The sequence below is a fragment of the Cronobacter sp. HA18003 genome (genome assembly GCF_011605905.1).
GTDB lineage: Bacteria > Pseudomonadota > Gammaproteobacteria > Enterobacterales > Enterobacteriaceae > Cronobacter > Cronobacter sakazakii.
The window spans coordinates 115344-173014 of the sequence record NZ_JAANQO010000011.1 but is presented as its reverse complement, the minus strand read 5'-3'; the positions used below and the strand labels follow the sequence as shown (position 1 = coordinate 173014).

The following is a 57671-nucleotide window of genomic DNA, read 5'->3' as shown; positions in this document are numbered from 1 at the left end:
GCATTACCGGATGTTTGATTATCTGAGCGAGGAGTTACCGCAGGTGCTGGCGGAAAACTTTACGCTGGCACCGAAAGCGGCGATTAGCGGGCATTCGATGGGCGGCCACGGGGCGCTTATCATGGCGCTGAAAAATCCGGGGCGTTTTAGCTCGGTGTCGGCGTTTGCGCCTATTGTGAACCCGGCCGGGGTGCCGTGGGGCAAAAAAGCGTTCGCGGCGTATCTGGGTGATGACGAAAATCTGTGGCGCGCGTGGGACAGCTGCGCGCTGATGGAGCAGGCGTCTGCGGAAAACGCGATCTCGACGCTTATCGATCAGGGCGACAATGATCCGTTTTTCGGCGAGCAGCTTCAGCCGGAGCGGCTTGACGAAGCCGCGCGCAAGGCGGGCTGGCCGTTAACGTTGCGTATGCAGCCGGGTTACGACCACAGTTATTATTTTATCGCCACGTTTATTGAAGAGCATTTGCGTTTCCACGCGCAGCATCTGCGTTAACAGAGTGTGGTGGGTGTGATTCAAAGGTCGTAATGCGGTACGCGGTGGGTGCGCTGCGCTTACCCACCCTACTATATAAGAGCAATGGCGGGTGCGCTTTGCTTACCCCCCTACGATAAAGGTGCGACAGGTATGTAGGGCGGATAAGCGCAGCGCACCCGCCGTCCCCCAGAAAAACCCCATAAAAAAGGGCGCTTTACGCGCCCTTTTCTTTATTTCTTCAGATGTTCAGGGAATTCCATATCGCGGTAACGCACGAAACGGGAGCCCTTCACCAGCTTGTAACCAAACCAGATAATCAGGAACAGCGGAATGCCAATATAGGTGGCCGCAACGGCTGCCCAGTCAATGGTGTCCGCAAGGAACGCCTGATAGTTCTGGCCGAGCGTAATAATCAGGCACAGCACAAAGGCGAAAATCGGGCCCAGCGGGAAGAAGCCGGAACGATACGGCAGATCGTTAATGTCATTGCCCTGCAACACATAGCCGCGACGGAAACGGTAATGGCTGATGGCGATACCCAACCAGGCGATAAAGCCCGTCATCCCGGAGGTGTTCAGCAGCCACAGATAGACCGTCTGGTTGCCAAACATTGACGTCAGGAAGCACAGACCAGCGATAACCGTCGTCGCATACAGCGCGTTGCGCGGCACGCCGCCTTTCGACAGCTTCGCGAAAATGCGCGGCGCTTTGCCGTCGCAGGCGAGCGTATAGAGCATACGCGTGGAAGCATACATCCCGGAGTTACCCGCAGACAGCACCGCCGTCAGGATCACCGCATTCATAATCGCCGCCGCGCCCAGCAGACCGGCGTGCTGGAACACCAGCGTAAACGGACTGACGCTGATATCTTTCACGTCGTTACGCAAAAGGCTCGGATCGGTGTACGGAATAATCAGGCTGATTATCAGAATTGCGAACACATAGAACAGCAGGATACGCCAGAACACCTGACGCACCGCGCGCGGAATGTTTTTCTCCGGCTCCTCTGATTCACCCGCCGCGATACCGATAAGCTCGGTGCCCTGGAAGGAGAAGCCGACAATCATCGCCACGCCTATCATCGCCGAGAAACCGCCCGCGAACGGCGCGTCGCCGATAGCCCAGTTGCTCCAGCCGGCCGGCGCTGCCCCTTTGAAAATCCCGACGATCATCGCGACGCCCACCAGGATAAAAATAATCACGGTGGCGACTTTGATTAAAGAGAACCAATATTCCGCTTCGCCGAAGCCTTTCACGGAGATGACGTTCAGCAGGAACATGATGCCGAGGAACAGCGCGCTCCAGATCCAGCCGGGCGTGTCCGGGAACCAGTAGCTCATCACCAGCTGTGATGCCACCAGGTCAACCGCGATGGTCACCGCCCAGTTGTACCAGTAGTTCCAGCCGAGCGCGAAGCCGAAGCCTTCTTCGACATATTTCTGGCCGTAAGTGGAAAACGAGCCGGAGACCGGCATATAGGCTGCCAGCTCGCCGAGGCTCGTCATCAGGAAATAGACCATCAGACCGATGAGAATATAGGACAACAGCGCGCCACCCGGGCCCGCCTGAGAAATGGTCGCACCGGAAGCGACAAAAAGCCCTGTGCCGATGGAGCCGCCAATGGCGATCATGGTCAGGTGGCGCGCCTTCAGTTCGCGACGCAGCCCAGGCGCTTGTGTGGTTTTAGATTCGGAAACCATATAAAAATAATGCCCATCCATCAAAAGAGGCGCGATTGTAGCAGAGTTGCCGCTAAGCGCCTGGTGGAAATACGCGGTTATAAGAGAGCTTCATGATCGCTCGAGGATTATAAGTAAAGCAGCGAATCGGGGCGTTGAGAGGAAAAAAACTGATGATGAGCGCGCCGTGTGACGCGCTCCGCGAAATCAGAGTTCGCAATAGCGCAAAAAACGCGCCAGCGCGCTGGAGAGATGTTTTTGTCGGTGATGAATGCGGTAAAGCGTGCGCACCAGCGGCGGCAGCGGCACTTTCACTTCTACCAGCGAGCCGGTTTCCAGCTGCTCGGCGATCACCCGTCGCGACAGGCAGCTCACGCCAAGCCCGTGGCGCACCGCGTGTTTAATCGCTTCCGAGTTGCCAAGCTCCATGCTGAGGCGAAACTGCGGCAAATGTGACAGCAGCAGATAATCGACAATTTCGCGCGTGCCGGAGCCTTTCTCGCGCAAAATCCACGGCATGGCGGCGAGCCGTTCCAGCGTCACTTCGCCTTCCAGCAAGGGGCTTGCGGGCGAGGCGAACACCACCAGTTCATCCTCAAGCCACGGCTGCGCCACGATTTCTGCCATATGGCACGGCCCTTCGATAAGCCCGATATCCACGCGAAAATCGCACACCGCCTGCACCACGTCGAGACTGTTGCCGACGCTCATCTCCAGCGGCAGATCCGGAAAGTCGCGGCGATAGCGGGCAATGATTTCCGGCAGAATATAGTTGCCGATGGTGCTACTGGCGTAAACGCGGATAGCGCCATTGTCGTTGCGAAACAGCCGCTCGATTTCGCCCGCCTGCTCCAGCAGCGCCACGGTGCGCGGATATAACAGCCGCCCGTGTTCATTGACAACCAGCCGCTTGCCGACGCGGTCAAAAAGCTGCACGCCGAGCTGGCCTTCCAGATCGGTGAGCGCCGCGCTGACGGCGGACTGAGAGAGGGACAACATCTGAGAGGCCTGGGTCGTCGAACCACTTTTCAGGACTTCGGCGAACACTTCCAGCTGGCGTAAGGTGATGTGCATGATGACCTCGTGCGAACGCAACCGTGCTTACCACTTATTAAGATTAATTATAAATATATAATCAATTTTAATTTTATACCAGAACGGCATAAGCTTATTCCATAACAGGAGGACGCGATGACCACACTGACTTATTCTGAACGCCATCATGGGCTTATGCATTTCTTGCCGGGTCTGGCGCTGACCGGTTTACTCACCGCCGCCGCTATCTGGATCGGCGCGATTCCGGCCGTAGGTAACGCGGGTTTCAGCGCGCTGACCGTGGCCATTCTCGGCGGGATGATTATCGGCAATACGCTGTACCCGAAAATCCATACCCACTGCGACGGCGGCGTGCTGTTCGCCAAACAGCATTTGCTGCGCCTGGGCATTATTCTGTACGGGTTTCGTCTCACCTTCTGGCAGATAGCCGATGTGGGTGCCAGCGGCATTCTGGTGGACATCCTGACGCTCGCCAGCACCTTTACCCTCGCCTGCTGGCTCGGGCAGAAAGTGTTCAAGCTTGACCGTGAAACCAGCTGGCTGATTGGCGCGGGTAGCAGCATCTGCGGTGCCGCCGCAGTGCTGGCGACCGAGCCGGTGGTGAAAGCGCAGGCGAGCAAAGTCACCGTGGCGGTCGCAACGGTCGTGATTTTCGGTACGCTCGCGATTTTTGTCTACCCGCTGCTGTGGCCGTGGCTTGCGCCGTGGTTTAGCGAACAGACGTTTGGCGTGTATATCGGCTCAACGGTGCATGAAGTGGCGCAGGTGGTCGCGGCAGGCCATGCGGTCAGCGCGGACACCGAAAACGCGGCGGTGATTGCCAAAATGCTCCGCGTGATGATGCTGGCTCCGTTCCTTCTGCTGCTGGCAGGCCGGGTAAAACAGCTCTCTCCACGCAATGGCGAGAAAGCGGGCAAGATTACCATTCCGTGGTTCGCCCTGCTGTTTATTGTGGTCGCGGCGTTTAACTCCCTGCATCTGCTGCCGCAGGCGGTCGTGCAGACGCTGGTGGCGCTCGACACCATTCTGCTGGCGATGGCGATGGCGGCGCTCGGCCTGACGACCCACGTCAGCGCGCTGAAAAATGCTGGTGTGCGTCCGCTACTGATGGCGCTGGTGCTCTTCGTCTGGCTGATTGTGGGCGGTGGCGCGATTAATCTCGCGGTCACGCATCTGCTGGCATAAAGCGGCACGCCTTTCCCTGCTCTGTCCGCTATGATAAAACGTTCCCCCTTTTGCGGGTATGACAGGAGAAAACGATGAAGTTTATAGGCGCGCACGTCAGCGCATCGGGCGGGGTGGCGAACGCCCCGGCCCGCGCGGCGGAAATTGGCGCGACAGCCTTTGCGCTGTTTACCAAAAACCAGCGCCAGTGGCGCGCGGCGGCGCTGACGCCTGCCGTCATCGACGAGTTCAAAGCCGCCTGCCGCAAGCATGGCTACGGCCCCGGTCAGATTCTGCCGCACGACAGTTTTCTGATTAACTTAGGCCACCCGGAGCCGGAAGCGCTGGAGAAATCCCGCGCGGCGTTTATCGACGAGCTGGCGCGCTGCGCGCAACTCGGCCTGACGCTGCTGAACTTCCACCCCGGCAGCCACCTTCAGCAGTTAAGCGAAGAGGCCTGTTTGTCGCGCATCGCCGAGTCGGTGAATATCGCGCTCGATAAAACCGAAGGCGTGACGGCGGTGATTGAAAACACCGCAGGTCAGGGCAGTAACCTCGGTTTCCGCTTTGAGCATCTGGCGGCGATTATCGATCAGGTGGAAGACAAATCCCGCGTCGGCGTGTGCATTGATACCTGCCACGCCTTCGCCGCGGGTTACGATCTGCGCACCGAAGAAGACTGCGAGAAAACCTTCGCCGAATTCGACCGCATCGTCGGCTTTCAGTATCTGCGCGGGATGCACCTCAATGACGCCAAAAGTACTTTCGCAAGCCGCGTCGACCGTCACCACAGCCTGGGCGAAGGTAATATCGGCTTTACGCCGTTTCGCTGGATCATGCAGCAGTCGCATTTCGACAACATTCCGCTGATTCTGGAAACCATTAATCCCGATATCTGGAATGAAGAAATCGCCTGGCTGAAGGCCCAGCAAACGGGCGGCGCGCAGGCGTAATTACGCCTCTCCCTCGCGGTGCGGCGCTTCAAGCTGCGCCGCAAGCCAGTTCAGCGAGGCCAACCCGGCGCGGGCGCTCTCTTCGGCGGGTGCCTGCTGCCACGCATCGCTGAACACCTCAAGCGACCACGGCCCCTGATATCCGCTCGCCATTAATGTGCGCGCGAAATCCACCACCGGCAGGCTGCCTTCGCCCGGATACGCGCGAAAGTGGCGGCTCCACGCCTCCAGCGGTAAATTTTTGCGCGGCGCATCGGCGAACTGCGTAAAGAAGATTTTCTCAGGCGCAATGCCCTTAAGCGCCAGCGTATCTCCGCGCGCCAGCACGTGAAAGCTGTCTAACACCAGGCCGAGCGCCGGATGATCCACCGCGTTCACCCGCTCCCAGGCCTGCGTGTAGCGGTTCACATGGCGGCCCCAGGCGAGCGCCTCATACCCCACCCGTGCGTCAAACTCTGCGGCAATTTCCGCAAGGCGCGCTAAATCCTCCGTCTGCCGCGCCGGATCGGCGCTGCTGTCCGCCTCCAGATTGCTGCACGCCAGTAGACTGCGGCAGCCCATTTCGCGCATCGTCTCAAACGTGCGGTACGCGCGCTCGCGCGTTTGCGGCCACGCCTCAGCCGGCACGCCGTCAACGTTACGCAGCGGCTGATAAAGAAAAATGGTTAAGCCCAGCTCCCGGCACAGCGTAGCCAGCCGCGCCGGGCTTTCGCCCCACTCCGTGAAATCGGGTTCGAATATCTCGACGCCGTCGAAACCGGCCTGCGCGATGGCGCGCAGCTTTTCCGGCAGGGTTCCGGCGACACACAGCGTGGCGATTGAGCGCAGCACAGCGTCCTCCTTTAAGCGATACAAAGAGTTAAGTGTTGACGCAAATGGCGCAGAGGGCAAAAAAGACGTGTAACGGGGAATACAGAGGGGGATAAAAAACTCCCTGCCGGAGCAGGGAGTTATCAGCATCAGGCCGCTTTCGCCGCCAGTTCGCTTTCCGGACGTTTCAGGAAGGCATACACCAGACCCGCCAGCAGCGAACCTGCTACGATGGCGAGCAGGTAGCCCAGCACCGGGCTGATAGCGCCTGGGATCAGCAGGACGAACAGACCGCCGTGCGGCGCCATCAGTTTCGCACCAATCGCCATGGAGATAGCGCCAGTCAGCGCACCGCCCACGATACAGCACGGGATCACACGCATCGGGTCACGCGCTGCGAACGGGATAGCGCCTTCGGAGATAAAGCACAGGCCCAGCACCAGCGCCGCTTTGCCGCCCTCCTGCTGGCCTTTGTCGAATTTACGACGCGCCACCAGGGTAGCGATACCCATCGCCAGCGGCGGAACCATACCGGCCGCCATAATTGCCGCCATCGGCGCATAGACCTGAGAACTCAGCAGCCCCACGCCAAACGCATACGCCGCTTTGTTCACCGGGCCGCCCATATCGGTACACATCATGGCACCGAGGATAGCGCCCAGCAGGACGGCGTTCGCCGTACCCATGCCCTGCAGCCATGCGGTCAGGCCCGCCAGGATTTTAGCCACCGGCGTACCGATCACGTAAATCATCGCCAGACCCACAATCAGGCTGGAGAACAGCGGAATGATAAGGATTGGCTTCAGCGCCTCCATGCTCTGCGGCAGCTTCACTTTGCCGCTGATGGCTTTCGCCACGTAACCGGCCAGGAAACCCGCGATGATGCCGCCGATAAAGCCGGAACCGGTGCTGACCGCCAGCATACCGCCGATAAGACCCGGCGTGAGGCCCGGACGGTCGGCGATGGAGAACGCGATATAACCGGCCAGTACCGGCACCATCAGGGCGAACGCAGAGCCGCCGCCGATTTTCATCAGCGCTGCCGCCAGCGTCCCTTCCTGTTTAAAGGCTTCGATGCCGAACACAAACGAGAGCGCAATCAGCAGACCACCTGCCACCACCATTGGCAGCATATAGGAGACGCCGGTCAGCAGATGACGGTACGGACCCGCGCCGCCCTGCTCTTTTTTATCGGTCGCCACAGTGCCAGCGCCTGCTGGCTGATACGGTTTGGCTTCCGCCACCGCTTTGTCGAATTCCTGCGCGGTTTTCTTCAGCGCCAGACCCGTTGAGGTGCGATACATCGGTTTCCCGGCGAATTTCGCCAGATCCACTTCGATGTCCGCCGCCACGATGACCAGATCCGCCTGCGCCACTTCTTCCGGCGTAATCGCATTACCCGCGCCGACAGAGCCGCGCGTTTCCACTTTCACCCACCAGCCGCGTTTTTTGGCTTCGGTTTCAATCGCTTCCGCCGCCATAAAGGTGTGCGCCACGCCGGTCGGGCAAGCCGTGACCGCCACAATGCGTTTCGGGCCGCTGGCGTTTACGCTTGCCGCAGGCGCGGCGGCGACAGGCGCGGTATACGCCTTCGCATTCGATTTCGCTTCGCTTAAAAACAGCTCCGGGTGCGCCACGGCGCGATTAATATCGCCGAGGTAAACCTTTTTGCCATTCAGGGATGCGTCTGCCGGTACGGCACTGCCGATAACAATCGCCAGTTCCGCATCGTTCGGGTTATCGGTTAATTCCAGCTGTGCTTTTTGCGCGGCGGCACCAAGCAGCGTTTTCGCCATATAAGCGCGGGCCTGTCCACACCCGGGCTCGATAATCAGCAGCGTTTTCATTATGCCTCTCCTGCTGTTAGTGGAAGGGTTTTAAGTCGACACGCGCCATCATTGCGGCCAACTGTGTCCTGTCGGTGATGCCGACGTTGCTCTGGCTGACCGCCAGCGCCGCCACCGCCGTTGCAAGACGTAGGGTATGTTCACTGGATTCACGCATCAGCAAGCCGTAGATCAGGCCGCCAACCATGGAATCCCCTGCCCCGACCGTACTGACGACGTCACAGGACGGCGGTTTGGCGATCCATTCACCCGACGCGTTTACCCACAGCGCCCCTTCCGCGCCCAGAGAGATCACCACATGGGCGATACCCTGTTCGCGAAGCGCGTGAGCCGCCTCGATAACATCTTTGAGTTCCGGCAGCTTGCGGCCAGCCCAAATCTCCAGCTCACGGCGGTTCGGTTTCACCAGCCACGGCGCGGCTTTCAGCCCGGCGACTAGTGCCTCGCGGCTGCTGTCGAAAATGATGCACGGACACTGGCTGCGCAGACGGGTCATCCAGTCGGTAAACGCTTCCGGAGAAACGCCCGATGGCAGGCTGCCGCTGACGCATACCATGTCGAACTGGCCAAGCCAGGTTAAGGAGTCATTAACGAAACGCTCCCAGTCGGCAGGCGTCACTTCAAAACCAGAGAAGTTAAGGTCGGTCACTTCGCCGTCTTTTTCCGTCAGTTTGACGTTAATGCGGGTACGGCCCTGCACCACCTGGAAACGGTTGGCGATGCCAAGTTCGCTGAACAGCTGCTGAAAGCCGTCCTGGTTATCTTTACCGAGAAAACCGCCCACGGTGACGTCGATACCTAAATCTTTGAGCACTTTGGCGACGTTAATGCCTTTACCCGCAGCGTGCAGGCCGGTAGTCCGCACGAGGTTAACTTCGCCGCGCTCAATCTCTGCGCAGTAACCTACCAGGTCATATGCCGGGTTGAGAGTAATAGTGGCGACACGTCTGCTCATGCTGCGCCCTCCCCGAGACCCGCGTTGATGGCTTCGCCGATGGCGTCCAGCGCCGCCTGCGCATCGTCGCCCTGTGCGGTAAAGCGCAGGCGATGGCCTTTCTTAACGCCGAGCGCCACGACTTTCATCAGGCTGCGGCCATTCGCCGGTTTACCGGTGCCGTCGAGGTTGGTGACGGTGACATCGCTATTGAACTGTTTGATGGTGTTCACAAGCACCGTGCCCGGACGAGCATGCAGGCCGTGCTCGTTACGCACGGTGAATTCGGCGCTCAGCACATCTTCGCCTGGCGCGTCATCGCTGGTCAGCAGCGTCAGCAGCGTGGCGGCGTCGGCGTTCAGCAGACGGTCAGCTTTGTTCGCGATCAGCAGTTCGCTGACGCGGCCCAGTACCTGCAGCGGCTGATCGTCAGCGACCGCGACCGTCAGCAGCAGGCCGACGTTTTCGCCATCCTGCGTGAACGGCTGCGCCGGACGGCTCACCGCGACCGCGCTGGCGAGGTTGCCCTGCGCGCTGTCAGCAAGCCAGACGCCCTGGCCGAGGTTCAGCGGTTTAGCGTTAATCACATGGCTTACGAACTCCGCATCCACCGCGCCCGCTTCGCTGAGACGACCGGCGTTCAGCGCCTGTAACGTCACAAGGCTCGTGGCCGCAACGTCAAGCGTGAGGGTGTCGTTGTCCAGTTTCATGCCCGCGCTTTGCTTCTCGCCCATGAGCAGCGCACGCAGCTCTTCGGCGGTGGTCGCGGTTTTCAGCTGTTCAGCAATCGCATCGTCGCTCAGCACATGGGTGAGCTGACGCAGCAGGCCTAAGTGTTCATCGGAGCTGGCCGCGATGCCGATGGCGACGTACGCTACCTGATCGTCGCCCCAGGCGACGCCCTGCGGGAACTGAAACACCTGGACGCCGGTTTTCAGCACCTGGTCACGCGTGTCCGTCGTCCCGTGGGGAATGGCGATGCCGTTGCCTAAAAAGGTGGAGGTTTGCTTCTCGCGGGCCATCATGCCGTCAACATAACCGGCGCTGACGTTGCCCGCTTTCACCAGCGCGTCAGCAACCTGACGAATCGCGGCTTCTTTATCTCCGGCATGAGCGCCGGGATGGATATCCTGAACAGATAACTGGAACATGGTCTCCTCGCTTGCTGAACCCGAATCGTTTCAGCCGTTGTGAGAAAAAGAGCGTTGTCACGCCAAATGAGCAAAACGAGACAACGCTGAAACGTTTCAAGAAAGTCTGCATTCTCCGCGCTCTGCGCGCAAGAAAAGCCGTTATTGACGTGTTGAATATTAGAGATCCCGCACATTTCACCCCTTAGTGAAACGCGGCGGGTGCCAGGTTCAGCTTTTTTCCGGGAAGGTTCAGCTGGCTTCAGCAAAGCGGCAAAATGATTATGAAATGCTATTTTGATTTTTTGTGGCGTCGTGGCGTCGGGTTGCTGTTCAAATAATGACAAGAGGCGTAAACTCCGCCCCTTCTTTACCGATACTGCTTACGCTATGCAAAACGACTCCCTCGCGGCCCCGCGGCGTCCGCTCGATTTCACATCAGCCTCGTTTCTGATCGTTGCTTTTCTCACCGGTATTGCGGGCGCGCTGCAAACCCCGACGCTGAGCCTGTTTCTGACGGAAGAGGTACACGCACGTCCGGCGATGGTCGGCTTCTTTTTTACCGGTAGTGCGATTATTGGCATTTTCGTCAGCCAGTTTCTGGCCGGGCGCTCGGATCGTAAGGGCGACCGTAAATCCCTGATTTTCGCCTGCTGCCTGCTGGGCGCGCTGGCGTGCCTGTTGTTTGCCTGGAACCGCAACTATTTCATTTTGCTGTTTGTCGGTGTGTTCCTGAGCAGTTTTGGTTCGACCGCCAACCCGCAGATGTTCGCGCTGGCGCGCGAGCACGCCGATCGCACCGGGCGCGAAGCGGTGATGTTCAGTTCGGTGCTGCGCGCGCAGGTGTCGCTCGCCTGGGTGGTCGGGCCGCCGCTGGCGTATGCGCTGGCGATGGGGTTCGGCTTTCAGGTGATGTATGTCAGCGCCGCGGCGGCGTTTGTGCTGTGCGCGCTGATGGTCTGGTGCTTTTTACCGTCGATGCGCAAAGAGCCGCTCGCGACCGCCGCGCCGCTGGAAGCGCCGCGCCGCAACCGGCGCGACGCGCTGTTGCTCTTTTCGGTGTGTACGCTGATGTGGGGCACCAATAGCCTCTACATTATTAATATGCCGCTGTACCTGATTAACGAGCTGCGCCTGCCGGAAAAACTGGCGGGCGTGATGATGGGCGCTGCCGCCGGGCTTGAGATCCCGGTGATGCTGATTGCAGGCTTCTACGCCCGTAAATTCGGCAAACGCTTTCTGATGCGGGTCGCGGTGGCGGCAGGCGTGCTGTTTTATCTCGGCATGCTGACGCTGCACAGCCCGGCGCTGCTGCTGGCTTTACAGCTGCTGAATGCCATTTATATCGGCATTCTGGCCGGTATCGGCATGCTTTATTTTCAGGATCTGATGCCAGGCCAGGCGGGTGCGGCGACCACGCTGTACACCAACACCACGCGCGTGGGCTGGATCATCGCCGGGTCGCTTGCGGGCGTGATTGCGGAGCTACTCAACTACCACGCGGTGTTTTATGTGGCGCTGGCGATGACCGCAGGCGCGGTCTGGTGTTTGTGGCGCATTAAGGACGTTTAAGGCGCGGTCAGCGCCTCAAGGTGAATAAGAAAGGTCATCGCCTCGTGGCGGCTTTCGCCGCACATCTCTTTCGAAGGCTGAAGGCCGCCGCAGACTTTCGGGCGCAGCGGCGAGCCAAACAGCTTACAGCGCAGGCGTTCGTCAAGCTGGACGCAGGGCGTATTGGCCGGTTTGCCGTCGGGCATGCCCGGGATGGGGCTTGAGATCGACGGTGCGGTGCAGCAGGCACCGCAGTCGGGGCGACATTCCATACATTCTCCGTGACGACGCTCAGGCGTCGGTCAGTGATTTTTCAAGCAGCAGCCGGTAATCTGCCACCTCGCCCTTCTTTTCCAGCCCGATAACCTGGTAACCGTTGCGGAAAAGCAGCATAAGCCTGGCGCCGATTCATAGCCGAGCGTAAAGCCCACCGGCTCTGCACCGTCATACGCCACCAGCGCGCAGGCGACGCGCTCGCCGATACGCTGGCGGATAGCCTGCGCATCATGCAGGCCGGCGAACTCCGGGATCAGACGATAAACGGTAGCCGTTTCTTCAGGCAGGACATGACGGATGGAAATCGGCATGGCGGCTCCTCGCGTGAAAGCCGGGCATTGTAGCGTTTTGCCTCGCCCGGTACAGCACTGATGTCGAAAAACTCACCGCGCGCGACTTTTTCGGTACGTCTCGCAATGTACGTAATTCCGCTTGCCTGGCGCGTGCCTCGCGAGTAACTTGTCGCGATATTTTGCATATTCCAGCTTAACAGGACACGTCGATGCCAAGAGCGAATGAAATTAAAAAAGGTATGGTGCTGAATTACAACGGCAAACTGCTGATTGTGAAAGATATCGATATTCAGTCGCCGAGCGCGCGCGGCGCGGCTACGCTGTACAAAATGCGCTTCTCTGATGTCCGCACCGGGCAGAAGGTGGAAGAGCGTTTTAAAGGCGACGATATTCTGGACACCATTACGCTGACCCGTCGTTTTGTCGATTTCTCCTACGTCGACGGCAACGAGTATGTCTTTATGGATAAAGAAGACTATACGCCGTATACCTTCACCAAAGACCAGATTGAAGAAGAGCTGCTGTTTATGCCGGAAGGCGGCATGCCGGATATGCAGGTACTGACATGGGACGGCCAGCTGCTGGCGCTCGAACTGCCGCAGACGGTGGATCTGGAGATTGTGGAAACCGCGCCGGGCATCAAAGGTGCCTCCGCGAGCGCCCGCTCCAAGCCTGCCACGCTCTCAACGGGCGTGGTGATTCAGGTGCCGGAATACCTGAGCGCCGGTGAGAAAATCCGCGTGCATATCGCCGAGCGCCGCTATATGGGCCGCGCCGAGTAATCGCCGCCCTGAGAAAAGACAAAGCCCCGCCAGTGCGGGGCTTTTTTTATGGCGGTGCTGACGGTTACAGCAAATCCGGGAACAGTACTTTTTTCAGCGCCAGCTCCACACCGCGCACTTCCGCAAGCCCTTTCAGGCGGCCAATCGCCGAATAGCCGGGGTTGGTTTTCTTGCGCAGATCGTCAAGCATCTGGTGGCCATGATCCGGACGGAACGGGATCGGGCGCAGATCGCCTGCTTTTTTACGGCGTTGCTCTTCGGTCAGAATCGCTTTTACCACCGCGACCATATCGACGTCGCCATACAGATGCGCGGCTTCATGGAAAGTTTTCGGGTTCGCCTCGCGGCAGGTGGAGCGCAGATGCGTGAAGTGAATGCGATCGGCGAAGGTTTCCACCATCCGCACCAGGTCGTTATCCGCCCGCACGCCGTATGAGCCGGTGCACATGGTGAAACCATTATGAATGCTGTCGACGGTCTCTTTCAGCCACTGCATATCTTCAATGGTGGAGACAATGCGCGGCAGGCCGAGGATCGGGCGCGGCGGATCGTCCGGGTGGACTGCCAGGCGCACGCCCGCTTCTTCGGCCACCGGGACAATCGCTTTCAGAAAATACGCCATGTTGTCGCGCAGCGCGGTCTTATCGATATGGTCATATTCGCTCAGGCGGGCGCGGAACTGATCCAGCGTATAGCCCTCTTCCGCGCCCGGCAGACCGGCGATGATATTGCGCGTCAGCGTCTCAATCTGCGCCTCGCTCATGGCGCTGAAATAGTCCTGCGCCTGGCGCTGTTCATCGTCGGTGTAATCATGACGCGCGCCGTCGCGCTTTAAGATATGCAGTTCAAAGGCCGCGAAGGCGATGTGATCGAAACGCAGCGCTTTTGAGCCATCCGGCAGCGTGTATTCCAGATCGGTACGCGTCCAGTCAAGGATGGGCATGAAGTTGTAGCAGACGGTATCGATGCCGCAGGCCGCCAGATTGCGGATGCTCTGCTGGTAGCTTGCGATGTAACGATCGTACTGGCCGGTATGGGTTTTGATATCTTCGTGCACCGGAATGCTTTCGACCACCGACCAGGTCAGGCCTTTCTGCGCCAGCTCCGCCTGACGTTTTTTGATCTCCTCCACCGGCCAGACTTCGCCGTTGGGAATATGGTGCAGCGCAGTGACGATGCCGGTCGCTCCGGCCTGTCTGATGTCGTCCAGCGAAACCGGATCGTTCGGCCCATACCAACGCCAGGTTTGTTCCATCTCCCTCTCCTTAAAAAGTTGTTATACCAATATCACTAACCTCTATGATGACTACCATACATGTTTACCTAAAACCGTCAAACCACATGCTGTCCGCTATTGATCCAGCTCACAAACCCCGGATATTTACGGCACACCAATTCAATTTGTTGTCATATAACTTTACACTGATTTTGTTAAATAATGGTTATCAGGATATGTGAGAAATGAATAATATCGCTTCCGCCACGCTGCCTGCTTCGGTCCAACGCCCCACTTACGACCGCCGCGCCCTGCAAACCCGCATCGTGCATTTTGGCTTCGGCGCGTTCCACCGCGCGCATCAGGCACTGCTGACTGACCGGGTGCTTAACCTGAACGGCGGCGACTGGGGTATCTGCGAGATAAGCCTTTTCAGTGGTGATGAATTGATGAGCGCGCTGCGCGCCCAGGATCATCTTTATACCGTGCTGGAAAAAGGCGCTGACGGTAATCAGGCTATTATTATTGGCGCGGTAAATGAATGCCTCAACGCGAAGCTCGACGGGATGGACGCGATTATTGAGAAATTCTGCGAGCCGCAGGTCGCTATCGTCTCATTAACCATTACCGAAAAAGGCTACTGCATCGATCCTGCGACCGGTCAGCTTGATACGCAAAACAGCCGTATCGCGCACGATCTTGAAAACCCGCACCAGCCGCAATCCGCGCCGGGTCTGCTGGTTGAGGCGCTGCATCGCCGCCGCGAGCGCGGGCATGCGCCGTTTACCGTGCTCTCCTGCGATAACATTCCTGATAACGGCCATGTAGTGCGCGAAGCGGTGCTCGGCATGGCGCATCAGCGCGATCCTGCCCTTGCGCAGTGGATAGCCGACCATGTGACATTTCCCGGCACGATGGTGGATCGCATCGTCCCCGCCGCGACGCCGGAATCGCTGGCGGAAATTGCCGACGCTCTCGGCGTTGCCGATCCGTGCGCCATCAGCTGTGAGCCATTCATTCAGTGGGTGATTGAAGATAATTTCGTCGCGGGCCGCCCGGCCTGGGAGGACGCGGGCGTCCAGATGGTGGATGACGTGCTGCCGTGGGAGCAGATGAAATTAAGAATGCTGAACGGCAGCCACTCTTTTCTCGCGTATCTCGGTTATCTGTCGGGCTATGCGCACATCAGCGACTGCATGAACGATACACACTTTCGCGACGCGGCGCGCCAGCTGATGCTGCGCGAACAGGCACCGACGCTGCGCATTACTGGCGTTGACCTTACCGGCTATGCCGACAGCCTGATTACGCGTTTTGCCAACCCGGCGCTGAAGCACCGCACCTGGCAAATTGCCATGGACGGCAGCCAGAAACTGCCTCAGCGTATGCTCGATTCGGTGCGCTGGCATTTGCAGCACGGGGGCGAATGGTCGCTGCTGGCGCTTGGCGTGGCGGGCTGGATGCGCTACGTCAGCGGCGTAGATGACCGCGGCCAGCCTGTCGACGTACGCGACCCGCTCGCTGAAAAAATCGCGGCGCTGGTACAATCGAGCAGCGAAGATGAACGCGTCGGCGCGCTGCTGACGCTCAAAGAAGTCTTCGGTGAAGATCTGCCGCAGCATCCGCTGTTTATTCATACGCTGAATGCCGCCTGGCAGTCGCTGTGCCGTCTGGGCGCGAAAGAGGCGGTTGCCCGGCTCGCACGCCGCTGATTTTTAACCCTGAATGCTTTTAACGCGGACGCGCGCCTGCCCGTCCGCGTTTTCTCTTCTCATGCCCATTATTTTTATCCAGAATGTCGCCTGATGATTTATTCCCGTCAGATATTTATCAGGAGCGCACGTGACCCGTACCAGTCTCATTACCGGTTTTCTTGGCAGCGGAAAAACCACCACGATCCGTCATCTGCTGGCCCATAAAGATCCTGCGGAAAAGTGGGCCGTCCTGGTCAATGAATTTGGCGAAGTCGGCATCGACGGCGCGCTGATGGCCGACAGCGGCGCGATGTTAAAAGAGATCCCCGGCGGCTGCATGTGCTGCGTTAACGGCCTGCCGATGCAGGTTGGATTGAATACCCTGCTGCGCCAGGGAAAACCCGATCGCCTGCTGATTGAGCCAACCGGACTTGGCCATCCGAAGCAGATCCTCGATATGCTGACCTCAGCGGTCTATGAACCCTACATTGATCTGCGCGCCACGCTTTGCCTGCTCGACCCGCGTCAGTTGCTGGATGAAAAATATGTCGCCAATGACAATTTCCGCGACCAGCTGGCGGCGGCAGATATTATCGTTGCCAATAAACAGGATCGCAGCGATGCGGCAAGCCTTGCGGCGCTGAACGCCTGGCGCGACGAATACGCCGCCGACCGGGAACTGGTGTTCGCGACTCAGGGTGAAATCGACCCGGCGTTGCTTGATAAGCCGCGTCTTAACCTGCGCGAGCTGCCCGCCAGCGCGCATCATGCGCATTCACATGCCACACGCAGCGGCCTTGCCGCGCTGAGCCTGCCGGGCAATCAGCGCTGGCGTCGTAGTCTTAACAGCGGTCAGGGGCATCACGCCTGCGGCTGGATTTTTGATGCTGATACGGTGTTCGATACTATCGGCATACTGGAGTGGGCTCGGCTGGCACCGGTTGAGCGCGTAAAAGGCGTGCTGCGCATTCCTGAAGGGCTGGTGCGTATTAACCGCCAGGGGCAGGATTTTCATATCGAAACCCAGAGCGCGCCACCGCCGGACAGCCGCATTGAGCTGATTACCGCCGCTGAAACGGACTGGAACGCGCTTCAGTCCGCTCTGTTGAAGCTTCGTTTAAACACCTCGCTTTAACGTTACCCTTTTGTGAAACTTCAGACGCCCATGATGACTTCCCGTTTCCCCGCGATCCTGCTGCTTAATCTGGCAGGTGCCGTCCTTTTTCTTTCCTGGTATCCGCCGGCGCAGACCGGATTCTGGTTTACCCTTGATGCCGGGATTTTCCACTTTTTCAATCACCTGGCCGCCACCAGCCACAGCTTTTTATGGTTTCTGGCGATAACGAATAATCGCGCCTTTGACGGCTGCTCGCTGCTGGCGATGGGCCTGCTGCTGCTCTGGTACTGGCGCAAGGCCACCCCGCCTGGCCGCCGCCACATCATTATTATGGGCATTGTGATGCTGCTTTCTGCGGTGGTGCTGAACCAGCTTGGGCATCTGCTGCCGGTGTCGCGCCCGAGCCCGACGCTGACTTTTGAAGACAGCCTGCGCGTGGGCAAAATGGTGGGGATCTCCACCAAAGACGCCTCGACCGACAGTTTTCCGGGCGATCACGGCATGATGCTTTTAATATTTGCGGGTTTTATGTGGCGTTATTTCGGCGCTAAAGCTTTCGGGCTTGGCCTGCTGATATTCTGCGTTTTCGCGCTCCCGCGCATGATGATTGGCGCGCACTGGTTTACCGATATCGCCGTTGGCTCTTTGTCAATCGTTTTTATTGGTCTTCCGTGGATTTTATTGACGCCGCTTAGCGATAAAATAATTACCTGGCTTAATAATCATCTACCTGGTAAAAAAACAACAAATTCATAACAATTAATAAATACTTTAAAAGTATGTTCAACAGGGATCGTTAAGGGTTCCTGTTTATTTTATAGACACACCTTCCCGAACGCCTTTCGCAAGACTTTCATATATTCGTCATAAAAATGAATAGGTTGTCTATTTTTACGACAAATCGTGAGTCCTTATCCTTTCTTTGCCACTGCTATACCGGGCATTACAATTTCTTATAAAAAAATAAATAAAACCACTCGCCATATGGGGTTTGTTCAGGTAATCTCGGGAGCGTTTTGCGGTTTAAGGGCATTTATTGGTAATGCAAATAAAAAGTGTGGCCTACCACACAATTTAGCTCACCAGGAATTGTCTTACCCCCCAGAGCTCATTAGTCTCGGCACGTTTAGCATTTTTTATAACGATTTTTATCGTTAAGGACTTCAAGGGAAAACAAACATAATGGTCAAATCTCAACCAATCCTGAGATATATCATGCGGGCCATTCCCGCAGTCGCTGTGGCAGTTTTGCTTTCAGCATGTAGCTCCACCAATACCGCAAAAAACATGCATTCTGAGACGCATGCAGTAGGTGAAAACGACGGGCTGTTACTGCAAGCCTCTCAGGATGAATTCGAACAGATGGTCCGTACGCTGGATGTGAAATCCCGCATTATGGATCAATACGCTGACTGGAAAGGCGTGCGCTATCGCCTCGGCGGCAGCACTAAAACCGGCATCGATTGTTCCGGCTTTGTGCAGCGAACCTTTCGCGAACAGTTTGGTTTAGAACTCCCGCGCTCTACGTATGAGCAGCAGGAAATGGGCAAGCCGGTCGATCGTACCCGGTTGCGCTCCGGCGATCTGGTGCTGTTCCGCGCTGGATCTACCGGCCGTCATGTCGGCATTTACATCGGCAACAATCAGTTTGTGCATGCGTCCACGCGCAGTGGCGTCATGATTTCCAATATGGACGAACCGTACTGGAAGAAGCGCTATAACGAAGCGCGCCGCGTACTGAGCCGTAGTTAATCCGGTATGACGATTTCCCTTGATCGTCCTTGCTGAATAAAAAAACGCTGCTGATGCAGCGTTTTTTTCGTCTGTGTCTCTGTTCTTGCCGCTTCTGTAACCCCTCACCTCAGGCGGGTTTTCTGTTAAGCTGGTTTCACGCCAGTTGCTCGCACAGGAACTAAAAAGGATGTTATCCAGTCCGCCTTTTGCTTCAACACTGTCCACGCCCCGTAAAATTATTCTGGTCGGTATTGCGACAGGCCTGGCCCTGGCGTTGATTATCACGATCGCTGCCCGCGGCTGGCTGCATCAGCAGCGTGAGAATCAGTACGATCTGCTGGCGCGGGATATTCATCACTATCTCAATACGTATTTTGCCCAGCTGAAATCCTCCGCCGACGCGCTGCAACCGCTCACCCTTGCGGAATGCGGCACCGTGTCGTCTGAGCTTACTTCTCGTGCGGCGTTTAACCTCAACGTGCGCGCTTTTTTACTGGTCAGAGACGGCGCGGCCTACTGCTCTTCCGCCACCGGCAAGCTTCACCTGCCGCTTCGCAATCTCGCTCCGGATATCGACACTCATAAAACGGTTGATATCAGCATTATTCCGGGCACGCCAATGATGCCCGATAAACCGTCCATTGTGATGTGGTTCGGCAATCCGTTGATGGAAGGTCGCGGGATCGTCACTACGCTTAACGTGAATCTCACGCCGTATCTGGTCTACACCGCGCGCCAGAACGATCTCAACGGCCTGGCTCTGGTAGCGAAAGACAGGGCGCTGACCACATTTTCCGGCAAGGTCATGACGCCAGATGAACTGCCCGCCTCACCGCTGCGTAGTGAAAGCGTGCAGGGCTATCCGCTGAAGCTTTATCTCTATGGCGACACCATGCCCGCCGAAGACCGCCATCTGGCACTGCTGCTCGGTTTATTAATTGGCCTGCTGGGTGGCACACTGACGGTGATCCTGCTGGCGCTGCGCGCACGATCGGGCCGTGAGATCGTCAGCGCCATCAAGCGCAATCAGTTTTTCGTGGTTTACCAGCCGGTGGTGGACGCCGCCACGCGTCAGATCCGCGGCGTCGAGGCGCTGATGCGCTGGGAACACCCGAGCGCGGGCATGATACCGCCGGACGCGTTTATTAATTTCGCCGAGGCCCAGGGGCTTATCGTTCCCTTAACCCGCCACCTGTTCAGGCTCATCGCCCAGGATGTACCGCGCCTGCAACAGACGCTACCGCCGGGTGCCAAGCTCGGTATTAATATTGCGCCCGGTCATCTTCATTCCGCGCAATTCAAAATGGATATTCAGAAGCTGCGCGCCTCGCTGCCGCCGGATTATTTCCAGCTGGTATTTGAGATAACCGAGCGCGATATGATCCGCGAGGAAGAAGCGCTGGATCTTTTTCAGTGGCTGCATGAGCAAGGCTATGAAATCGCGGTCGATGACTTTGGCACGGGCCACAGCGCGCTTATCTACCTTGAGCGCTTCACGCTGGATTACCTGAAGATCGATCGGGGGTTTGTGAATGCGATCGGCACCGAAACGATCACCTCGCCGGTACTGGATGCCGTCATCAGCCTTGCGAAACGCCTGAATATGGCGACAGTTGCCGAGGGCGTGGAGACGCAGGAGCAGGCGAAATGGCTGACCGTGCGTGGCGTGAACTTCTTACAGGGCTACTATTTCAGTCGCCCGATGCGTGCCGCCGATCTGCCTGCCAGCATGAAAGAAGCCGACGCATAACGCGGGGCTATTTCACAATCGCGCGCGGCTCCCTTATTATGCAGCCATGCTGTTACCGCGCCCGTTCAGGCCCCGGAGAAGGACACACCACCTCAATGATTGCACGCGCGTTCGTTTTGCTCGCTCTTATGTTCAGCGCTGTTTGCCAGGCGCAGACCATTCATGAAAGTTACTCCCTGGCGGTGCTCGGGGAGCCGAAATATGTCGTTAACTTCAACCATTTCGATTACGTCAATCCGGCGGCCCCGAAAGGCGGCAACATCACGCTTGCCGCCATCGGCACGTTTGATAACTTCAACCGCTACGCGCTGCGCGGCAACCCTGGCGTGCGCACCGAAACGCTCTACGACTCGCTCTTTACCAGCTCTGATGACGAGCCGGGCAGCTACTACCCGCTGATTGCCGAAATGATCCGCTACCCGGACGACTTTTCATGGGCGGAGGTGACGATAAACCCGCAGGCGCGTAACCACGACGGCTCCCCCATTACCGCGAAAGATGTGGCGTTTACCTTCCATAAATTTATGACCGAAGGCGTGCCGCAGTTCCGGCTCTACTATAAAGGCGCGACGATGAAGGCCATCGCGCCGCTGACGGTGCGCATTGAGCTGGCGCAGCCTGGTAAAGAAAATATGCTCGGTCTGCTGACGTTGCCGGTAATGCCGGAGAAATTCTGGCGCAACCATAAGCTCAGCGATCCGCTCTCCACACCGCCGCTTGCGAACGGCCCTTATCGCGTCAGCCAGTGGCGAATGGGGCAGTATATCGTCTACTCCCGCGTGAAGGATTACTGGGCCGCTAACCTGCCCGTGAACCGCGGCCGCTGGAATTTCGACACCATCCGTTACGACTACTATCTCGATGACAACGTCGCTTTCGAGGCGTTTAAAGCCGGCGCGTATGACTTCCGCCCGGAAACCAGCCCGAAAAACTGGGCGACGCGCTATACCGGCAGTAATTTTGACCGCGGCTATATCGTCAAAGACGAGTTTGAAAAAACCACCGCGCAGGACGCGCGCTGGCTGGCATTCAACATTCAGCGGCCTTTCTTTGCCGACCGCCGCGTACGCGAGGCGATTTCACTCGCCTTTGATTTCGAATGGATGAATAAGGTGTTGTTCTATAAAGCCTGGCGGCGGCCGAACAGCTATTTTCTGAATACCGAATACGCGGCGCGCCACTATCCTGACGCCGACGAGCTCACCCTGCTGGCACCGCTTAAAAAAGAGGTGCCGCCTGAAGTCTTTACCCGCATCTACGAGCCCCCGGTGTCGCGCGGCGACGGCTTTGACAGAGAGAATCTCCTCAAAGCGCTGGCGCTGCTGAAAGAAGCGGGCTGGGAGCTTAAAAATAACAAGCTGGTGAACCGCGAAACCGGCAAACCGTTTACGTTTGAACTGCTGCTCGGCTCGGAGGGCAATAACCAGTGGGTGTTACCCTTCCAGCACAGTCTGACGCGGCTGGGCATTACGATGACCATTCGTCAGGTGGATAATTCGCAGCTCACCAACCGACTGCGCAAACGCGATTTCGACATGATGCCGACGCTCTATCGCGCGTCGCCCTGGCCCGATACCGGATTGCAGATAAGCTGGGCCTCAGACTATATCGACTCCTCGTGGAACACCCCCGGCGTACAGAACCCGGCGGTGGATAAACTGATAGCGCAGATTATCGCAAACCAGGGCAATCAGCAGAAGCTGCTACCGCTCGGCCGTGCGCTCGACCGCGTGCTGACCTGGAACTATTACATGATCCCGATGTGGTACGCCGCCGCGGATCGCGTGGCGATGTGGAACAAATTCTCGCGCCCCGCCACCAGCCCGCTCTACACGATTGGCGTTGATACGTGGTGGTATGACGTCAATAAAGCCGCCACGCTGCCAGAAGCACGGCGCTGAGGAGAATTATGGGCGCTTACCTGCTTCGCCGCTTACTGCTGCTGATCCCGACACTCTGGGCCATCATCACGCTTAACTTTTTCATCGTACAGATAGCGCCCGGCGGCCCGGTGGATCAGGCGCTTGCCGCTATCCAGTTTGGCAGCGCCAGCGGCATCCCCGGCGTTCAGAACGGCGGGATGCAGAGCAGCCGTCCGCAAAACGGCGTGATGAACGTTAACGAGAGCCACTACCGCGGCGCCCGCGGGCTCGACCCGGAAGTGGTCGCCGAAATCACCCACCGTTACGGGTTCGACAAACCGCTACATGAGCGCTACCTGAAAATGCTGTGGGATTACGCGCGTTTCGATTTTGGCGACAGCCTGTTTCGCAGCGCGTCGGTCATCGATTTGATAAAAAACAGCCTGCCGGTCTCGGTCACGCTCGGCCTGTGGAGCACGCTGATAATCTATCTGGTGTCGATTCCCCTCGGCATTCGTAAGGCGGTGAACAGCGGCAGCCGCTTCGATGTCTGGAGCAGCGTGGCGATTATCACCGGCTACGCCGTGCCTGCCTTTTTGTTCGCCATTTTACTGATTGTCGTTTTCGCCGGCGGCACCTGGTTTGATCTCTTCCCGCTGCGCGGGCTGGTCTCGGCTAATTTCGACACGCTGCCGTGGTATCAGAAAATTACCGACTATCTCTGGCACATTACGCTGCCGGTGCTGGCGACGGTGATTGGCGGCTTCGCGACGCTCACCATTCTTACCCGCAACGCGTTTCTCGATGAGATCCGCAAGCAGTATGTGGTAACGGCCCGCGCCAAAGGGCTTGGCGAGCAGCAGATCCTCTGGCGTCATGTGTTTCGTAACGCCATGCTGCTGGTGATTGCGGGCTTCCCGGCCACGTTTATCAGCATGTTTTTCACCGGTTCCGTGCTGATTGAGGTGATTTTCTCGCTCAACGGCCTCGGGCTGCTGGGCTATGAAGCCACCGTGTCGCGCGATTATCCGGTAATGTTTGGCACGCTCTATATTTTCACCCTGGTCGGCCTGCTGCTGAATATCCTGAGCGATATCACTTATACGCTTGTCGACCCACGCATTGATTTCGAGAGGCGTGGATGAGAAGACTCAATCCGGTCAATCAGGCGCGCTGGGCGCGGTTTCGTCATAACCGGCGCGGCTACTGGTCGCTGTGGATTTTCGCGATAATTTTTGCCTTAAGCCTCTGTGCCGAGCTTATCGCCAACGATAAACCGCTGGCGGTGCATTATCAGGACCGCTGGTATTTACCGCTTATCCATAACTACAGCGAAAGCGATTTTGGCGGGCCGCTCGCCACGCCTGCCGATTATCAGGACCCATGGCTGCAACAGCGGCTGGAAGATAAAGGCTGGGTGCTGTGGGCGCCGGTGCGTTTTAGCGGCACTGCGATTAATTTCGCGTCGGATCACCCCTTCCCTGCCCCGCCGTCGGCGCAAAACTGGTTGGGCACCGACGCCAACGGCGGCGATGTGCTGGCGCGCATTCTGTATGGCACGCGCATCTCCTTGCTGTTCGGGATAATGCTGACGCTCTGCGCCAGCGCCATCGGCATTACGGTTGGCGCAATCCAGGGCTACTACGGCGGCAGAATCGATCTGTTCGGCCAGCGCTTTATCGAGATCTGGTCAGGCATGCCGACGCTGTTTCTGATCATTATTCTTTCAAGCGTGGTGCAACCGGGCTTCTGGTGGCTGCTTTTGATAACCGTGCTGTTCGGCTGGATGACGCTGGTAGGTGTGGTGCGCGCCGAGTTTCTGCGTACCCGCAATTTTGACTATATCCGCGCCGCCCAGGCGCTTGGCGTCAGCGACCGCGCGATTATCTGGCGTCATATGCTGCCAAACGCGATGGTGGCGACGCTGACATTTCTGCCGTTTATTCTGTGCGGCTCAATTACCGTGCTGACGGAGCTCGATTTCCTGGGCTTCGGGCTGCCGCTCGGCTCGCCCTCGCTCGGCGAGCTGCTTTTGCAGGGCAAGAATAACCTCGAAGCGCCTTGGCTTGGCCTCACCGCCTTTTTCTCGCTGGCGATTTTACTGTCGTTACTCATTTTTATCGGCGAAGCGGTTCGCGACGCCTTCGATCCCGGTAAGGCGGTCTGATATGGCGCACCCTCTGCTTTCCATCGACAATCTTTCCATCGCGTTTCGCCAGCAGGGCGTTGAGCGCCAGGTGGTGGATTCGCTGTCGCTGGCTATTGAACCGGGCGAAACGCTGGCGCTGGTGGGCGAATCGGGCTCCGGCAAAAGCGTCACGGCCCTTTCCGTGCTACGCCTGCTCCCGTCGCCGCCGGTGGTTTATCCGCAGGGCGATATCCGCTTTCAGGGGCAGTCGCTGCTGCACGCCAGCGAACGCGAACTGCGCGCGGTGCGCGGCAACCAGATAGCGATGATTTTTCAGGAGCCAATGGTTTCCTTAAACCCGCTGCATACCGTGGAAAAACAGCTTTATGAAGTGCTGTCGCTGCACCGCGGAATGCGTCGCGAGCCCGCGCGCGCTGAGATCCTCACCTGCCTTGAGCGCGTCGGTATTCGCAACGCATCGCAGCGGATGAACGATTTCCCGCACCAGCTTTCCGGCGGCGAACGCCAGCGCGTGATGATCGCGATGGCGCTGCTGACCCGCCCGGCCCTGCTCATCGCCGATGAACCGACCACCGCGCTGGACGTCACGGTGCAGGCGCAGATCCTGCAACTGCTGGCGGAGCTTAAGCGCGAACTCAACATGGGGCTGCTATTTATCACCCATAACCTGAATATCGTCAAACGGCTCGCGGATAACGTGGCGGTGATGCAGAACGGGCGTTGCGTGGAGCAAAACCGCGCCGCGGCGCTGTTCGCCGCGCCCGCGCATGACTACACCCGTCGCCTGATTAACGCCGAACCCGACGGTTCTCCGGTGCCGCTTCCTGAGCCTGCCGTACCTTTACTCACTGTGCGTGGGCTGAGCGTGGCGTTTGAGAAGCGTCGCGGGCTGCTGCGGCGCGTCGCGGGCTATCATCATGCGCTCAAAAATTTAAGCTTTACGCTGCATGCGGGCGAAAGCCTGGGGCTGGTGGGCGAATCGGGGTCGGGCAAGAGTACGTCAGGGCTTGCGCTGCTGCGCCTTATCGCCTCAAAGGGCGAGATTGTTTTCGACGGGCATCCCCTGCACACACTCAACCGCCGCGCGCTGCTGCCGCTGCGCCGCCGCATTCAGGTGGTATTTCAGGATCCGAACTCATCGCTCAACCCGCGTCTTGATGTGCAAAGCATTATCGCCGAAGGGCTGCGCGTCCATCAGCCAGCGCTGACCCCGGTTGAGCGCGAAGCGCAGGTGATTGATGTGATGCGCGAAGTGGGGCTCGATCCCGAAACGCGCCACCGTTACCCGAGCGAATTTTCCGGCGGCCAGCGCCAGCGCATCGCCATCGCGCGGGCGCTAATCTTAAAACCCGAGTTGCTTATCCTGGATGAACCGACGTCGTCGCTCGATCGCACCGTACAGGCGCAGATCCTTTCACTGCTGAAAAAGCTACAGCAAGAGCATCAGCTCGCTTACCTGTTTATCAGCCACGATCTCCAGGTGGTGCGCTCGCTGTGTCATCAGGTGGTAGTGTTGCGTCAGGGAGAGGTGATTGAGCAGGGCGACTGTCAGACGGTTTTCGCCGCCCCGCGTGAGGCTTATACGCGCGAGCTGTTAACGCTGCGCTGAGGCTCAGAAAGGATTCTGGCCGGAAAACGGCTCGGCAATCGCCACGCCGAAATTCTTCAGACGACAGGTGGCCGCGAACTCATCCTGATGGCTCACGAACAGGCACGGCTCGCCTTCGCACTCCAGCACGGAGCAATCCACCGAGATATCATTCAACGCCTGGCTGAGCTTCTGCATCACCGGCCAGGCTTTTTCGCCGTCCGGGCTTAACAGGCGCAGGCCAACCAGACAGTTGTCGCAGTCCGGGCCCTGTTGCGGAATCGGTTCAACTTTTGAACCGGCGAAACCCGCCCGCCACCGATAGCTCTGCGGCAAGCGATGAACGATAGAGAGTTGTAGCGTATTCAAGATAGTGTCCCCGGAAACATAAATTTTACAAGTCATTCACATAAAGATTAACACATGTTGACAAAAAGTGATCGTGTCAACAAAGAAAACGGTTTCATTGCCACCGCATTCTCCGGTTATTTCCTCACCAACGAGGCGGTTATTTTGTGCGTTGGCTCGCATTTTGGCGCTATATGTACCCCGTTACGCGCCCCGACACAACCTTTTTTAATACAAGGCCGTGACTTTTTACGCGATATATTTTTACATTCAGGAAACGAAAATGACTCAAGAAAGCGCGACAGAGGGGCTTAATGCGTGAGTAAAAGGCGGGAGTGATACTCCCGCGAGAAGATCAGACAGCGCGTCGGCGAGGACGACTGGCGTAGAGATAAAAGAGAATGGAACAGGTAGCGCAGAAGAAGATGGAAAGCAGCATTGGCCAGGCGGAGTTGAACGTCGCCATAGAGAGCAGCGCGCCCATAATCGCCCCGATCCCGAAGCGGAACGTGCCCGCGAGCGACGAGGCCGTGCCCGCCATATGCGGAAACTCATCCAGGATAACCGCCATCGCGTTGGACGCCACCAGCGACACACAGCCAACAAATGCCGCCACGCCCAGCACCAGCGACCAGAAACCGATATCAAACTGCGCGCTAATCACCAGCCACACGGCCATCGCAAACTGAATAAACAGCCCGGCGCGGAACATTTTCAGCGCGCCCACGCGGCGCACAAAGCGGCTGTTAATGATGGTCATCACGAACAGAAACACGATATTCAGCGCGAAGTAATAACCGAAGTGTTGCGGCGAAACGTGATTCAGTTCGATATAGACAAACGGCCCGGCGCTTAAAAACGAGAACATGCCGGCAAAGCTGAAGCCGCTCGCCAGCATATAGCTCAGGACGCGCTTATGGCGAAACAGCGTGGCGAAGTTGCCAAGCGTGGTGCGAAAGTGAAACTTCTGGCGACGCTCTACCGGCAGCGTTTCGCGGATAAGAAAGAAAATCATGGCGCAGGCGAGCAGCGCCAGCACCGCGAGGATCCAGAAAATCACGTGCCAGTTAAACCAGACCAGCACCGCCCCGCCCGCCATCGGTGCCAGCAGCGGCGCGATGGTTGTCACCAGCATCACGAAGGACATCATGCGCGAGAACTCTTCCTTCGGGTAGATATCGCGCATCAGGGCGTTAATCACCACGCTTGCCGCCGCCGCGGAAAGCCCGTGCAGAAAACGCATATAAATGAGCTGATCGATGCTCTGGGCCAGCGCGCAGGCGATGGCGGCCGCCGCGAATATCAGCGTGCCGCCGAGAATAACCGGCTTGCGTCCCAGACTGTCGGCCATCGGCCCATAAAAAAGCTGGCCGATAGCAAAGCCCAGAATATAGGTGCTGAGCGTCATCTGGGCGCTGCCCGCCTCGACGCCAAACTCGCTGGCGATAACCGGCAGCGCCGGGAGATACATATCGATAGAGAGCGGCATCAGCATGGCCAGCAGGCCAAGAATAAACACAATACCCAGCGACGAATTCTGCCTGGTGGTCACAGTTGACTCCTGAAATTAGCGTGACGGCATGCCAACGCTGGCAATTTCGTCTTCGGTTAACGGGCGGTATTCGCCAGGCGCAAGCTCAGGATCGAGTTCAATCGCCCCGATGCGCTCGCGATGCAGACCGACAACGTGATTACCCACCGCCGCAAACATGCGCTTCACCTGATGATAGCGCCCTTCGCTGATGGTGAGACGCACTTCGGTCGGGGTGATCACTTCAAGCTGCGCCGGTTTGGTGAGATCTTTTTCATTGTTGAGCTGTACGCCTTTGGCAAACAGCGCCGCGGTGTCATCCGCCACCGGCGATTCCAGCGTCACCAGATAGGTTTTCTCGCAATGGTGGCGCGGCGAGGTGATGCGGTGCGACCACTGGCCGTCGTCAGTCATCAGCACCAGCCCGGTGGTGTCGATATCCAGCCGCCCTGCGGCGTGCAGCTTATGCGCGACCGGCTCGTCCAGAAAATAGAGCACCGTCGGGTGATCCGGATCGTCGGTGGAGCAGACGTAGCCCTGCGGTTTGTTCAGCATAAAATAGCGCGGGCCGTTCTGCTGGATGAGCGGATTGCCGTCATACTCGACGTCGTTATCCGCCAGCAGTTTAAAAGCGCTGTCTTTTACAATCTCGCCATCCACCGTGACCCGGCTGGCGCGAATTTCACGGCCAGCAATAGCGCGGCTGACGCCAAGCTGCTGGGCGATAAATTTATCAAGTCGCATTACGTTTATAAGCCTGTTGTTGATGCAGTTCCGACGCGGGGGCGGGCAAAGCGCCCGTCAATATGCTTGAAGCGGAATCAGAGCCGTCAGTATAACGGGCAATGGCCCGCTCACAAGATGAAAATGATTCGTGGCATAATATTAGCGTGATCCCTATTTCTGCAGGCCCCATGTCCTTTACTTTACGTCCCTACCAGCGCGAAGCGGTGGATGCCACCCTTAACCATTTTCGCCGCCACGACGCGCCAGCGGCGATCGTTCTGCCGACCGGCGCAGGCAAAAGCCTGGTGATAGCCGAACTGGCGCGGCTCGCACGCGGCCGTGTGCTGGTGCTCGCCCACGTGAAAGAGCTGGTGGCGCAAAACCATGCGAAATATCTGGCGCTCGGGCTTGAGGCCGATATTTACGCGGCCGGTCTCGCGCGCAAAGAGAGCCACGGCAAGGTCGTGTTCGGCAGCGTGCAGTCGGTGGCGCGCAACCTCGACCATTTTCAGGGAGAATTCTCGCTGGTGATTGTCGATGAGTGCCATCGCATCAGCGATGATGACGACAGCCAGTATCAGCAAATTCTCACGCACCTGCGTAAGCAGAACCCGCGCCTGCGCTTACTGGGGCTGACCGCGACACCGTTTCGCCTCGGCAAAGGCTGGATTTACCAGTTCCATTATCACGGCATGGTGCGCGGCGATGAAAAGGCGCTGTTTCGCGACTGCATCTACGAGCTGCCGCTGCGCTATATGATTAAGCATGGCTACCTGACGCCGCCGGAGCGCCTCGATATGCCGGTGGTGCAATATGACTTCAGCCGCCTGCAGGCCCAGGGCAACGGGCTGTTCAGCGAGGCCGATCTCAACCGGGAGCTAAAACAGCAGCAGCGCATCACGCCGCATATCGTGAGCCAGATAGTCGAATTCGCCGCTGACCGGCGCGGCGCGATGATTTTCGCCGCAACCGTCGAGCATGCGCGCGAAATCACCGACCTGCTGCCTGCCGGCGAAGCGGCGCTTATCACCGGTGAAACGCCAGGGCGCGAGCGCGACGCGATTATTGAGGCGTTTAAAGCCCAGCAGTTGCGTTTTCTCGTCAACGTGGCGGTACTCACCACCGGCTTTGACGCGCCGCATGTGGATCTCATCGCTATTCTGCGCCCGACTGAATCGGTCAGCCTCTATCAGCAGATTGTCGGGCGCGGGCTGCGGCTGTCGCCGGGCAAAAAAGATTGCCTTATCCTTGATTACGCGGGCAACCCGCACGATCTCTACGCGCCGGAAGTGGGCGCGCCGAAGGGTAAAAGCGACAACGTGCCGGTGCAGGTCTTCTGCCCCGCCTGCGGTTTTGCCAATACGTTCTGGGGCAAAACCACGGCGGATGGCACGCTTATCGAGCATTTCGGCCGCCGCTGCCAGGGCTGGTTCGAAGATGACGAGGGCCACCGTGAACAGTGCGACTACCGCTTCCGCTTTAAAAACTGTCCGCACTGCAATGCGGAAAACGACATCGCTGCGCGGCGCTGCCGCGAATGCGACAAGGTGCTGGTAGATCCGGACGATATGCTGAAAGCGGCGCTGAAGCTTAAAGACGCGCTGGTGCTGCGTTGCGGCGGCATGCAGCTCCAGCCAGGCGCCGATGAGAAAGGCGAATGGCTGAAAGTGACCTATTACGATGAGGACGGCGCTGACGTCAGCGAACGCTTCCGCCTGCACACGCCCGCGCAGCGCACCGCCTTCGAACAGCTTTTTATTCGCCCGCACACCCGCACGCCGGGCGTGCCGCTGCGTTGGATAACCGTCAACGATATCGTCGCCCAGCAGGCGCTGCTGCGTCATCCCGATTTTGTGGTGGCCAGGCTCAAAGGCCAGTACTGGCAGGTGCGTGAAAAGGTGTTCGATTATAACGGGCAGTTCCGCCGGGCCAATGAATTACGCGGATAGCGGCGGTTTTCGTTGCCCCTGCGCGTTCAAATAGCTATAATGCCGCCCGCTTTTGCATCCGCAAAGCCAGTCATTTGCCTGTTGCTGGGTCGCCTGTAACAGGTTTCTTTATTAAGAGAGATGTCAATGTTTACTATCAACGCTGAAGTACGTAAAGAGCAGGGTAAGGGTGCGAGCCGCCGCCTGCGTCACGCCAACAAGTTCCCGGCTATCGTTTACGGTGGCACCGAGGCTCCGGTTGCAATCGAACTGGACCACGACAAAGTGATGAACATGCAGGCTAAACCGGAGTTTTACAGCGAAGTGCTGACTCTGGCTATCGATGGCAAAGAAGTTAAAGTAAAAGTTCAGGCTGTACAGCGTCACCCGTACAAACCGAAACTGCACCACATCGACTTCGTTCGCGCGTAAGTGCAATGAAGAAAAAACGCCGCGCTATGCGGCGTTTTTTTTGCCTGTGATTCAGGCGCAAAAATTAAGGGCGGAAATTCCGCCCTTTTTCATTTCACGTTTATTTGCCTGACGTCCGGCGCTGTAGCTGATCGCGCAGGTTCGGCGGCGTGCCTTTAATGGTCAGCGTGTCGGTCGCCGGATCCCAGAAAATACGCTCGCCAAGCAGCATGGCGTCGAAGTTAATCGTAAGCCCTCCGCCGCTGCCGGCGTATTTGGTCAGCTGACGCAGCGTGCTGCGGTCCGCCGGGAAGGTCTCTTCCAGCTCATAGCCCTGCTCCGCCGTAAACTCCTGGAAGCTTTTCTCGCCAAAACTCGGCAGCTCTTTGGAAAGCTCAGACAGCGCAATTTCTTCGCCCGCCTGCAACTGCTCGTTACAGTAGCTGTAGACCTGCGCGCGCACGTTCTGGCGCTCGGCTTTATCGAGCTGCGCCTCGGCGGTGAAATCATCCAGCGCCTGCAACAGCCCGCGGTTCTGCGCTTTGGTATCAAGCCCCACGCTCGCGCCCAGGAAATCCATAAAGAAATCGGCGACCTTGCGCCCTACCCGGCCTTTCAGGAAGGTTAAGTAGCGGGTCGATTCCGGGTTGGTTTCCCATTCGGTCAGATCGATGCGCGCGACGATATCGGCGTGGTTGATATCCAGATAGTGCGTGGTGCTGATGTCGAGCTGTTCGTTAACGCGCATGCTGCTTAAGTTGTTCAGCACCGCCACCAGCAGGTATTCGACCGCGAGATAACGATAGTGACAAAACAGCACGATGCCGCCTTCCGCGAACGGGTATTTCGCCAGCTCGTCACGCAGACGGCCGGTGGCCGCGCGGCTGAACGCCAGGAAATCTTCATCGCCGCGGCGGCACTGGCGCAGCGCCTCGGCAAGCTCGCTCTCTTCGTTAAAAAGGCCGTAGGCTTTGCTTTTCGCGCTGTAGACGCGATGCAGCTCGGCCATCATTTCCGTGACCGTATTGCCTGGTTCAAGCAGCGAGTCGCGCAGGATAAGCTCAAGATTCTGCTCATCGCGCTTAATTAACTGATGTAAGGCAATCTGGTTGATATCCAGACTCATGATAAACTCTCCTGTTGGGCAGGGGCGTATTCAACCACTGCCTGCCGTCCTGCGCAACCGCTGATAAAAAAGCGGAAATAAAGCCACTGCTACGGTAAGATATTGGACTTTCCTGAACAAACTGATGTTGATTTATGCCACAACTATCCCGCTATAGTGACGAACGCGTTGAAGAATTACTGACTGAACTGGCGAGCGTGCTGTCAAAGCACAAGGCGCCGACCGACCTTTCCCTGATGGTACTTGGGAATATGGTCACCAATGTTATCAATAACAGCGTGGCTCCCGCGCAGCGCAAGACGCTGGCGCGCTCCTTCGCGGAGGCGTTGCAGTCCTCCATTCGCGACGATAACGCGCATTAAGGAAGAACGTTAAAAAGCTATGGTGACTAACCGTCAGCGCTACCGCGAAAAAGTCTCCCAGATGATCAGTTGGGGGCACTGGTTCGCCCTGTTCAATATTCTCTTCTCCATTGTCCTCGGTAGCCGCTATCTGTTTATCGCCGACTGGCCCACGACCCTGACGGGCCGGGTTTACTCCTACGTGAGTCTGGTGGGCCACTTTAGCTTTCTGGTGTTTGCCACGTACCTGCTGATCCTGTTCCCGCTCACGTTTATCGTGATGTCGCAACGGCTGATGCGGTTCCTGTCGGCGATTCTCGCGACCATCGGCATGACGCTGCTGCTGGTCGACAGCGAAGTCTTTACCCGCTTCCACCTGCATATCAATCCGGTGGTCTGGCAGGTGGTGATTAACCCCGATCAAAGCGAAATGGCTCGCGACTGGCAGCTGATGTTTATCGCGGTGCCGGTGATTTTGCTTATCGAGATGCTGTTCGCCACCTGGAGCTGGCAGAAGCTGCGCAGCCTGACGCGCCGCCGCCGGTACGCGCGCCCCGTGGCCGCGCTCTTTTTCGCCTCGTTTGTGACTACGCACGTGATGTATATCTGGGCCGACGCCAATTTCTACCGTCCGGTCACGATGCAGCGCGCAAACCTCCCGCTCTCCTACCCGATGACGGCGCGCCGTTTTCTGGAAAAACATGGCCTGCTGGACGCGCAGGAGTATCAGCGCCGTCTGGTGGAGCAAGGCGATCCGGAGGCGGTGAGCGTGCAATATCCGCTGAGCGATCTGCGTTACAGCGATATGGGTTCCGGCCATAATGTGCTGTTAATTACGGTCGATGGGCTTAACTACTCGCGCTTTGAAAAACAGATGCCGTCGCTGGCGCAGTTCGCGCACGACAACATTAACTTCACCCAGCATTTCAGCTCCGGGAATCTGGCGGACAACGGCATCTTCGGCCTGTTTTACGGCATTTCGCCGGGCTATATGGATGGGGTGCTGGCCGCGCGTATTCCGGCGGCGCTGATCACCGCGCTGAATCAGCAGGGTTATCAGCTCGGCCTGTTCGCGTCAGACGGTTTCAGCAGTTCGCTGTATCGTCAGGCGCTGCTGTCCGACTTCTCGCTCCCTTCGGCGCAGCCGCAGAGTGATGATCAAACCGCCTCGCAGTGGATTAGCTGGCTGAATAAGTACGCCTCGGAAGATAACCGCTGGTTCTCATGGGTCTCCTTCAATGGCACCAACATTGATGAAGACACCCAGCAGGCGGCCTTTACGCGCCGCTACGCCCGCGCGGCGGGGAATGTGGATACGCAGATTGATCGCGTGCTGGCGTCGCTTAAAGCGAGCGGTAAGCTGGACAATACCGTTGTGATTATCACGGCGGGCCGCGGCGTTCCGCTTGGCAAACAGCAGGAGAGCTTCGGCTGGGATCGCTCGCGCATTCAGGTGCCGCTGGTTATCCACTGGCCGGGCACGCCTGCGCAGCGCGTGACGAAACTGACCGATCATCAGGACGTGATGACGACCCTGATGCAGCGTCTGTTGCATGTGCGCACACCGGCTTATGAATATTCGCAGGGCGAAGATCTCTTCTCCCCTGCCCGCCGCAATAACTGGGTGGTGAGCGCGGATAACAATACGCTGGCGGTGACGACGCCGCAGATGACGCTGGTGCTGGACAACAACGGCAACTACCGGATGTATGACCTGCGCGGCGAGCGAATGAAGGACGATAAACCGCAGCTCAGCCTGCTGCTGCAGGTGCTGACGGATGAAAAACGCTTCATTGCTAACTGATTGATTATTTATAAATCACTCGGCCAGGCGCGGCTTGCAATCAGCGTGAAAACGGGTAGTATAAGCCTCCACGTCGGCACGTAGCGCAGCCTGGTAGCGCACTGTCATGGGGTGTCAGGGGTCGGAGGTTCAAATCCTCTCGTGCCGACCAAAATTTAAATGCGCCAGTCCGCAGCAATGTGAGTGGCACATTACCCCGGAAAAGAGCAAGTCGAGAGACTTGCTCTTTTTATATCTGTCGTCTCCTGACCGATGCGTTTATCATTCCCGTTCCTGTAAATACCCCCCTCTCTTTAGGCAAAAAATAACCAGTCGCACACTGACGCATACCTGTGATTTCATGTCTGCTCGCCTGAAACATTACAGTCAGTCAGAAAGAGATGTCCGCGGTTGATTTTACTGCTCTCCTGCTACAGACCGGCTATTATCTGTACCTGCTAATAGCGAATATCAAATAAAAAATTACACGCACAACAACATCATGTTCTGGTATGCCGCCCTAAATTTTGCCTGGTAAAATAATGACGGAATCAGCATGAGCCGCTCATTGCTTATTACCATCCAGAAATGTGCGATTAATGCGCATTCTGTCAGCCATTTTTGAGCCAAGGATAATAGCTAATCGCGTATCTTACCTGTGAGAGACCTGCACAGGAGCACGGACAGACAGCTACTACATATGAGGGATCTGGAAGGTATTATTTTCCCATCAATCATCTTCAAATATGTTGTTGAAGAAGGAAACTTTTGAACGGGGGTAATGATGAACTTGTTAATATCAAAAAAATTAAAATACTTTATTGTTTGTTTTGAAGCGAAATGCATCAACAGTGCGGCAGAGCAACTGTGTGTAACACGCTCACCTCTCGCCCGCGTAATCTACGAAATGGAAGAAAAAATGGGAGGGAAATTATTTATCAGAAAATATAATTACCTTGAACCAACAGAATTAGCGATTACGCTTTATGAGAAAATCAAACCTGTTTACGACCTCCTCTATTCGATAGAAAACGACTTCAGTATCTCAGCCAAATGCTCCCGATTTGAGTTACTTTGCGACATTAGTGTCCCACTGGTCATTTATCAGCATATTTTATCCTGGCAAAAAAAAACGAACCAGCCTGTGTGTTGCAGGCGCGTCTCTGTCTCCTGCGCCGATATCCAGTCTCTTCACACTAACCCCGACGCAGGCATCTTGTCCTTCAGAGAAATAGCTTACACTGATAATCTTATTTTTCATAAAGCCAGTGATGAATCCATTTTCCTTCTTATGCCTGAGACACTTCACGTCACAGCGCTAAAAAACTTTAACAGCATCCGTAATGTAAGCCTGCTTATCAGAAAGGATGTTTTCTCCAATGAGTTAAAAGGAATTATCTCAAATAGCATCAAAAGCTTTATACCGCATGTGGATATCATAGAAACAGACAGAGATACGGCCTCTATTCTCATTTCAGTAAGTTCGGGAGAAGGAATGATGTTATTACCCGAATGTCTCACTTCGTTTTTTTCGCCACCGGGTGTAAAGAAGATAAAAATACCAGACATCAGAATTCAGAGCGGGCTTTATATCAATAAAAAACATAAAAGCACAGCCATTGTTTCTGACATTATGCAAGTATTAGCCGCCATTACAAAACAAGCACAGTAATTCCTTTCTTGCTTATTAAGACCGACATGCCATAAAATCATCTCTGATGTATTGTTGTCAATCATATACATCAGAGATTTTAATACCATGCTTTACAATACAGTCTTTGCGATGTGTTATTTTTTCTTTTCGAGCACTTTATCAATATCAAATCCTGTCCTTTTCTTAATGATATAAACCAGAATACGGTTAATACCCTTTGATCCCACCAGCGCGATGCAGATGGCAATAGTTCGTGAAGATATCCGCATGCCGAAGATGGATGACATGCTAATGATATGCGGCCTGATAAGAGCAAAGAGCAGGATACTGATAATCAGATCGCCTGTTCTTTCACGCAGCCGACCGCCGCCACATAACCATCTGCCCACCTCACCCAGGGTCAATATGATCAAAATTCTGATCATTTCTATCGGGTCGGAAACGAGTGTCATGATTATCTCTCCCAATGCTACCTTACTGCTCATCAATATACTCCTCAGAACATACTCACCACCTCTAACGTGTTATGTGAACCTGTAACGCACTTCATTTATAAAAGCCCCCTCATTCTTCTCAAACCGGTACAGCCCGTTTCCGCGCGCTCATCGTGTAATGAGCGTACGGGCAAAGCCGCCAGACTATTTTTTCTTCCGGTAAATTGTTCGTATACAGATATTTCAGCAATAATCTTTACTCCCGTAAGCCATTCTCAAACAGCGATAAACAAAATTAATCCACGTGTAGCAGAGACCCTATTATTATCTATTTTATATAGCTTTAAACTGGCCTTTTTTTGCAAAAAAGTGAGCATAAAAATACACTTTATATATCACCCTGTTTATTAGCACGCTTAACCCCCCTTATCATCACTGGAATATTCTTATTAATCCTATTATAGTAATTTCCGCTTTCAGACTCGGCGTTAGCCAGTTAATAATGTCAGCGTTAATAACATTTACTTACATGTTCAACAAAAGGTATTGCAAAGGGTCATCATTTTTTATGCTCTCGTTGACTTTTAGCAGGAGAAACCATCGATACATTTAATCCTTATTGAAGGCGCTTTGCTGTAATTATTTAAATTCAGCAACTTACTCTTTTACATACTCATCCTGTTATTCCAGGAGCATTAATGCTGTCTGGTCTGGCATCGATATTTATATGGGAAATTAAGGCATAGGTTAATACTGCATTTTTCAGGATATTAAGATGCATTTGGCATCATTAAGGATACCTGTAGCACGGGTGTTGATTGAGAATTTATGCATGAGCAATCCATAATGGAAAAGAATACGTTAAAAATTAGCCTGTTAAAAAAGATTGTTATCTGGGCGCAAATCCTCCTACAAATAGCGTTCCCTTTATTAGTATTACCCGCGCACGCCTCATCCGGGCCTGGCGCGACTGAAACAGATATGTCTGATGCGTCAACGCTTAGCGCGTCGCTTGCCAGCAGTGCGGCACAAAATGGCGCTGATGCAATGAAAAACACCGCAACACATCTCGCAACAACTCATGCGGCCTCAACGGTTGAAGAATGGTTAAGCCATTTCGGTACTGCGCAGGTCACGCTTGACGTCGATGATAACGGAAACTGGGATAATAGCGCTTTTGATTTCCTGGCTCCGCTCTATGACAATAAGAAATCCGTGCTTTTCACCCAGCTAGGCATTCGCGCACCTGATGGCCGCACGACCGGCAACATTGGCTTAGGGGTACGCACATTCTATGTCCGCGACTGGATGTTCGGCGGTAACGTCTTTTTTGATGATGATTTTACGGGTGAAAATCGCCGGATCGGATTTGGCGCTGAAGCCTGGACAAATTATCTCAAACTTTCCGCCAATACGTATATTGGAACCAGTCAATGGCACAACTCAGGCGATTTTGATAATTACAATGAAAAGCCTGCTGACGGTTATGACGTGCGCGCAGAAGGTTATCTTCCTTCGTTTCCACAGCTAGGCGCGAAATTAATGTACGAACAATATTACGGTGATAACGTGGCGTTGTTCGATAAAGATCATTTGCAGAGTAACCCCTCCGCAGTGACGGTCGGTTTAAATTATACGCCCGTGCCCCTGATTACCGCTGGCATCGATTATAAGCGTGGCCAGGATTCCATGGACGAAATGAAGTTCAGCCTGAACTTTCACTACGCGCTTGATAGCTCATGGCAGTCGCAAATCTCCCCCGAGCAAGTGGCCACACGACGGAGTCTGGCTGGCAGCCGTTACGATCTCGTTGATCGCAACAATGAAATTATCCTGCAATACAAGAAAAAAGCGACGTCAAAAGCGGTGGCGGATATGACGCTTGCAACAATAAAAAATAACAGTCCGGCGGATGGCACCTCTGCCGACACCGTTACGCTTCATGCTGTCACCGCTGATGGCAAGCCTGCCGCCCATGCCGCCATCGTCTGGACGGTGAGTGGCAACGCGGCTCTGAGCAGTACGAACAGCGTGACGGATGCAAATGGCAATACTTCCGTTAACCTGACGAATACGACTGCGGGTCAGGTGATCGTGACCGCCACCTCCGGTTCTGTCGTACGCACGACATCTGCGGCATTCAATCTCTTAGTCGCAAATCTGGATCTCGTCGTCACTAAAGATAACAGTATTGCCGACGGCACCGATCAAAACGCCGCCCAGGTACAGGTGAAAGATGCCAGCGGTAAAGGACTCTCCGGCGTTGCGATATCCTGGAAAGTGGGCAATGGTGCCACAATTGTCAGCAGCGACAAGGCCACGAACAGCAGCGGTGTGGCAACGATTCATCTTTCTTCCACGACCCCGGGCGCTATAAAGCTGAGCGCCAGCGCCGGGAATAAGACGGATTCCGTAAACTCAACCTTCGTGAGCCAGACTGTCGCCGCTGTCGCAGTAACCATGACCACCAACAATTCCCCTGCCGACGGCAGCACAGCCAACGTCGCGCAGGCGCTGGTTACCAGCGCATCCGGCCAGCCGATGCCGGGCGTCAGCGTCACCTGGAACGTGGGAACGGCCACCGCCACCACGCCGCTCAACGTCACCACCAACGCCAGCGGGATCGCCACCGTCAGCCTCACCGACACCACGGCGGAAACCGTCGCGGTCAGCGCCAGTGCGGGCGGTAAATCCGGCAGCGCCTCTGCGGTCTTTACCGCGGTGCCGGTGAATGATGTCGCAGTGACCATGACCACCAACAATTCCCCTGCGGACGGCAACACAGCCAACGTCGCGCAGGCGCTGGTAACCAGCGCATCCGGCCAGCCGATGCCGGGGGTCAGCGTCACCTGGAACGTGGGAACGGCCACCGCCACCACGCCGCTCACCGTCACCACCAACGCCAGCGGGATCGCCACCGTCAGCCTCACCGACGCCACGGCAGAAACGGTCGCGGTCACCGCCAGCGCGGGCGGTAAATCCGGCAGCGCCTCTGCGGTCTTTACCGCGGTGCCGGTGAATGATGTCGCAGTGACCATGACCACCAACAATTCCCCTGCCGACGGCAGCACGGCCAACGTCGCGCAGGCGCTGGTTACCAGCGCATCCGGCCAGCCGATGCCGGGGGTCAGCGTCACCTGGAACGTGGGAACGGCCACCGCCACCACGCCGCTCACCGTCACCACCAACGCCAGCGGGGTTGCCACGGTCAGCCTCACCGACACCACGGCGGAAGCTATCACCGTCAGCGCCACTGCGGGCGGCAAAACCGGCAGCGCGATCGCTGTCTTTAGCGTTGTGCCGGTAAGTAGTGTCGCAGTGACCATGACCACCAACAATTCCCCTGCGGACGGCAGCACAGCCAACGTCGCGCAGGCGCTGGTTACCAGCGCGTCCGGCCAGCCGATGGCGGGCGTCAGCGTCACCTGGAACGTGGGAACGGCTACCGCCACCACACCGCTCACCGTCACCACCGATGCCAGTGGTCTCGCCACCGTCAGCCTCACCGACACCACGGCAGAAACGGTCGCGGTCATCGCCAGCGCGGGCGGTAAATCCGGCAACGCATCCGCAACCTTTACGTCTGTTTCGCTCAAAGCGGTGAGTGTTTCGCTGAGTTCGGTCGGAAGAGGAAATGCGGCAGATCCGGGCATTACGACCGCGCAGGTAAAAGACATTAATGGCAATCCGGTGGCCGGAGCGACCGTCATTTGGTCTACCCCCGCTAACGGCTTTATCCACTGTAATAGCGGTCAATCCGTCACCGATGCGCAGGGACAGGCAACACAAACTTGCTACGCGGTGAGTGGTAACGTGTTTGGTTTCTCTACCACTGTAACGGTCGATCCACAGGATACCGTTGATCCTTCAATCCCAGTAACGGCCACCAATACCAGAGATTATTTGCTTTAATCATGGCATCTTATTAACTCCCCTGATTTCGGCTCCGTATGGAGCCGAAATCCTTTGCATATACGGTGTATCTCCGTTTAACGATGCACACTATTATTTCAAATATTTCCTTAGTTTTTCGCAGCAGTGATTAAACGTGGAGAAAAAACCTAATCAATTGATAATATTTACAATTTTATACCATGCCGTTTTTCCCCGAATGAAGCCCCGAAAGTCCTTGGAAAAAGCACATTTCCTGTCCTGTTTTGATTCAGTATTTTTTTTAGCCGTTCTTTATTCTGACCCGGACGCAGAAAACAACGGACGTCTGTTTCCGTCAGGAAAATAGTCATTCTCTTGTTTCTGTTTTTAATTACTTTGTCTGTTAGGGAATAATACATGGCAACTTATTCTGTATTTACCGTTACCGCCGATAAATCCGCGCTGCCGTCTGACGGCTCGCTTGCCGCCACCATCACAGCGATTATCCATGATGACACCGGCGCGCCAGCGCCTGACGGAACCACGGTAAACTGGACGGTTACGGCGGGCGGTAAACTCTCCGCAGCCACGTCCACCACCGATGCTTCTGGCGCGGCTATCGTTGAAGTTACCGCTATCGCAAGCGGTATTCTGACGGTCACCGCCACCACCGCTGATGATGACACAGGCAAGCAGACCAGCATCTATGCCAGCACCGCACTGCCTGCGCCCACGGTTTCTGGTGCCACTGAGGCTGACCAGTACACCCTGGATTATTATGATCTGCAGCTTGGCGTGCAGATGGTTATCCCGCATTATCCCAACGCGACGGCTGGCGATCGGATCACCTTCTGGTGGGGCGATTACTCTCATTTTACTACGCTAACCGATCCATCGACGCAGTTGCCGATGGTCATTGATATCAGCCTTGAAATTCCCCCGTTCTACCTTGAGGACGGCAATTATCCGGTTTATTACACCGCCGCTGACGCCGCCGGCAACACCAGTTATTCCTCAGCCCTTCCAGTTGTGATTGCCAATGGCGGGCAGACTGCGCCAACGCTGACCAAACCGGTTATTCCGGCAGGAACGGATAGTTACATTAACATCGCCGATGCAGCCAATGGCGTAAGCGTGGAGGTCTCTTATCCGTCCATGGCGGCGGGTGACGTCATTACGTTGTACTGGCCTGCTGTAGATTCCAACAATAACCCGATCATGGGTGCCAGCGGCTCATTCTCTTATACCGTCAGCGCCAGTGATACCTCTTACACCTTTATCGTTTCTTCAGCGCTCTTTTTCCCCAATGCCGGTCAGGGCTATCAGGGATCGGTTGACGCCTACTACACCGTACTGCCTGCGGGTGCCTCCACGGTCGAGCTCTCTTTTGACCAGAGTGTCAACGTGGATACCGTGCCGCCGGGCTTTAACGCGTAGCGGCGCGTCATAAAAGGTTTCATTAACCGTAAGCATGCCCGGCGGTACGCTCTTATGCCACCGGGCCTTTTATCCCCTGACAGGACACCCTGACATGACGATTACTTCAACGCTGCCGCCGCCTGAACTACCACAAATGGTCAATGATGGCTACATCACCGAGACAGAGCTGGAGAGTGATGGCGGTATCGTGGTTAACGTTGCACGTTACACGAACGCGGCGAAAAATGATTACCTTTGTCTCTATTTCGACGGCGAGCTATTTAGCACGCTTTCTCTCCCCGATCCGGATACCTATGCCTGGCCCTGGTCAAGCCTGATCCCGGTATCCGGGACGGCATGGCCTGCGGATGGGCCACATCAGGTCTGGTACGTCGCCACCGATGCCGCGCAAAACACGTCGGCTTCGCCGGTCGCCACCGCCATTGTTGATCGCCAGCACGTCGATGGCCTGCCGCCGCCAGCCTTTCCTGATGCAGATGCGACAAACACCATCACCTATGCATCCGTAATGCAAAATGGCGGCACGCACGTGAAAGTGCCATGGAGCACGGCAGCCTATAACACCGGCGACACGGTCTATGTGTACTGGCGGGCGTTTGATGCGAACGGAAACGCGGTACCTGCAAGTGACAACAGCGTCACGCACACTGTCGCGACGCCGGATGTCGGTAACGGGTTCAGCGTGCTGGTTTCTTCCCCCTTTGTTACGGCGGTCACAACCACCGGCAGCGCGGAAGCCTGGTACACCGTAATACCGTTAACCGGAACGGCGCAGAGTTCACAAGATGCCACCGTGAACCTGGATATGACCGGCAGCGGCATTTATCCGGCTCCGGTTATCCCGGCCGGTAATGATGGCTGGGTGTCCTGTGACGACATTACGACTGACGGGCTGGAGGTGGATATTCCGCCCTGCTCTCAGTTTGTCGTCGGAGGCGGTGTGGTCGTTTACTGGCAAGGCTACAGCACGAGCAGCGTGCCGCTTCCGGCCGCCGCCTGGCAATCCCCGCTTCATATCCTGACGCAGAGCGATATCTCGGCAGGTTTCAGCGTGACAGTGCCTGTCACTTTTATCACGCCCATTGGGGTCGGTTCCGCGCAGGCATGGTACTCCGTAACGGCACCTGCCCTTGCCGGGGTTTCCGATATAACCCGCGTTCAGGTTGACAGCCAGCACTGCCTCTTGCTTCCCGCGCCCGTTTTCCCTGCTGCGGCTGGCGACAATACCATTACCGCCAGCGAAGTCTCGGCTGACAGCGGCACCGATATGGTTATCACATATCCCGGCATGGTCACTGGCGATACGTTGACCGCATTCTGGACGGGTTACCAGACGACGCCGGACGCGCCCGTACCTGGGGCCACCTGGACGCAAACCCGTGTGCTGACAGGCACAGAAGCACAGGCCCGGCAGGCCGTTTTCCATATTCCTGCCGACACGATGACGCCCGTAGGCGAGGGCTACGGAGAAGGGAGATATCAGGTGATGTATCAAAGCGGCGGTATCGCTTCATCAGCGGCAACAGAAGCCAATCTGACGGGCGATAACACATCCAGTTTAATCATGACGTGCGGAACAGGTGCCCCGTTCTTTGATCCAACCGTTCCGGTCAGGCCGCTCAATACCGTCACGCTTTCAGGACCAGCAGGCGCGGGCATACAGCTATCATTATCCAGCAGTTCCAACGCCTGGTTTAACCCGTCGGGAGAACAATTACTGACGCTTACGCTTGATGAAAGCGGCCAGGCAAGCGCGCAGGTATACAGTTTTTCAACCGGCAATGTGCTGGTGAGCGCGACAGGACTCACCAATCCGCAACTCAGTGCTTCAGCCAGCATGGCTTTCAGCGCCTGGACGCCGGGCAACGGCGATTTACTCAGCTACGGTATTTCTACTTTCGCAGCCGCCGATGGCCGCAGCACCTGTGGCGTCTATATGCAAACCACCGAGGCCTCTGGCGCAACTCAGGTCAGGCTGGCGCTCACGTCTCCCACCAGCGCCATCCTTCCGGTATCCGGTTCGACTATCGCTTATGCGAACGTCAGTACCTCCCATGCCGCTGGTTTTGATGTCACGGATATTGTGGCGGAAACGGTGCGTTTTACCTTATCCCTGCCTGACACAGGAACGTATGTCACCGGACAACTGGCGTTTTCGTCCTGGCCTGCGGCGGCCTGCCCGGCCTGAACCTTCACTCTGGAGAAAATATGATGCCAATCAACACTAACGCCGGCAGCAGCCTGATTTTTTATACCGGCAAAAATGAAGCAGGCAATCTGCAAAAAGTCCTGCACGGCGAAGCTGGTGAGCTGGCCGCCAGTTCTGCCAGCTGGACATATCAGTCCGTCGCCATGTCTGCAATGCAGGCCTTTATCAACAGTGCCGTTAATCCCGGTGACGCCTCATACGTTTATCTGGGTCATCGGGAAGATATTATTCCGGTGACACAGAACGATCTGACCCTGCTTTATCCTTCTTCCGATCAATTCCCGCTGAACTATCTGGGGATCGATCCCATGCAGGTCGCCGTGGTCTGGCTGGATGTGGACGCCGCGCAGGCCGCCCCAAACGCCGTCGCCGCCTTCAGCCAGGTAGGGATGAGCACCACGACCATCACCACACTGGCCCTGCCGGGCAACCCAGGCGCGCTCGGGTTTGTGGGTAAAAGCGCCGGCAGCTCTGTCGTGGCGACCTGTCAGTATGGTGAGTACAACCCCAGCAATGGCACGGTCAACTGGACCGGAAGCGGCTCCCTGTTATTGCAGGGAACCGGTGGGGCCGTCACGGTGACAGATCTTGGCGGATTTCCTGACGGCTGGATCTTCAGCGCTCCTCAACTGCAACCAGATGGCAGTTGGGTCGTGACGCTGGAGGGCGGCACACCCGCGTCTGACACTATCAGTAGCGTGACGGCAAACCCAACCAGCATTGTGGACGACGGCGTGAGCAGTTCGACTATCACCGCGACCGTCGTTAACGGTAGCGGTCAACCCATCAGCGGCGTCCCCGTCAACTGGACAACCACGCTGGGCACCCTGAGCGTCCCCTCATCAGTCACTGGCAGCGATGGCACTGCGAGTACCCAACTGACCGACAACGGCGCGCCTGGCACCGCGACCGTCACCGCCACCATCACCGGTGACAGTAAATTTGCAGATGTGATCGTTAGCGAAAGCACGGCGGGGTATGTGATCTCCAGTCTGACCAGCGACAAAGACAGTATCGCCAGTGACGGGGTGGACGCCGCCAGGCTAACCGCTACGGTGAAAGATCAATCCGGAAACGTGGCCACGGGTGTGGCGGTATACTGGGCGACTTCGCTGGGTAATCTGAACCATCCCGAACAGGATACCGACAGCGCCGGGCAATCAAATGCCAAACTGACCGACAGTGGAGATACAGGGAAAGCCGTAGTCACGGCTTCGCTGGATAACGGCAATCAGTTTGCCTATACCATCGCCCTGACGGAAGCCGTGCCGCTCAATCTTTATTGCTCCACCGGCGCGCCGTTAAATACCGGTATGCTCGCTGCGGTACAGCCGACCAATAAAATCGCCCTCTATGGCACGCCCGGCAAAGCGGTACAGCTTAACGTTACCGGAAGTGCAAGGTTCATATCGGGTAATGCGCAATCGCTGAGCGTCACGCTCGATGCCTCAGGCTACGCCCTGGCTGACGTCGTTGACACGCAGGCGGAAAGCGTGACCGTAAGCGCGACCACCTCTGGCGAAACGCTCACTGGCACCATGGCCTTTATGGCGGCCTCCGATAAAGGCGCTATTTATGTCAACAGCCAGACGCCTGCGGATAATAAAACACCGAATACGCTCTACTGGTGGGATTACCAGGGTGCTGGCGTCAGCAGAGTACAGGTATCGTTAAGCGGAAATATGCATTTTTCAGACAATACGCAGGAGGGATTATTTCCGCTTAATGCCCCTGGCGGCGCGGTAGCAATCGATATTTTTGATGCGACGGCTGAAATCGCAGCCGCCACGCTGGCGCCAGATAGCCCTTATTATGTGCCATCAGCGGAGAATATTTCTTTTCTGGCTTATCAGCCCTGAAAACCGCGGCAACCCTCTTTTTATCTGCACCCCTGAACAAGAGCCAGGAAATAAACAGTATAAAAATAGGCGATGACATCTGGCGTTATTACGTCCGGATGAATGCAAGTCAGCCATTTATTTAAGGTAGAAAACATGAAAAACCAGAAAATATTATATCACACTTTATGTGTGGTAGTTTTGCTCATTGCGGGTATAACACAAGCATTAGCGAATTGTGTTGTCTATCCGCAACCTGATGCGACTGTGAATTTCGGAACAGTGACGGTGACATCAGATATTCCCGTCGGCGGGGTTATCGCTTCGCAATCAATACCCGCCACAAATAATAAAGAAATGGAGTGTGACGCTGGATCTTACGGTTATTTTCATTTTCACTTATCTTATTCTGCGAATGAAACCTCCATCAGCCATGTCTATGAAACAAACCTTCAGGGCATTGGGGTTCGCGTTTTGCAAAATGGGTTTTATTTTACGTCCCCCTATACTTCAAGCCCTGTCTGGACAGGCCCGACTGCAGCTTATGATGCGAATCCGACCATTGTCGATCTCATAAAAACATCTGATACGCCAGAAGCCGGGGTTTTAGATATAAAGCAATTGGCCGTCAAAAATTTCTATTATTCCTCAGCGGAACATCAGGACAGAGCGTACAACATGGGAAATACAACAATTGTCGTTCCTTCCCTGTCATGTACCGTTCTGACGCCTACGGTTGCGGCAAATTTAAACAATCATCTCACCACAGAGTTTACCGGTATCAACAGCACCACAGCCAGTGTGGAGCTTCCGATTAAACTCAGCTGCCCTGCCGGAATTATGGTGTATGCAAAACTGGATGCCACGGCAGACACGGCCACCCCTCAACCGGGCGCCATTAAATTAACGCCCAGCAGCGTACTGACCGCCAGCGGCGTGGCCATTCAAATTGTGGACGCCAATAATAATGGCGTTCCGATCGGCAGCATTAGCCAATTTAAACCACTTACTCCAACCATACTCAATTTTGGCTGGAAGGCCCGTTATTTACAAACGGCAGAGATAGTCGCCGCCGGTGATGCGAATGCTTCGGCCACCGTGACTATCAATTACCAATAACAGGAGAAATATTATGTCTGCCAGTAAATTATTTTCAAAAACTACGTTGATGACGTTGCTCATTTCAGGTGGAATTAGCTGGGCGCAGGGCGCACAGGCCGCAGATACTGTCCAGATGACCATGACGGGAATTATCCAGGCGCCTGCAGCGACGGCATCCGGAGCGCAAACCGGCGTCGTGATTGAAGGAACGCGGGTTATTTATCAGCCAGGACAAAAACAACATTCTTTGACCGTACGAAACCAGAGCAAAGAACGCTGGCTGATTGAATCATGGGTGGATAGCGATGCAGTCACGGGCACAACAGACAGTGCGTCAACACCACCATTTGAAGTATCCCCAGCGTTATTCCGACTCGACCCGAATAACGTCAGAAAACTTCATATTATTCACAAAAATGCACCTCTTCCCACTGACCGGGAATCGGTTTACTGGATCACGATTAAAGCCAGCCCGCAAGGGCTGGAACAAAAAAGACATGCGCTGGCTGTGGCCATGAATCAGCGGATGAAATTATTTTACCGTCCTGCCGGTTTAAAAGCACCGACCCGCAGCGATTATCAAAAAGTGATATTTAGCCGGGCGGGAAATACCCTGCATGCGGAGAATCCGACACCTTACTGGATTACCTTTTATTCCCTGATGGTGGGCGAAAAAACAATTGATACGCAAGGAAGAATGTTGCCACCAAAAGGATCAGCAACCTATTCTCTGCCGCCAGAGCCTGGCGGGGATAATATCGTCTGGCAGGTGACTGACGATCGCGGCGGAAACAGTCCCAGGCTGGGATCACGCCTCGTATCTCAATAGCTGTGCTCTGGTTCTGGCGTTAAAATATCCATCAAAACCAGCCGTTAAGGCTGGTTTTTTTATCTGCGATGTCCTCGGCCGCTCTCACAGGTTTCAGCGCTATACTTCATACCATTGTCTCATCCGCCGCGAGGACGTATGCAACGAGAAGATGTCGTCTCCAGAAGCCTGGCGTCGGTCGGCTATGACCAGGACCGCCGGGTGCTGGAAATCGCCTTTCACAGCGGCGCGGTCTATCACTACCAGAACGTGCCGGAGCAGGTGTGGCTCGCGCTGGCGCGCGCCCCATCAAAGGGCCGCTACTTCCGTAAAGCCATTCAGGATCGCTTTCCTTACCAGCGCGTTGAGTAATCGGCGCGGTCGCAAGACTGGCGTTTTGTCGCCTTGCTCTGTACCATCGCCCGTCCCTGCTGCCCGCAAAGGGCGGCGCTCATTATAAAACACCTGCAAATACTCATGTCTGATACTCAAACTGCGGCTCGGGCGGTGCCTGAGCTTTCTGTCGCGCATGTGCTGCGCACACCGCGCCTGCTGATGCGCGAAACGCTGGCGGGCATTCTGACTGCGCTGGCGCTGATCCCGGAAGTGATTTCGTTCTCGGTCATTGCGGGCGTCGACCCGAAAGTGAGCCTGGTGGCGTCCATTGTGCTGTGCTTCAGTATGTCTCTGCTCGGCGGACGCCCGGCGATGGTGACCGCGGCGGCAGGCTCGGTGGCGCTGGTCATCGGCCCGATGGTGCATCAGCACGGCGTCGGCTACATTCTTCCCGCGCTGGTGCTGGGCGGCATCATCCAGATCCTCTTCGGGCTGCTGGGGCTGGCGCGCATGATGCGCTACATCCCGCGCTCGGTGATGACCGGCTTTGTGAACGCGCTCGGCATCCTGATTTTTATGGCGCAGGTGCCGCACGTCTGGGGGCAGAGCCAGATGGTCTGGCTGCTGTTTGCCGCCACACTCGCCATCGTGCTTCTCCTGCCGCGCATGACCAAAAGCGTGCCGTCGCCGCTGGTGGCGATTGTCGCGGTAACGGTCATCGCCTGGGCGTGCGGGCTGACGCCGCCGACGGTCGGCGACGAAGGCCCGATGACGCCGGGCCTGCCGGGCTTCACGCAATTGCTGGTGCCGCTTAACCTGGACACCCTGCGTATCGTCTGGCCCTGCGCGCTGAGCATCGCGTTTGTCGGGCTGATGGAATCGCTCTTAACGGCGCGTCTGGTGGATGACATCACCGACACGCCGTCCAGCAAGCGCCGCGAATGCTGGGGGCTGGGTGTTGCCAATATCCTGAGCGGGTTTTATGGCGGCATCGGCGGCTGCGCGATGATCGGTCAGACGGTGGTGAACGTAGAGCTGGGCCGCGCCCGCTCGCGCTTTTCCACTATCGCCGCGGCGCTGGTGCTATTGCTAATGGTGACCGGGCTGAGCGCCGTGATGGCGCAGATCCCGATGGTCGTGCTGGCGGGCATTATGATGGTGGTGGCGGCGAAAACGCTGAACTGGCACAGCATCGCGCCTGCCACGCTCAAACGCATGCCGGTCTCTGAAACGCTGGTGATGGTCGTTACCGTTATCGCCACCGTCTGGACCGGCAACCTCGCTATTGGCGTCGCGGGCGGCGTACTGTTTGCGATGATGCTCTTCGCGCGTCGCGTTGCCCACGTGGTGCGCGCTGAGCGCGAGGTTATTGATAACGGCAATGCGGTGCGCTACCGGGTGCGCGGCCCGCTCTTTTTCGCAAGCAGCAACGATCTCTACGAGCATTTCCGCTACGCCGACGATCCGGCGCGGGTGATCATCGATTTAACCCACGCGCAGATCTGGGATGCCTCCACCGTCGCGGCGCTGGACGCCATCGAAACGCACTATCAACGCTATAACGCGACGGTGGAAATTGAAGGGCTGGATATGCGCAGCCACGAATTCCACCAGCGGCTAAGCGGTAAACTCTGAAAAAACCACCGCCAGCGCGGTGATTTCAGACCCTGCAAGGCGGAAGACCGTTTCCGCCTTTTTGATGCGCGCGGCTTAACTGCCGGTACGCGCCAGCACGTCGCGGCTCGCGAGCTGGCGCTCGTCGCCGGTCAGTTCGGACAGCACGCCCTGACGCATCTCCAGCAACCGGTCAGCATGAATGAAATAGTGATCGTCATGGCTGATGGCGAACACGGTTTTACCCATCTCTTTCATCAGCGGCAGCAGCACCTGATAAAACTCGCGGCGGAAATGCGGGTCCTGATCGGCGGCCCATTCATCAAGCAGGATGATATCGCGCCCTTCCGCCAGCGCCAGCAGCAGCGCCACGCGCTTTTTCTGCCCTTTCGAAAGTTTCAGGTTGAGGATTTTGCCGTTCTCAAGCGTCAGCTTATTGACCATTTTCAGGCGATGAAGCCAGGTTTCCACCAGCGCCGGGTCCGCCTCTTTGCCGCCAGGGCCGAGCAGTTTGTCAAACAGCCAGACATCGGTGAATACCGCCGAAAAATGCTGGCGGTACGCGGCCATGTCACCTGCGGAAAGCGGTTTACCGTCTATCAGGATTTCGCCGGATGCGGGTTCATACAGGCCGGTTAAGAGCATTGCGAGCGTCGATTTGCCGCTGCCGTTGCCGCCAATCAGGAACAGCAACTCGCCGCGATGGATAGTGAGATTAATCGGCCCCACGCTGAAACTGCCGTCGTGATAGGTAAACGTGACGTCACGTAATTCCAGCTGCTGCCAGTGGTCATTGCGCGCCGGGCGTTCAAAGGCCGGCTCATAAGGCACGAGCTGAAACTGTTTGAGTTTGTTAAACGCCACCTGGGCGGAGAGCAGCGGCGGCAGCGCGCCCATCGCCGCGAGCAGCGGCGTGCGCAAAAAGAGCAGCGCCAGCGAATAGGTAGCCGCGACGGTGGTATCGGCCCAGCCAAGCCCGTTCGCCATCCAGAACACCAGGCCAATCACGCCGAGCATCATAATATTCGACCAGTTAACGGCGCTCAGATGGAAAGTATCGGCGCGGATAATCTGTTCGCGGTAACGCTGCGCGTTCGGCGTGTAGATCTTATCGAAGATGTACTCTGCGCGCTCGCGGTTAAGCGCCAGTTCTTTGCGCCCTTCCAGCACTATCTGGAAATCTTCATACAGGCTGTCCTCCACCTCACGAAGCGTGGAGAGGTGTTTATAGACCCGCTGCACCAGCAGATAACCTGTCCACATTGTCACCGCGATCCACAGCGCGGTTACCACAAGCATTTTGCCGGACAGCCAGCCGAGGTAGGCGGCGCTGCCGAGCGTCAGAATAACGCCCTGCACCAGCTCCGGCAGGCGCACAAACGCGACGGTGATATTGCGCACATCGCTCGCCAGCCCCGCCAGCAGCGTGGCGCTACCGAGCTTTTCTATCTGCCCGACCGGCGTATCCATAATGCGTTTGATAAACTCACCGCGCAGCCGGTAAACAAAGTGGTGACCGAGCATGGTCAGCGCCAGCTGGGAGCCGAGCGTCACCGCCATCAAAAGCACCAGCAGGCCGAGAAACTCCGGCAGCACCGAGGCGCTAAGCTCGACGGTGGCAATCAGGCGCTGATTGATAAAGGCGATAAGCCCGATGCCGAGCGCCGCGCTGGCGAGGCTCAGCGCAAGCACCAGGGAAAACGGCCAGCGATACTGGCGCCAGACGAGACGCAGAAGTTCCATAAATAAACATGACTCAGGCTGTGAAAACAGCGAGCAGTTTAAACGGCTCTGCGGTCACATCAAGAATAATTCTTATTTTTATCCGCGCGCCTGGCGGAAGGTAAGATTGTAGCGATATTCACCGGTCGCCGGGTGCTGGCCGGGCTTGAGCGGCTGTATACCGTGATAAAACAGCCGCGACGGCCCGCCCCACACCACCACATCGCCATGCTCAAGCAACAGACGCTTCAGCGGATCGTTACGTTTCAGGCCGCCGAACTGAAACACGGCGGGCAGCCCAAGCGAAACGGACACAATCGGCGCGCGCAGATCCGGCTCGTCTTTATCCTGATGCAGCGACAGCTTCGCGCCCGGCGCGTAGCGGTTGATAAGACAGGCGTCCGGTGTGAAATCGAGATAGCCCGCCGCGCTCGCGGCTGCGTCGCACAGCGTGCGAAAGGCATCCGGCATCGCGGGCCACGGCGCGCCGGTTTGCGGGTCGACCTGGGCATAAAGATAGCCCTTCTGGTTGGTGCTCCAGCCCACCTCGCCGCAATTGGTCATCGCGACCGACATGGTATAACCGCCGGGCGTCACCATATGGCGAAACGGCGAACGGGCCGCGACGGCCTCAATGCTCGCCATCAGCGCGGGCGCAGAGGCGAGCGCGAAACGGCGCAGCACCACGGCGCCGTCGGCAAGCGGCTCCTGCCAGGGGTCGGCATCGGCAAAAAGATCGAGCATTATTTCTCCTGTTCACGTTCGCGAGCGAGCAGCCGCGCCTTACGGTCAGCGCCCCAGCGGTAGCCGGAGAGCGCCCCGTCGCGGCGCACCACCCGGTGACACGGCACCACGATAGCGAGCTTGTTGGCCGCGCAGGCGCTGGCGACAGCGCGCACCGCCTGCGGATTGCCGGTACGCTCCGCGAGCGCCTGATAGCTTATCGTGCTGCCGGGCGGCACCGACTGTAGCGCCTGCCAGACGCGTAGCTGAAACGCGGTGCCGCGTAAATCGAGCGGCAGCGCCAGTTCGCCCTGTGGCGCATCGAGCCACGCAATAACCTGCGCCACCTGCGCACGGAAAGTGTTATCCGGCGCGAGACGCTCTGCATGCGGGAAAATGGTCGCGAGTTCTGCTTCAAGCGCCGCGGCGTCATCCGCCAGCAGCACGGCGCACAGACCGCGATCGCTGGTCGCCACCAGACACAGCCCCGCCTCGCAGGGCGCGATGGCGTAGCGAATTGCAGTCTGTTCGCCGCCGCGCCGGTACTGGCGCGGTCGCATGCCAAGTGCGCGGTTGGCGTCGCGGTAGAGCGCGCTGCCAGAGGAAAACCCGGCCTCCCAGAGCGAATCCGTAACGCTCATGCCGCCACGCAGCGCCGCCTGGAGTTTTTGCGCGCGCAGCGCATTTTGCCAGGCTTTGGGCGTCATGCCGGTAATCGCTTTGAATTCACGATGAAAATGATACGGGCTCATAGCGGCGCTTTCGGCAAGTGCAGCCAGCGTCAGCGGCGTGTCGCTCTGTTCCATCAGCCGACAGGCCGCCGCGATACGCTGCGCTTTTTGCGCCTGCGGCGTGAGCCCTGCCGGCTGGCAGCGTTTGCAGGGGCGAAAACCTGCCGCGCTGGCGGCGTTGGCATCTTCGTAAAAACGCACGTTTTCGCGAAGCGGCCTGCGCGCCCGGCACGACGGGCGGCAAAAAATCCCGGTGGTCACCACCGCAAAGACAAAAGCGTTATCGGCACGCGCGTCGCGGCTTTCCACCGCCTGCCAGCGGGCGTGCTCGCTGGTAAAATCTGCTACGTTCATGGCGCTCTCCTTCTTACAGGTTAGCGTGAGTTTGCCCGACCAGCCGCCTGTGAAAACGCATCTTCTTGCTTTTTAATTTTCGGTTTTATCAATGAAGCCTGCGAACTGCGGCGACATCCAGGTCGCGAAGCTGTCGCCCTCGCGGGTGATCAAATAGACCGCGAGCTTCTCACGCAGCGCCACCGCTTTCGCTTTTTCCGGGCCGAGCACCATCAGCCCGGTGTCCCAGGCGTCTGCTTCCAGCGCCGTCGGCGATATCACCGTTACCGAGACCAGCTTATGCGTGATGGGCCGCCCGGTCGCGGGGTCAATCACGTGCGACAGGCGTTTACCGTCAAGCTCATAATAGTTGCGGTAGCTGCCGGAGGTACTGATGCCGTGGCCGTTAATATCCACCACCGCCTGGACGGCGTTTTCCTGGTCGGTTGGCTTCTGGATAGCCACGCGCCACGGATGCCCGCCGGGGTTCATGCCGCGGCTTGCGAGCGCGCCGCCCACCGACACCAGATAGCGGCTGATGCCCTCTTCTTCCATCAGGCGCGCCAGATGATCAGCGGCGTAACCTTCGCCGACGGTGGAAAGGTCGACATACAGGTCGGGCAGATCTTTTTGCAGCCACTGCTGCCCGGCACCGTTGATAACTTTCAGGTGCGACAGGCCGGTGCGCGCGCGGGCCGCGTCGATCTGCGCCTGATCCGGCGTTTTCACCGGCTGTTTATCCGGGCCGAAGCCCCAGAGATTAACGAGCGGCCCGACGGTAATATCCATCGCGTTGTCGGTTTTTGCGCCAACGCGCAGCGATTCGGTAACGATATCGGCCATCGCCTCATCGACCGGCCAGGGCGCCGTGGTGCGGGCATGATTAAAACGCATCAGCGCGGAGTCATCCTTCCAGGTGGAGAGGAGCCGGTCGTCGGCGTCGAGGCGCGCCTGGATTTTCTCACGCAGTTCGCTTGCGCGCGCTGTATCAACGTCCGCCAGGCTGACGCGCCACGACGTCCCCATCGTTTTGCCTTCCAGCACCAGCGCCTGCGGGGCGTTGTCACAACCGGCAACCATCAAGGCAGCAGTCAGCAGCAGGGTTCGTAAAGCCAATAATTTCACACGTTTCTCCTCTGTAACGGCGGCGACAGGTTACCCTATTTTCTTCAGACATAAAAAAAGGAGCCCGCAGGCTCCTTTTGCACATCAGGTCGGGGATTAGAACTGGTAAACCAGGCCTACCGCTACGACGTCATCGGTGCCGATACCAGCCTGACGGGTGAATTTGTTGTCATCCAGCAGGTTGATTTTGTAATCCACGAAGGTGGACATGTTTTTGTTGAAGTAGTAGGTCGCGCCAACATCAACGTATTTCAGCAGATCCTGGTCGCCGAAAGATTCGCCGGTGGTTTTGTTGGCGATGTCTTTACCGCGGGACTGCAGGTAAGCCACGGACGGACGCAGGCCGAAGTCGAACTGGTACTGTGCTACCACTTCGAAGTTCTGCGCTTTGTCAGCAAAACCGTAGATGTCGCTGCGGTCGCCGTTAGAGGTACCGAAACGGGTTGCGTTGTAGGTCTGGGAGTACTGCGCTGCCAGGTAAATGTTGTTCGCGTCGTATTTCAGGCCGCCGGAGTAAACTTCAGCGTGGTCGCCTTCACCGAACAGGGCAGCATTGCTGGCGTTCTGGTCAGCAGTACGTTTGGAAGTGGCCATCGCGCCGCCTACGCTGAAGCCTTCGCCCAGATCGTAGGTCAGAGACATGCCGTAGCCGTCGCCGTTCTGTTTCAGCAGGCTGCGACCGCCAGTGGCGTCGTTTTCACCGGAAACGCTGCCGTTTTTACCCTGGTACTGCAGGGCGAAGTTCAGGCCGTCAACCAGACCGAAGAAGTCGGTGTTACGGTAGGTCGCGATGCCGTTGCCGCGAGACTGCAGGAAGTTGTCCGCACCGTAAGTGTCGCCGCCGAATTCCGGCAGAACGTCGGTCCAGGAGGTCACGTCATAGATAACGCCGTAGTTACGACCGTAATCGAAAGAACCTGCGTCACCGAATTTCAGGCCTGCGAACGCCACACGGGTCCAGGACTGGTTGTCGTTTTCAGCGGTGTTGCCCTGAATCTGATATTCCCACTGGCCGTAACCGGTGATCTGATCGTTAACCTGGGTTTCGCCTTTGAAGCCGATACGCATGTAGGTCTGGTCGCCGTCAGCGCCTTTGTCGTCAGAGAAGTAATGCTCAGCGTCAACTTTACCGAACAGATCTAATTTGTTGCCGTCTTTATTATAGATTTCTGCCGCATTTACGCTGCCTGCAACCAGCAGAGCCGGGACCAGCAGGGAGAGAACTTTAACTTTCATTATATTAACCCTCTGTTATATGCCTTTATATTATTATTGCCACTGCTCACTAATTCAGGGAACTAGCGGGCAAATCCATTGTCCGAAACCGGAGCCGAATAATCCAACAGGAATATGATACGAAAACTTTTTAGGTGTTTCATAATGCCTACAAAATGTAAAAAAGTATTAACGAAAGGGAACTTTTTTCCGCACTAATCGCTAAATAAATTCGCACTAATTATCAAGAAAACACAATTAATGCAGTAAAATCAATGACATTATCATTCAGATTATTTACCGCACTGAATGCCAAAACCAAATAAGAAGAGTCCACTAAAATAACTCTCGCTATCATCATTAACTTTATTTATTACCGTCATTCAGATCTGAATGTTCGTTTTACCCCTATTACCGCCGGATGCTCGCATCCGGCATTTTTTTGCCTGAAATTTCAGTTTCAACTATTTCAGGGTAAATTAGCGTAAAGTTAACGACTATTAATTAATCATATTGCCGTTATTTTGTTCGCCAGCAAATTATCCTCCCCGTTATCTTCACTCAATAGGGCACCGTCCTGACGCGGTCGAAAGCCACGTATGCCGCAGTTTCAGACCGTTCTCACCATCTGGTAAATCATACGTTTCGCTTTATACTTCATTGTTTGCGATACTGTTAAAGAAGACGGTTATCGCCCCGATAAGCCCTGTGCTACGGGCGTCGCGCGCTGGTTTCACCGCGACGTTGCAGGACAAAAGGCAAAAAAATGGATAGCTGCCGCCGGCGCAGCACGGTTCTCTTTTCTTTACACGGCGCAGGCCGGTGGATTACGCACAATAATGAGTCAGCCAGACGCAATGATCCCCAATAAATTTTCCCTTATGCCGGGCAGTATTACCCGTTTCTTCCTTTTACTGATTGTGGTGTTGCTGGTGACGATGGGCGTGATGGTCCAGAGCGCCGTCAACGCCTGGCTGAAAGACAAGAGCTACCAGATAGTCGATATCTCCCACGCGCTGCATAAACGGGTGGATACCTACCGCTACGCCACCTGGCAGATTTATGACAACATCGGTGCCAGCGCCGCAGGCCAGAACGGCGAAGGCTTACAGGAAACGCGCCTGCGCCAGGATGTCTATTATCTGGAAAAGCCGCACCGCAAAACCGAAGCGCTGATTTTCGGCTCGCACGACAGTTCGACGCTCGATATGACGCAGCGGATTTCAAGTTATCTCGACACGCTGTGGGGCGCGGAAGGCGCGCCGTGGTCGATGTATTATCTCAATGGCCAGGACAACAGCATGATCCTGGTCTCCACGCTGCCGTTAAAAGATCTCTCCGCCGGTTTTAAAGAGAATTCCATTAACGCGATCGCCGATTCGCGCCGCGCCGAGATGCTTCAGCAGGCGAACGCGCTGGATGAGCGCGAGAGCTTCTCTCCGTTGCGCAAACTCGCCTGGCAGAACGGTTACTATTTCACCCTGCGCACCACGTTTAACCAGCCGGGCCATCTGGCGACGGTGGTTGCCTTCGACGTGCCGATTAACGATCTGATCCCGCCTGGCATGCCGCTTGAGAGCTTCCGCCTTGAGCCTGACAGCCGCCAGAACGCGCTTACAGGGCAGAATAAAGACGATCCGGACAGCGTCACTATTAATTTCAACAGCAACCGCATTGAGATCTCGTCCGCGCTGACCAGCACACAGCTGCGCATCATCTGGGAAGTGCCGTTCGGCTCTCTGCTGATGGAAACGCTGCAAAATATCCTGCTGCCGCTGCTGCTCAACATCGGCCTGCTGGCGCTGGCGCTGTTTGGTTATACTACCTTCCGCCACCAGCCGAGTCGCCCGGTGGAGGCCGTTACCACCAGCGCGAATAATGCTGAGCTACAAATGCTGCGTGCGCTGAACGAAGAGATTTTGAGCGTGCTGCCGCTGGGGTTACTGGTGCACGACCAGGAATCCAGCCGCACTATCATGAGCAACAAAATCGCCGACCACCTTCTGCCGCACCTGAATCTGCAAAACATCACATCAATGGCGGATCAGCATCAGGGCATTATTCAGGCGACAGTCAATAACGAGCTTTATGAGATCCGGTTGTTCCGAAGCCAGGTGGTGCCGCGCACCCAGATTTTCATTATTCGCGATCAGGATCGTGAAATTCTGGTGAACAAAAAGCTCAAGCAGGCGCAGCGTCTGTATGAGAAAAACCAGCAGGGCCGCTCGGCGTTTATGCAGAATATCGGCGCGGCGCTG

Annotated in this window: 47 protein-coding genes and 1 tRNA gene (2 of these 48 cut by a window edge); 29 read left to right on the top strand and 19 right to left on the bottom strand. The window is 56.6% G+C overall.

Features of this window, described 5'->3' with window-relative positions; genetic code table 11:
- Nucleotides 1–496 carry the 3' portion of an S-formylglutathione hydrolase gene (fghA, locus tag G6041_RS01800; RefSeq protein WP_041460446.1) on the top strand. 335 nt of this gene lie to the left of the window's left edge, so the window shows 496 of its 831 coding nt (coding positions 336–831); its start codon lies off the left edge, out of view; it ends in the stop codon at nucleotides 494–496.
- 212 nt (nucleotides 497–708) lie between these two features.
- On the opposite strand, the gene G6041_RS01795 is transcribed toward fghA, so the two are convergent.
- Nucleotides 709–2178, bottom strand: a complete 1470-nt coding sequence (locus G6041_RS01795) for an amino acid permease (RefSeq protein WP_029039354.1) — start codon at nucleotides 2176–2178, stop codon at nucleotides 709–711.
- A 186-nt stretch (nucleotides 2179–2364) separates the two neighbouring features.
- Nucleotides 2365–3231 carry a DNA-binding transcriptional regulator YeiE gene (gene yieE / locus G6041_RS01790; RefSeq protein WP_007851261.1) on the bottom strand — a complete coding sequence of 289 codons (867 nt, stop codon included), beginning with the start codon at nucleotides 3229–3231 and terminating at the stop codon, nucleotides 2365–2367.
- A gap of 117 nt (nucleotides 3232–3348) precedes the next feature.
- On the opposite strand from yieE, the gene G6041_RS01785 reads away from it, so the two are divergent.
- Together G6041_RS01785 and nfo are read left to right on the top strand one after the other, a co-directional pair.
- Entirely contained in the window at nucleotides 3349–4398 is a 1050-nt protein-coding gene (locus G6041_RS01785; protein ID WP_041460445.1) for a YeiH family putative sulfate export transporter, read from the top strand.
- A 74-nt stretch (nucleotides 4399–4472) separates the two neighbouring features.
- Nucleotides 4473–5330 carry a deoxyribonuclease IV gene (gene nfo, locus G6041_RS01780; RefSeq protein ID WP_012124269.1) on the top strand — a complete coding sequence of 286 codons (858 nt, stop codon included), beginning with the start codon at nucleotides 4473–4475 and terminating at the stop codon, nucleotides 5328–5330.
- Here the strand turns inward: nfo and G6041_RS01775 are convergent, their stop codons facing one another.
- From G6041_RS01775 to fruB, 4 genes are all read right to left on the bottom strand, one after another.
- Nucleotides 5331–6161 (bottom strand): sugar phosphate isomerase/epimerase family protein, encoded by an 831-nt coding sequence (locus G6041_RS01775; RefSeq protein WP_041460444.1) that lies wholly within the window; start codon nucleotides 6159–6161, stop codon nucleotides 5331–5333. It lies immediately after the preceding gene.
- Nucleotides 6162–6289: 128 nt separating this feature from the next.
- Nucleotides 6290–7987 carry a PTS fructose transporter subunit IIBC gene (gene fruA, locus G6041_RS01770; protein ID WP_007869388.1) on the bottom strand — a complete coding sequence of 566 codons (1698 nt, stop codon included), beginning with the start codon at nucleotides 7985–7987 and terminating at the stop codon, nucleotides 6290–6292.
- Between the two features lie 16 nt (nucleotides 7988–8003).
- Nucleotides 8004–8942 carry a 1-phosphofructokinase gene (gene fruK, locus G6041_RS01765; protein ID WP_004387452.1) on the bottom strand — a complete coding sequence of 313 codons (939 nt, stop codon included), beginning with the start codon at nucleotides 8940–8942 and terminating at the stop codon, nucleotides 8004–8006.
- Nucleotides 8939–10072 carry a fused PTS fructose transporter subunit IIA/HPr protein gene (fruB, locus tag G6041_RS01760; protein WP_012124267.1) on the bottom strand — a complete coding sequence of 378 codons (1134 nt, stop codon included), beginning with the start codon at nucleotides 10070–10072 and terminating at the stop codon, nucleotides 8939–8941. The genes fruK and fruB overlap by 4 nt, the downstream gene beginning before the upstream one ends.
- Before the next feature lie 369 nt (nucleotides 10073–10441).
- Between fruB and setB the strand changes: the two genes are divergently transcribed.
- Nucleotides 10442–11623, top strand: a complete 1182-nt coding sequence (gene setB / locus G6041_RS01755; protein WP_012124266.1) for a sugar efflux transporter SetB — start codon at nucleotides 10442–10444, stop codon at nucleotides 11621–11623.
- Here setB and G6041_RS01750 read toward each other — a convergent pair.
- The gene (locus G6041_RS01750; protein ID WP_004387449.1) at nucleotides 11620–11874 is read right to left on the bottom strand and encodes a YkgJ family cysteine cluster protein; all 255 of its coding nucleotides are present in this window, start codon (nucleotides 11872–11874) and stop codon (nucleotides 11620–11622) included. The genes setB and G6041_RS01750 overlap by 4 nt on opposite strands.
- Before the next feature lie 30 nt (nucleotides 11875–11904).
- Nucleotides 11905–12189 carry a hypothetical protein gene (locus G6041_RS01745; protein WP_012124263.1) on the bottom strand — a complete coding sequence of 95 codons (285 nt, stop codon included), beginning with the start codon at nucleotides 12187–12189 and terminating at the stop codon, nucleotides 11905–11907.
- Between the two features lie 191 nt (nucleotides 12190–12380).
- Between G6041_RS01745 and yeiP the strand changes: the two genes are divergently transcribed.
- Nucleotides 12381–12953: an elongation factor P-like protein YeiP gene (gene yeiP / locus G6041_RS01740; protein WP_004387446.1), complete on the top strand. Its 573-nt coding sequence runs from the start codon at nucleotides 12381–12383 to the stop codon at nucleotides 12951–12953.
- 64 nt (nucleotides 12954–13017) lie between these two features.
- Here the strand turns inward: yeiP and uxuA are convergent, their stop codons facing one another.
- Nucleotides 13018–14208 (bottom strand): mannonate dehydratase, encoded by a 1191-nt coding sequence (gene uxuA, locus G6041_RS01735; protein ID WP_012124262.1) that lies wholly within the window; start codon nucleotides 14206–14208, stop codon nucleotides 13018–13020.
- Between the two features lie 206 nt (nucleotides 14209–14414).
- Between uxuA and G6041_RS01730 the strand changes: the two genes are divergently transcribed.
- From G6041_RS01730 to yejF, 9 genes are all read left to right on the top strand, one after another.
- Nucleotides 14415–15881: a mannitol dehydrogenase family protein gene (locus tag G6041_RS01730; RefSeq protein ID WP_041460443.1), complete on the top strand. Its 1467-nt coding sequence runs from the start codon at nucleotides 14415–14417 to the stop codon at nucleotides 15879–15881.
- A gap of 130 nt (nucleotides 15882–16011) precedes the next feature.
- Nucleotides 16012–16998, top strand: a complete 987-nt coding sequence (locus G6041_RS01725) for a CobW family GTP-binding protein (protein WP_012124258.1) — start codon at nucleotides 16012–16014, stop codon at nucleotides 16996–16998.
- A 30-nt stretch (nucleotides 16999–17028) separates the two neighbouring features.
- Nucleotides 17029–17736 (top strand): phosphatase PAP2 family protein, encoded by a 708-nt coding sequence (locus G6041_RS01720; RefSeq protein ID WP_007851281.1) that lies wholly within the window; start codon nucleotides 17029–17031, stop codon nucleotides 17734–17736.
- Between the two features lie 426 nt (nucleotides 17737–18162).
- The gene (gene mepS / locus G6041_RS01715) at nucleotides 18163–18732 is read left to right on the top strand and encodes a bifunctional murein DD-endopeptidase/murein LD-carboxypeptidase (protein ID WP_004387441.1); all 570 of its coding nucleotides are present in this window, start codon (nucleotides 18163–18165) and stop codon (nucleotides 18730–18732) included.
- A 169-nt stretch (nucleotides 18733–18901) separates the two neighbouring features.
- Nucleotides 18902–20464: a cyclic di-GMP phosphodiesterase gene (locus G6041_RS01710; protein WP_012124257.1), complete on the top strand. Its 1563-nt coding sequence runs from the start codon at nucleotides 18902–18904 to the stop codon at nucleotides 20462–20464.
- 95 nt (nucleotides 20465–20559) lie between these two features.
- Nucleotides 20560–22365, top strand: a complete 1806-nt coding sequence (locus G6041_RS01705; RefSeq protein ID WP_012124256.1) for an extracellular solute-binding protein — start codon at nucleotides 20560–20562, stop codon at nucleotides 22363–22365.
- 8 nt (nucleotides 22366–22373) lie between these two features.
- Entirely contained in the window at nucleotides 22374–23471 is a 1098-nt protein-coding gene (locus G6041_RS01700) for a microcin C ABC transporter permease YejB (RefSeq protein ID WP_004387440.1), read from the top strand.
- Nucleotides 23468–24493 (top strand): microcin C ABC transporter permease, encoded by a 1026-nt coding sequence (locus G6041_RS01695; RefSeq protein ID WP_012124255.1) that lies wholly within the window; start codon nucleotides 23468–23470, stop codon nucleotides 24491–24493. The genes G6041_RS01700 and G6041_RS01695 overlap by 4 nt, the downstream gene beginning before the upstream one ends.
- Nucleotide 24494: 1 nt before the next feature.
- On the top strand, nucleotides 24495–26084 hold the full coding sequence (yejF, locus tag G6041_RS01690) for a microcin C ABC transporter ATP-binding protein YejF (RefSeq protein WP_012124254.1): 1590 nt from the start codon (nucleotides 24495–24497) through the stop codon (nucleotides 26082–26084).
- A 3-nt stretch (nucleotides 26085–26087) separates the two neighbouring features.
- On the opposite strand, the gene G6041_RS01685 is transcribed toward yejF, so the two are convergent.
- The 3 genes from G6041_RS01685 to rsuA form a co-directional block, all read right to left on the bottom strand.
- Complete coding sequence (locus G6041_RS01685) at nucleotides 26088–26432, bottom strand: YejG family protein (RefSeq protein ID WP_004387437.1); 345 nt, start codon at nucleotides 26430–26432, stop codon at nucleotides 26088–26090.
- 334 nt (nucleotides 26433–26766) lie between these two features.
- Nucleotides 26767–27963 carry a Bcr/CflA family multidrug efflux MFS transporter gene (locus G6041_RS01680; protein WP_012124252.1) on the bottom strand — a complete coding sequence of 399 codons (1197 nt, stop codon included), beginning with the start codon at nucleotides 27961–27963 and terminating at the stop codon, nucleotides 26767–26769.
- A gap of 15 nt (nucleotides 27964–27978) precedes the next feature.
- The gene (gene rsuA, locus G6041_RS01675) at nucleotides 27979–28686 is read right to left on the bottom strand and encodes a 16S rRNA pseudouridine(516) synthase RsuA (RefSeq protein ID WP_012124251.1); all 708 of its coding nucleotides are present in this window, start codon (nucleotides 28684–28686) and stop codon (nucleotides 27979–27981) included.
- Nucleotides 28687–28856: 170 nt separating this feature from the next.
- Here rsuA and G6041_RS01670 point away from each other — a divergent pair, with 170 nt between their 5' ends.
- Nucleotides 28857–30617: a DEAD/DEAH box helicase gene (locus G6041_RS01670; RefSeq protein WP_012124249.1), complete on the top strand. Its 1761-nt coding sequence runs from the start codon at nucleotides 28857–28859 to the stop codon at nucleotides 30615–30617.
- 126 nt (nucleotides 30618–30743) lie between these two features.
- Complete coding sequence (rplY, locus tag G6041_RS01665) at nucleotides 30744–31028, top strand: 50S ribosomal protein L25 (protein WP_004387433.1); 285 nt, start codon at nucleotides 30744–30746, stop codon at nucleotides 31026–31028.
- Nucleotides 31029–31128: 100 nt separating this feature from the next.
- Here the strand turns inward: rplY and yejK are convergent, their stop codons facing one another.
- Nucleotides 31129–32133, bottom strand: a complete 1005-nt coding sequence (yejK, locus tag G6041_RS01660; RefSeq protein WP_012124248.1) for a nucleoid-associated protein YejK — start codon at nucleotides 32131–32133, stop codon at nucleotides 31129–31131.
- A 134-nt stretch (nucleotides 32134–32267) separates the two neighbouring features.
- On the opposite strand from yejK, the gene G6041_RS01655 reads away from it, so the two are divergent.
- The 4 genes from G6041_RS01655 to G6041_RS01640 all read left to right on the top strand — a co-directional run bounded on the left by G6041_RS01655 (nucleotide 32268) and on the right by G6041_RS01640 (nucleotide 35929).
- A complete protein-coding gene (locus G6041_RS01655; RefSeq protein ID WP_004387431.1) occupies nucleotides 32268–32495 on the top strand; it encodes a YejL family protein in 228 nt (75 codons plus the stop codon).
- A 19-nt stretch (nucleotides 32496–32514) separates the two neighbouring features.
- Nucleotides 32515–34278: an LPS biosynthesis-modulating metalloenzyme YejM gene (gene yejM / locus G6041_RS01650; RefSeq protein ID WP_012124247.1), complete on the top strand. Its 1764-nt coding sequence runs from the start codon at nucleotides 32515–32517 to the stop codon at nucleotides 34276–34278.
- 74 nt (nucleotides 34279–34352) lie between these two features.
- Nucleotides 34353–34429, top strand: a tRNA-Pro gene (locus tag G6041_RS01645).
- A gap of 612 nt (nucleotides 34430–35041) precedes the next feature.
- Nucleotides 35042–35929, top strand: a complete 888-nt coding sequence (locus G6041_RS01640; RefSeq protein ID WP_041460692.1) for a LysR family transcriptional regulator — start codon at nucleotides 35042–35044, stop codon at nucleotides 35927–35929.
- 116 nt (nucleotides 35930–36045) lie between these two features.
- Here G6041_RS01640 and G6041_RS01635 read toward each other — a convergent pair whose 3' ends face one another.
- Entirely contained in the window at nucleotides 36046–36396 is a 351-nt protein-coding gene (locus G6041_RS01635; RefSeq protein WP_227001497.1) for a hypothetical protein, read from the bottom strand.
- Between the two features lie 777 nt (nucleotides 36397–37173).
- Between G6041_RS01635 and inv the strand changes: the two genes are divergently transcribed.
- The 8 genes from inv (at nucleotide 37174) to G6041_RS01595 (ending at nucleotide 49585) form a co-directional block, all read left to right on the top strand.
- Nucleotides 37174–40257, top strand: a complete 3084-nt coding sequence (gene inv, locus G6041_RS01630) for an inverse autotransporter invasin Inv (RefSeq protein ID WP_012124192.1) — start codon at nucleotides 37174–37176, stop codon at nucleotides 40255–40257.
- A gap of 378 nt (nucleotides 40258–40635) precedes the next feature.
- Nucleotides 40636–41655 carry an Ig-like domain-containing protein gene (locus G6041_RS01625; RefSeq protein ID WP_012124191.1) on the top strand — a complete coding sequence of 340 codons (1020 nt, stop codon included), beginning with the start codon at nucleotides 40636–40638 and terminating at the stop codon, nucleotides 41653–41655.
- Nucleotides 41656–41749: 94 nt separating this feature from the next.
- Nucleotides 41750–43846 (top strand): hypothetical protein, encoded by a 2097-nt coding sequence (locus tag G6041_RS01620; protein WP_085406944.1) that lies wholly within the window; start codon nucleotides 41750–41752, stop codon nucleotides 43844–43846.
- Nucleotides 43847–43866: 20 nt separating this feature from the next.
- The gene (locus G6041_RS01615; RefSeq protein ID WP_227003074.1) at nucleotides 43867–45726 is read left to right on the top strand and encodes an Ig-like domain-containing protein; all 1860 of its coding nucleotides are present in this window, start codon (nucleotides 43867–43869) and stop codon (nucleotides 45724–45726) included.
- A 135-nt stretch (nucleotides 45727–45861) separates the two neighbouring features.
- Nucleotides 45862–46824 (top strand): fimbrial protein, encoded by a 963-nt coding sequence (locus tag G6041_RS01610; protein WP_041460433.1) that lies wholly within the window; start codon nucleotides 45862–45864, stop codon nucleotides 46822–46824.
- Nucleotides 46825–46837: 13 nt separating this feature from the next.
- On the top strand, nucleotides 46838–47635 hold the full coding sequence (locus tag G6041_RS01605) for a fimbrial biogenesis chaperone (RefSeq protein WP_080515370.1): 798 nt from the start codon (nucleotides 46838–46840) through the stop codon (nucleotides 47633–47635).
- 138 nt (nucleotides 47636–47773) lie between these two features.
- The gene (locus tag G6041_RS01600) at nucleotides 47774–47986 is read left to right on the top strand and encodes a KTSC domain-containing protein (protein ID WP_004387484.1); all 213 of its coding nucleotides are present in this window, start codon (nucleotides 47774–47776) and stop codon (nucleotides 47984–47986) included.
- A gap of 105 nt (nucleotides 47987–48091) precedes the next feature.
- Nucleotides 48092–49585, top strand: a complete 1494-nt coding sequence (locus G6041_RS01595; RefSeq protein ID WP_012124185.1) for a SulP family inorganic anion transporter — start codon at nucleotides 48092–48094, stop codon at nucleotides 49583–49585.
- Nucleotides 49586–49660: 75 nt separating this feature from the next.
- Here G6041_RS01595 and G6041_RS01590 read toward each other — a convergent pair whose 3' ends face one another.
- The 5 genes from G6041_RS01590 to G6041_RS01570 form a co-directional block, all read right to left on the bottom strand.
- Nucleotides 49661–51307, bottom strand: coding sequence for a multidrug ABC transporter permease/ATP-binding protein (locus tag G6041_RS01590; RefSeq protein WP_012124184.1), 1647 nt, complete (start codon nucleotides 51305–51307; stop codon nucleotides 49661–49663).
- Nucleotides 51308–51385: 78 nt separating this feature from the next.
- The gene (alkB, locus tag G6041_RS01585; protein ID WP_012124183.1) at nucleotides 51386–52030 is read right to left on the bottom strand and encodes a DNA oxidative demethylase AlkB; all 645 of its coding nucleotides are present in this window, start codon (nucleotides 52028–52030) and stop codon (nucleotides 51386–51388) included.
- On the bottom strand, nucleotides 52030–53094 hold the full coding sequence (gene ada, locus G6041_RS01580) for a bifunctional DNA-binding transcriptional regulator/O6-methylguanine-DNA methyltransferase Ada (RefSeq protein WP_012124182.1): 1065 nt from the start codon (nucleotides 53092–53094) through the stop codon (nucleotides 52030–52032). The genes alkB and ada overlap by 1 nt, the downstream gene beginning before the upstream one ends.
- 72 nt (nucleotides 53095–53166) lie before the next feature.
- Complete coding sequence (apbE, locus tag G6041_RS01575) at nucleotides 53167–54198, bottom strand: FAD:protein FMN transferase ApbE (RefSeq protein ID WP_041460432.1); 1032 nt, start codon at nucleotides 54196–54198, stop codon at nucleotides 53167–53169.
- A 96-nt stretch (nucleotides 54199–54294) separates the two neighbouring features.
- Nucleotides 54295–55434, bottom strand: a complete 1140-nt coding sequence (locus G6041_RS01570) for a porin OmpC (RefSeq protein WP_004387479.1) — start codon at nucleotides 55432–55434, stop codon at nucleotides 54295–54297.
- A gap of 836 nt (nucleotides 55435–56270) precedes the next feature.
- Here G6041_RS01570 and rcsD point away from each other — a divergent pair.
- On the top strand, nucleotides 56271–57671 hold the 5' portion of the coding sequence (rcsD, locus tag G6041_RS01565; RefSeq protein WP_084999143.1) for a phosphotransferase RcsD. Its footprint extends 1254 nt past the window's final position; the window shows 1401 of its 2655 coding nt (coding positions 1–1401); it begins with the start codon at nucleotides 56271–56273; the stop codon falls past the right edge of the window.

Bases quoted from the DNA above. Each gene is read 5' to 3' on its own strand.
- G6041_RS01795 (WP_029039354.1), bottom strand. From the start codon at position 2,178: ATGGTTTCCGAATCTAAAACCACACAAGCGCCTGGGCTGCGTCGCGAA.
- yieE (WP_007851261.1), bottom strand. From the start codon at position 3,231: ATGCACATCACCTTACGCCAGCTGGAAGTGTTCGCCGAAGTCCTGAAA.
- G6041_RS01785 (WP_041460445.1), top strand. From the start codon at position 3,349: ATGACCACACTGACTTATTCTGAACGCCATCATGGGCTTATGCATTTC.
- nfo (WP_012124269.1), top strand. From the start codon at position 4,473: ATGAAGTTTATAGGCGCGCACGTCAGCGCATCGGGCGGGGTGGCGAAC.
- fruA (WP_007869388.1), bottom strand. From the start codon at position 7,987: ATGAAAACGCTGCTGATTATCGAGCCCGGGTGTGGACAGGCCCGCGCT.
- fruK (WP_004387452.1), bottom strand. From the start codon at position 8,942: ATGAGCAGACGTGTCGCCACTATTACTCTCAACCCGGCATATGACCTG.
- fruB (WP_012124267.1), bottom strand. From the start codon at position 10,072: ATGTTCCAGTTATCTGTTCAGGATATCCATCCCGGCGCTCATGCCGGA.
- setB (WP_012124266.1), top strand. From the start codon at position 10,442: ATGCAAAACGACTCCCTCGCGGCCCCGCGGCGTCCGCTCGATTTCACA.
- G6041_RS01750 (WP_004387449.1), bottom strand. From the start codon at position 11,874: ATGGAATGTCGCCCCGACTGCGGTGCCTGCTGCACCGCACCGTCGATC.
- G6041_RS01745 (WP_012124263.1), bottom strand. From the start codon at position 12,189: ATGCCGATTTCCATCCGTCATGTCCTGCCTGAAGAAACGGCTACCGTT.
- yeiP (WP_004387446.1), top strand. From the start codon at position 12,381: ATGCCAAGAGCGAATGAAATTAAAAAAGGTATGGTGCTGAATTACAAC.
- uxuA (WP_012124262.1), bottom strand. From the start codon at position 14,208: ATGGAACAAACCTGGCGTTGGTATGGGCCGAACGATCCGGTTTCGCTG.
- G6041_RS01730 (WP_041460443.1), top strand. From the start codon at position 14,415: ATGAATAATATCGCTTCCGCCACGCTGCCTGCTTCGGTCCAACGCCCC.
- G6041_RS01720 (WP_007851281.1), top strand. From the start codon at position 17,029: ATGATGACTTCCCGTTTCCCCGCGATCCTGCTGCTTAATCTGGCAGGT.
- mepS (WP_004387441.1), top strand. From the start codon at position 18,163: ATGGTCAAATCTCAACCAATCCTGAGATATATCATGCGGGCCATTCCC.
- G6041_RS01710 (WP_012124257.1), top strand. From the start codon at position 18,902: ATGTTATCCAGTCCGCCTTTTGCTTCAACACTGTCCACGCCCCGTAAA.
- G6041_RS01705 (WP_012124256.1), top strand. From the start codon at position 20,560: ATGATTGCACGCGCGTTCGTTTTGCTCGCTCTTATGTTCAGCGCTGTT.
- G6041_RS01700 (WP_004387440.1), top strand. From the start codon at position 22,374: ATGGGCGCTTACCTGCTTCGCCGCTTACTGCTGCTGATCCCGACACTC.
- G6041_RS01695 (WP_012124255.1), top strand. From the start codon at position 23,468: ATGAGAAGACTCAATCCGGTCAATCAGGCGCGCTGGGCGCGGTTTCGT.
- yejF (WP_012124254.1), top strand. From the start codon at position 24,495: ATGGCGCACCCTCTGCTTTCCATCGACAATCTTTCCATCGCGTTTCGC.
- rsuA (WP_012124251.1), bottom strand. From the start codon at position 28,686: ATGCGACTTGATAAATTTATCGCCCAGCAGCTTGGCGTCAGCCGCGCT.
- G6041_RS01670 (WP_012124249.1), top strand. From the start codon at position 28,857: ATGTCCTTTACTTTACGTCCCTACCAGCGCGAAGCGGTGGATGCCACC.
- rplY (WP_004387433.1), top strand. From the start codon at position 30,744: ATGTTTACTATCAACGCTGAAGTACGTAAAGAGCAGGGTAAGGGTGCG.
- yejK (WP_012124248.1), bottom strand. From the start codon at position 32,133: ATGAGTCTGGATATCAACCAGATTGCCTTACATCAGTTAATTAAGCGC.
- G6041_RS01655 (WP_004387431.1), top strand. From the start codon at position 32,268: ATGCCACAACTATCCCGCTATAGTGACGAACGCGTTGAAGAATTACTG.
- yejM (WP_012124247.1), top strand. From the start codon at position 32,515: ATGGTGACTAACCGTCAGCGCTACCGCGAAAAAGTCTCCCAGATGATC.
- G6041_RS01640 (WP_041460692.1), top strand. From the start codon at position 35,042: ATGAACTTGTTAATATCAAAAAAATTAAAATACTTTATTGTTTGTTTT.
- G6041_RS01635 (WP_227001497.1), bottom strand. From the start codon at position 36,396: ATGAGCAGTAAGGTAGCATTGGGAGAGATAATCATGACACTCGTTTCC.
- inv (WP_012124192.1), top strand. From the start codon at position 37,174: ATGCATGAGCAATCCATAATGGAAAAGAATACGTTAAAAATTAGCCTG.
- G6041_RS01625 (WP_012124191.1), top strand. From the start codon at position 40,636: ATGGCAACTTATTCTGTATTTACCGTTACCGCCGATAAATCCGCGCTG.
- G6041_RS01620 (WP_085406944.1), top strand. From the start codon at position 41,750: ATGACGATTACTTCAACGCTGCCGCCGCCTGAACTACCACAAATGGTC.
- G6041_RS01615 (WP_227003074.1), top strand. From the start codon at position 43,867: ATGATGCCAATCAACACTAACGCCGGCAGCAGCCTGATTTTTTATACC.
- G6041_RS01610 (WP_041460433.1), top strand. From the start codon at position 45,862: ATGAAAAACCAGAAAATATTATATCACACTTTATGTGTGGTAGTTTTG.
- G6041_RS01605 (WP_080515370.1), top strand. From the start codon at position 46,838: ATGTCTGCCAGTAAATTATTTTCAAAAACTACGTTGATGACGTTGCTC.
- G6041_RS01600 (WP_004387484.1), top strand. From the start codon at position 47,774: ATGCAACGAGAAGATGTCGTCTCCAGAAGCCTGGCGTCGGTCGGCTAT.
- G6041_RS01595 (WP_012124185.1), top strand. From the start codon at position 48,092: ATGTCTGATACTCAAACTGCGGCTCGGGCGGTGCCTGAGCTTTCTGTC.
- G6041_RS01590 (WP_012124184.1), bottom strand. From the start codon at position 51,307: ATGGAACTTCTGCGTCTCGTCTGGCGCCAGTATCGCTGGCCGTTTTCC.
- alkB (WP_012124183.1), bottom strand. From the start codon at position 52,030: ATGCTCGATCTTTTTGCCGATGCCGACCCCTGGCAGGAGCCGCTTGCC.
- ada (WP_012124182.1), bottom strand. From the start codon at position 53,094: ATGAACGTAGCAGATTTTACCAGCGAGCACGCCCGCTGGCAGGCGGTG.
- G6041_RS01570 (WP_004387479.1), bottom strand. From the start codon at position 55,434: ATGAAAGTTAAAGTTCTCTCCCTGCTGGTCCCGGCTCTGCTGGTTGCA.